The organism is Coleofasciculus sp. LEGE 07092 (assembly GCF_015207375.1).
Lineage (GTDB): Bacteria > Cyanobacteriota > Cyanobacteriia > Cyanobacteriales > Coleofasciculaceae > LEGE-07092.
The window spans coordinates 1-42,854 of the sequence record NZ_JADEWY010000048.1; the positions used below are offsets into that span (position 1 = coordinate 1).

The following is a 42,854-nucleotide window of genomic DNA, read 5'->3' on the forward strand; positions in this document are numbered from 1 at the left end:
TCCCCTATGCTCATTGTCACTTCTGGTGTTTCCATATCGCTTACTGATACAGTCTTCATCCTATTATCTACTCAATCAGGAAGAAATGACAAGAGGTGATTAGGAAATTAGTTAGAGTTACTAACCCTCGTTTTTCCAAATCGAGGAGTTCTCAGTGTCGCTATTGTTAGTGTGGGACTAGCCGCAGGCTCTGCCGAATCAATCCCAAATATTTCGCCACCAACGATTAGACTGACTCTCAGTAAAATCTATTTTCTGGCGAATATCCCCAATCTTCCACCCCGTCAGTTTAGCTAAAGTCTGCGCCTCCTGTTCAAATCGTTCATTCAACGAACGTTTATAGCCTTGAGCTGCTTTACAATTCATCTCCCCCGTAAACGGATGCTGCAAAACATACCGCCCCTGAAACTGCTGGCGGTTTGATGTCTCTTGGAACATCAAATCTTCTGGAAACTTATCGCGAGTATAGCGAACGTGTAACCGAGTGATAAATACGTTATTAGGAGCGTTAGAATTCAGCCAAAACACTCCAGCTTGCTTAAGCTCTTCTGGGGTTAAGGGATTAGCCGCACAAGGGTCGCACCATCCCATGTCCCAAGCATATTCTACAAACGCAACCTTTTTATTTTCTCGTTCGTAAGCCGTTTGGAACATCGCCTTGTAGAACTTATCAAACTCATTTTTTACAAAAACTGGAATTTGAGCATCAGATGGAACATTCACAGTCCGATAATTTGTTACCTCTACCTGACCTTTGGGAGATAAGATATAAACAATTAAATCCTGCTCAGATGTACTATTAATCATCCCCAAACGAATCGGTAGCATGAATCGAGGAGACTCGTAAGCCATTTGAAGAGGTCGCAAAAATTGATAGCCAGCTTCTTCAAATTCTTCGATATTGACCTTGGCAACAAAGAACTTCATATCCTGCCGAATATAGGGTCGCAACAACTGACTAGAACCCCGTGGAATTCGGTAGCCATTTCGTCTCAGCCAGGTTTCTAAACCATCCGATTCTCTAGCGCTGAGAATAACAATGTCATATTCCCCCACTGAAAAGCTGGCTTCTACGGTGACACCGAAAACATTATCCTCTGCTTCACTTAACGGTGCCGCTTGAGGGACTCCTCTCATTATTCCACCAACAGGAATAGGAGGCGCACAGGGATCTGAATCAAAATATTCCACCAGTCGCGGCGCACTAAAGGCATCGAGTCGTTCCACAATCTTAGAGTCACCAACCCGAACCTGTTCTTGCTCAAGCACCACAGGAACTGGGACAACCAAGGCAAAGTCTTTGACATCCCCTTGATAATCATTTGCCATCGTTAGAATCGTGCGATCGCTATCCCGTGCGATAATCACTTGAGATGCTTGATTGTAAAGCTTCGTATCGGCTTTAGCCACATAAAACCCGCAGAACGCCCAGGCTTTTTGAGCAAAGCTTATTACAGCTACAAATGTCAGCAGTAACGTTATCAAAATCCGCACTAACTTCATTGCTATCTCCTCAATATCAGTAAAATTCCGGCTCTAAACAATGGCTTCCTTCTCTCTAGTCAATTCCTTTTCACCAGAGTCGCTAGAGATGTTAGCCGAGGATTCATTCCAAGAAAATCTTGGCGATGACCAGATAAAATCTAAAAGTACCGTTAAGGGGGCTAGGGCAAACAACGCCCAGAAAACGGCGGTAGTAATAAAAAATTGATTCCGTAAAATAAAGGTAAAGATGGCGATGCATCCCGCCCAGAGTAATCGACTGCTCCGGGCATTGGGAATCGAGCGAGGATCTGTGAGCATAAACAGAGCGAATAGCAACAACGAGCCGCTCATCAACCGATGGGAAAACACATCCCATGTCCAGCCAAGCCAAAGATTCCGCACGGCTTCTAGTAAAGCATAAACCCCCAAAAAAGCTGCCGTTGTGTCCCAGCGACCGACCCGCTTTAATATCATGCCACCCATACCGGCAAATAACAGCGCATACCAGCCATCATCCCCCCATTGTCCAGGCGAAACCCAAGCATCATTTGTCAGAATTAAAACTGAAATTATGCCAAAATTAGCCGGATTAAAAAAATGTTTACCTTGAACTTGAAAAATAAATTTACTCAAAATTGCCAGAATACCTGCCAGAATCATGGTGGTATAGCGATCGCTCCGCAGTAGCAGACTCAAGCCCAAAGCCGTGATAGCCGCGCTTTTGAGTGAAGGCAGTTGCAGCAGACTCTTCCAACCCCAATTAAGCCGCCCTTGGAAATTTTCTCGGTTGGTAAACAGAGCCAGAAATCTACCTTGACTTTTTGGACAGACAGATGCGGCTACCCACTGAGTCAGTAAGCAAGTTACTGTCACAACCACAATCAAATCAGGTCGTATTGTCCAATCTCTTGTTCCAATACCCAAAATGAGGAAGAGTAAGAGAAACAAAATCTGATAGTCTCTGGGATCTTGTCGTAGCATTTAAAGAAATGGCAAATAGGAAATAGGGGATGGGTTAACAAGTCAGCCAATTTCTGCCTATCCCTGTTGTCGTCGTGTTCGGCTTTCACGGTTAAGGTACTACATAGACTCGTTTTATTCTCCCCTAAAAAAGGGGGCTTATGAGAATCTATATGTAGCGCAGCAACCGTAAGTAGGTATCAGTCCTGTTGCCAGTATGCCTGTCGTTAAACCTAAGGACTTAGGTGTTACATTTTTTGTAACAATACATCAACTCTGATGTTCGGACAGAATCTTGCGGATTTGCATCCCAACGGCATCGGGTTGCTCTACCATAGCCAAATGTCCGCACTTAGGAATTTCAATCACGTTGGCAGCACAGCCTTGAAATAGCTTGTGAAAACTAGCGAGATGGCGCACGTACTTCGGTTCCATTACTTTATCATCGGCACCAGCAATGAAATAAAGCGGCTGTTCGAGCTGTGAAACCACCAGGGGCAAACGGTGAACCTCAGCTTCTGTCGTAGAATCCAGTAACGTCCTCAGTGCCGCTTCTGGATGAGCAACCACAAAATCAATAACTCGTTGCCGTCCCCACCGACGGGCAATGGGACGCGCCACTTGCGCCCGCGTAAACAGCACGTCAATCCAAGGAAGATAGCATAGCCATTGGGGACGACGTTTCACTAACTGCTGACCGGCAGCCCGAAATCGCTCAAACTCTTCTTTGAGATAAATTCCGCCACCCGCGTTGATGCAGATAACCCCCTTGACTTGCTCTGAGGCAACAGATGCCCCCCACAGAGCAATACTGCCGCCTAGGGAATGACCGATGAGCCACGCTCTCTCAATATCTAATTTTTGCAGTAGAATGCTCAAATCCCTAGCATAGGCAGTTAGGGAATAGTTGCTTGTCGTAGATACACAGTCAGGATTGACTTCTAGCAGTTCCGAATCAGTTTTTTCCTTTAAAGATCGGGAATCACCGAATCCCCGCAAGTCATAAACCAAGCACTGATAGTCATCGACTAGCCTATCAATCAGCGGTTGCCAATAGCTTCGACTTAAAAGCCAGCCGTGGATGAAGACCAGAGCTGGAGAGGAGGATGCCCTAGGAGGCGTTAATTCGTAGGCGTGGGTAGATCCTAGAATATCGATTGTTGCCATATCTCCATCCTATCCGAGAACGGGGACTGGTAAAAAGCGGGAGAGTTGGGGAAGTTTGTGCTATGTGCGATCGCTCTTTCAAACCCCTTCAGCATCAGAAAGTCCCCCTTGACGCAACCTTTCTCGCAAGGAAGCCACCTCCTGTTCCGCCGCTTCCGCCCGTTGACGTTCCTGTTCTATTTTTTCCCGCTCTTGAGCCAACTGCTCCGAACCCCACAATAACAGGCTCCCCTCTTGATCCCACCAGCGTAACCAATGATTAGTCCTTTCTAACCGCTTGCCATACCAAACTCCCAAGGATAAAGCCATTGCAGCAATAAGATAACGCCCCTGGGCGTCAGGTTGTTGGATTTCGTAACGTCCAGAAATTAATTGGCGTACTTCCAACATTCCGGAATCCGTATCAAAAATGACGTAGGTAGGGATTTGTAAAATACGCTCATAAAACCACATTTTCCCATAAGGATAAGTCGGTCTAACCGAATATTCTCCAGCATCCGTCTCTGACAAAAACTCCATTACTACTGCTGGCACATCTCCTTCGGTGTGGGGAGTATAACTGCGACGAATGACTCCTGCTGCTACAGGAAAGACACAGGGAACATAAAGCCAGTCGGGGGCTTTGACGACGGTTTTACCATTAACTTTGGCACACAGACCAAAGTTAGAAGCAATTAACAGCGAGTCAGTAATAAATCCATAATTATCTAGCGCTTCTGTCAAAGCAGCAGCCAGAAATGGTTGATTAATATTTTCCACGGGGTCATCGGGTAAAACAAAATCTGGGGGTAATTTTTCCCAAATAACATTATATTCCTGTGGTGGAGTACTTATCTGAGTCATGATTTCTAAAGCTGCCTTACAATCTCTTTTTATTGGTTAGATCTTATCCTAAGTTACTTTCAATTAGCTCAGGCATTTTTACAACATCAGAAACGACTGTCAAGTAGGTGGCAGAAGCATTAGGCTTGGAAGTAGAGGCAGTCCGACAGATAGAGGCATCCAACCCTCAGAGTGATGAACCCACTCAGCAAGATTAAGGTTGGAACTCTTGCCACGCAACCCCTACCTAAAAGCGGCTTGTTGAGATTGGTACAAGATGTGAGCTCGCCAACACTCAGCCTTGGGGATGACAAATCGAGCCAAGTGTCTTTATTTTTAAAAAAGCATACTGCACGGGTGCCTACCGCTCAACCACCCTATTTATCTCATCCCTAAAATGGCTAGTGTTGTTTTTGAATACGTCACCAAGAAATTTGATACTTTTGTCGCAGTCAATGACCTAAACCTGAACGTCGAAGATGGTGAATTCTTAGTCTTTGTCGGACCCTCTGGCTGCGGGAAAACCACCTCCCTGCGGATGCTTGCAGGTCTTGAGAACGTGACTGAGGGCAATATATACATTGGCGATAAGCGAGTTAATGATATGCCGCCCAAAGACCGGGATATTGCCATGGTTTTCCAGTCCTACGCTTTATACCCCCACATGTCTGTGTATGAAAACATGGCATTTAGCCTGGAGTTGCAAGGCAAGCGTCGGAGTGAAATTAAAACCCGCGTAGAAGCTGCTGCCAAACAACTGGGAATTGATCCTTTATTGCACCGCAAACCCAAGGAACTATCCGGGGGACAACGGCAACGGGTAGCAGTAGGTCGCGCCATTGTTCGCAATCCGGCAGTATTTTTGATGGATGAACCCCTATCGAATTTGGATGCTAAGTTGCGGGTGCAGGCACGTGCGGAAATTAGCAAACTACACAAGGAATTGGGAACCACATTTATTTACGTCACCCATGACCAAGTAGAAGCCATGACCATGGGAACTCATATCGCCGTCATGAATGGTGGGGTATTGCAGCAAATGGATACGCCTCAAAACCTGTACAACTATCCTAAAAACGTTTTTGTTGCAGGCTTTATCGGTTCTCCAGCAATGAATTTTTTTGAGGCTAAGTTAACCAGTCGGGATAGTGACTTGTACATTACAACCGACTCCTTTGAGTTTCAAATTCCGGCGGAGTGGGTAAAATGCTATCAACCCTATCAGAGTCAAGAGGTTATCTTCGGCATTCGTCCTGAAAATATCCACGATCCAGACTACGTTCCTCCTGGCATTGAACCGACTTTGGTGAGGGCAACGGTATCGGTGACGGAAATGATGGGCAATGAAGTGATTGTCTATCTCAATACTGCCACAGGTCAGGAATTTGTGGCACGGGTCGATCCGCGATCGCATATGGCTGTAGGTCAATCCGTTAGTATTGTCTTCGATCGCTCATACTTCCATCTGTTTGACAAGCCTAGCCAACAAGCGATCACCTAATCTAACAAAGGAGTAGTACGGGCATCTTGCCTGTACTGCCTGACTGGGGGAAGTTTCTACGTCCGTAATTGGTATGAGGACTTGGCAGGGGGTGTTGAAGCGTGAGGTGGCGAAAAATACCCTTATAGCGATATTGTAGGAGTTTCTAGGGAACTTTAGGTAGAATTTACCGATCTTAATTTTGATAGGAAGAGAATAGTCTACCAATCCCGCTGTCAATCGGAATCATCCTTTTATCAATTGCACTACCATGGTACTTCATTCCCTTTCGGCAACTGGCAATCCTGAAAAACCTTTGAAACTGACCATCTGGGAACCTGCTAAAGTAAACGGCGATCGCATCAGACCTTTTTACTTTAAAGCAAATTACATCTGTGAAACGCTGCCAGAAGCCAAGCAGATTCTCTCTGACTTCAAGCACAACAGCCGCGATTTGCAGACTGCTTGAAGTTAGAAACGGCTTTGGTAGCCACAAACACAGTTGCCCCCAATCAAACCAATTTATCTCTTGAGATAGAGGCGCTTCTGATTCCCCAGAAAGACGCGATCGCACGTCTGTCTTATTTAAAATAAAGCTGGGCGACGGGTACAATCCACCAGCAGTTTCAGAAGGTTTTTCTATGTTTAATCATAACTCTGTTGTTAATCGCGATCGCATCAGCCGCAGCCCCTTTAGTTTCCGGTGGGGAATTGCGTTAGGAGTTCTCACCCTACTTCTCCCAGCTTGCGCTGTTAACTCAAGACAAGCAACGGCTCCGCCGGATAGGGCAACCCTAGGGAGTGGCTCAACCTTGGGGGATGTTGCAGATGATACGGATGAACTGATAGGTCAGATGGTAACGGTTGATGGCAAAGTAGGAGAAGTTGTCGATCGAGATACATTCAATCTGCAACAAGACCAATTTTTGGGCGGTGATGAAGTGTTGATTGTCAATGCCAATCCTAACGTTCCTATCGTTGCCGGGAACTGGGTGAGGGTGACGGGCAAAGTCCGCCAATTCGTGAGGTCAGAATTTGAGACAGATTATGATTTAGATTGGAATTTAGACCTTGACAAGAAATTGGAAGCCCAATATGAAAAACAACCAGCTATTATAGCTGAATCCGTCGAATTGTTAGCGGTGGATTGAGTGGGAATTTGCCCAAATTGCTGCTTGAGTGCGATCGCGTAAATTCAACCGACTTAAAATACTGGTAACGTGGTTTTTCACCGTCTTCTCAGAAATATACAGTGATAGAGCAATCTCCCGATTACTGGCACCGGTAGCAATTAACTGCAAAATTTCTTGTTCTCTCGGCGTTAATTCATCCCAAATAGCTGATGGGTTGGGTGGTTGTGCAGGAATTTGAGCCGCAATTTTTTTACCAATTCCCGGTCCTAGTTGAGTATAACCCTTATGCACGGCGCGAATCGCTTGAGCTAATTCTTCGGGTGGTGTATCCTTGAGCAAATATCCGGCTGCACCGTACTGTAGCGCTTGCGTAACGTACTCATCATCATCAAACGTCGTCAATACTAATACTTTTATGGGCGGGAACTGCTGACAGATTTGCCGAGTCGCAGCAACGCCATCCATAATCGGCATTCGCACATCCATCAGCACCACATCCGGCTGCAACACCTCCACTTGATGAATGGCGTTTTCCCCATTATCCGCTTCACCAACTACCTCCAAACCCTCCTCAAATTTCAATAAAGCTTTTAATCCACGCCGAACTAAACTTTGATCGTCAACGAGTAATAAGCGAATCATCATTGGGATTATTCCGTATCGTAGTACAGGCGTCTGCCGGTAGATATAATTTAAGCTACACCCTAAGCAAGGGAAAATTAGCAATAATTTGGCAACCCTCTCCGGGTGCAGTCACAATTTTAAAACTGCCTCCCAATACCAGAGCGCGTTCGCGCATTCCTTGCAAACCAAAACCTGTAGTGGTTTGCTCGAGATGAAATCCCCTACCATTATCTCGAATGCTTAAGTATAAATCTGCGTCTGCCCAAACCTGAATGCTAACCTCGGTTGCCCTGGCATATTTGCAAATATTGGTTAGTGATTCTTGGATAATGCGGTAAACGGCAGTTTTGATTTCAGTGCTGACTGGATGATAGAGTTCAATGTGACAGGTTGGGGAAATACCTGTAGATTTATGGAAATCGTCGATTAAAGAAGCGATCGCATTTTCTAATGACTGACTTTGCAAAGGGTTGGAACGTAAGGTAGAAACAGACTGACGTACCTCTTTTAAGGCTGTTGCTCCCACTTGTTTTGCTTCTAACAGAAAGTCTTTGGCTTCAGCAGGTTCAGAATCCAAAAGTCTCAACGCCGCTTCTAAGTGCAGGTTAAAGACAGTTAGAGAATGCCCTAAGGAGTCGTGAATTTCACGGGCAATCCGGTTGCGTTCTTGCAGGGTAGCAACATCTTCGATACGCAAAGCATAACGGTAGAGTTGGGCATTCGCTTTCGCTAGTTCTTCTCGACTGCGCCGTTCTGCTAACACGGCATCCACTAATAGCTGTAAAAATACTAACACTAATCCAAAGACAAAAATAGAACTTAATAAAATAAATATCCATCGCTCAGGCACTACCAACGGAGGGGGTTTTAGAGGAGGGCGAGGTCTAAAATTGCGATACTGAAATCGATCAATTTCTCGCAGCAGAAATAAAACAAAAGCGAAGCCCGTAATAATTAAACGCCTTTGTCGTTCAAAAATAAAGCAGTTTCGGATCACCAAGATAATTAACATCAATGGTAACATTCGCAGTTTGCCCACGAGGGATGCCACTAGAATTAACCCGATTTCTATTCCGGTATAAATGACTTTATTAAGTTTATTCTCTGAGGGTAATCTTAACCCCATTACCCCAAATAATGCCAGACACAGTAAATTGAGGAGTGGAAACCGAGTGAATGGAGGAAAAGGAAACCTCAGAAATTCAATGACAGCGATAATTCCCAGTAGAATCCACTCCAAATAGAGTAAAAAATGAATCGGATGTTTAGAAGTTTGAAGGGGAGAGCGCATCAGTATTTTTTCCTAAAATCTTAACCAAACGGCTGAAGGAAAGACAACAACATTCAAGGGGTGTAGGGTTTCGGGGAAGAGACAAGGGGGCACTGTAGGACTTTAGTCCTAGATCAATTCGGGACTTTTTCCTCAGGTTGTCTGACTCTTACTGTCTTTAAGATTAAGACATCGAACATCAATCCGTTCGAGTCAACAACATCAAAGAGTCAATACCATGAAAATCAAAGTCCTTCCGTTACTGGCTAGTATTGCAGCAATTGCCTTGACTACGGCTCCGATGGCAGTTCGCGCTCAACCACCCTTCATGGAGGAACTCAACCTTACCGCCGAACAAAAAGCCCAGTTGGAACAAATTCGGGAAAGTACTGACTCTCAAATTGAGCAGATCCTTTCTCCTGAACAACAGCAGCAATTCCAAACTATCAGAACAGAACGTCAGCGTGTACGGGGAGCAAGGGAAGCTCTTAACCTTTCGGATGAACAGCGAGATCAGATGCGAGAGATCCATCAGTCAGCCCGAGAGCAGATGCAGAATGTCCTCACTGAAGAACAACGTCAGCAAATGCGTGAAGCAATGCAATCCCGTCGGGGTGAAGGTAGATTCAGAGGGAGAAATCAACCTCGTTAATACCAACTAATTGTACTCAGTGGGGAGTAGAGTATCTATACTATTCCCCATTCCCCATTCCCTCAACTGTCACCTTTATTTGTGTCGAGGTACTTACTACTGAGGGGGAGTGGGGTTAACCGCTTGTAAGGCTGCTTCTGTATCAATGGCAGTCTTTTCCCAAATTGCCTGCAATACTGCGTCTTCATCCAAGCCCGCGCTCATAAAAGATAAATTTTCTCCTTCAATCGCTGCCTTAGCTTGCTCGCTAATATCCGGGTATTTCGTGAAAACCTGTTTCAGGACTTGATCTCGGCATTGGAATAGCTCATCATATCCGTGAATGCGATCGCACTGCCAGAACTGTACAGCTAATTGATGCCCTTCAACTGCTGATTTGACAATGGCTAAGACGTTGGCATCACCGTAGGCATTTTCCACAATCGGCACTAAATCCGTAATATCTTCGCCATACTCTTTGGGATTAATGCCGCTTTCGAGTTTAATTTTTATGACTCGCAGCTCTTCAATTGCAGTTTTCATGCGAGGTGATACGACAGGGGACGGATTGCTAGCGATTGTATTTCCCGAATGAACAAGTGAGGATTGTTGGACAGTGCAGCTAACCAGGAGGGTAGCTGTAGAAAGGATACGTGCTAATTTATAAAATGGCATCTGACAATCATGCAGTCAAAGGTTTTTGCAGGGGTTCTAGTCCAGTATGCCCAACTTATCAACTGCAAAACACATTTTTAAACTTATTTTGATGAAGATTTGATGAATAAATAAGGCAGGTATTTAATTTTTGAAAAAGTAATACGATCGTTATGAAAGCGATGCAAACATGGTGCTTTTGCTAGTATACACCTACAGCTAGTATTCATTAAGAGTACAGACTGTGTTTTTTACAGCGGGAGAGATTTTCAACTAAGTGAATCTACGGCTAACGATATATTTAACGATTGGTTAGTTCTGCTCGGATAATTATTGCCACCCAGTTTGCTAGAAAGGGAAATTAACGGCAGCGCAAAAAGAAAAAAACAAGGAGTTTTCGTCGAGGCGAATACAGTTAGGGGTTGCCAGAATTGACAAACAATGACAGTACAATGCAACCAGGCTTGAAATAGCGATAAATCTTTATTCTGACTAATCTCCCCATAAGAGTAGCAACGGCTGCTCTCATTGCTCAAATCTATCGTAAGCGTTGGACTCTCGAAACCTTGTTTCAAGTACTCACTGTGATTTTTAATTGTCAAATCAAGACTCTTGCTTATCCCAAGGCAGCTCTTTTTGCTTTCTGTGTTGCTCTAGTTTCCTACAATATTCTTGCTGTAGTCCTAGCTGCCTTGAGAAGCGTTTATGGCAGCGAGAAAGTTGAACAAGAAGTTTCCTGTTATTATCTGGCTGACGAAATTCGAGGCACTTATCGCGGCATGATGATTGCGATTCCTCCTTGTGAATGGAAGGTTTTTGAGCAGATGAGTTTGATGGAGTTGACCCAGGTGCTTCTGGATTTGGCGGGTCGGGTTAATTTGAGAGCCTTTCTACGTCACCCACGCGCCGAAAAGAAGACAAACTTCCGACTCAAACGCCAGCGTCCTGCCCAGCGCCCTCATGTTTCTACTGCTAAGATTCTAGCCCAAACTAAAGCCAAAAAGCTGACACCTTGAAAGGGCTGGGTGAGTCTTGCCGATCCTGATGCTGTCGATCCAAAGTCAGCATTGAGCGTGTTTAAATCCGCTTTGAAAAACATTGAGGCAGCCATTGCTGTCGTCGGACATAGAGTTGCCACGGCGATCGCGGCTGTTCCTATAAGGGTTTTGGAAAAATTCATAAAGTCGCTCTCGATATTGAAACAGAGGGATTCCGAAGGGAAGTCCCTTAGTGAATACGAACAGCGATGGTTTTTGGATTACTTAGCGGATGTTCCCAAACCACGTAATTGCGGATAATCTGGATAAATTCACAGAAACTTCATCAAAGCTTTATCGCAACTTCACAATAGCGCACCCTAGTGCATCTCAGCAGATACTCCTATCTCCTATCTCCATTTTTGTTCTCATGTCCATCACTTCCCTGCAACGACTGCTAACGACTCCTACGGATAAGCTACCCCGCTCCCAGGTAATCTTCTGGTTGAGTCTCAGCCTGACATTCTCAGCAATTTACAGCCTCTTAGCACTCCAAATAGCATTTAGCAGTGACTATTTAGTAGATAGCGATGCGCGTCAGCACGTCTTCTGGATGCAGCGGTTTTTAGATCCAACTCTATTTCCCAATGATTTAATTACGGATTACCATCAGTCTATTGCTCCGGCTGGGTATACAGCCCTCTACCGGATTATGGCGGCTTTGGGTATTAATCCGTGGGTATTTAACAAAGTGGTGCCTACAATTTTGGGATTAATTACCACAGGGTACTGCTTCGGGACTTGTTTGCAACTGTTACCAATACCCGTGGCAGGATTTACAGCATCTCTGTTGCTCAATCAAACGCTTTGGACAACCTATACTCTCGTTTCTGGTACGCCGAGAGCATTTGTTTATCCGATAGTTTTAGCATTTTTATACTATTTGCTGCAGCGTTCGTTGCTTCCTTGTCTGGGTGCGATCGCTCTTTTGGGATTGTTCTATCCTCAGTATGTGTTTATCTGTGCGGGAGTCTTGATTTTACAGATATGGCGCTGGCAGGGGTGGCAACCGCGTCTTTCTGGGAATCGTCGGGATTATTGGTTTTGTATCGCTGGGTTGGGAGTTGCTTTTGTGGTGCTGTTGCCCTACGCTTTACAATCCAATGAATTTGCTCCAGTGATTACAGGTGCAGAGGCGAGAACGTTACCGGAATTTCTGCCGGATGGGAGAACTCCTTTTTTTGATGAAAATCCGTGGGAGTTTTGGCTATTTGGCAAACGCAGCAGTCTTCTGGGGGGGATATCGCTGCTACCGTTGCTGTGGTTGGGTTTGCTGTTACCGTTTCTGTTGCGTTACCCGTCCCGTTTTCCGTTAGCAAGGCAAGTAAGGGGACAGGTTGCAATTTTACCTCAGGTTGCCTTAGCTGCGGGTGTGATGTTTTTTGTTGCTCATGCTGTCTTGTTCAAGCTGCATCTGCCGGTTCGCTATACCACTCATAGTTTAAGAATCGTTGTGGCGTTAGCGAGTGCGATCGCTTTAATTGTAATGGTAGATGGGCTATTTCATTGGGCAAACGCCAACTCTAACCCATCTAGAAAACGCTGGGCGCTAGGAGTAAGCGCACTACTAGGAATGATACTTTTGCTCTATCCCTGCTTTGTCCCGTTTCCAATTACCCGATACAAAGAGGGTGGGGTTCCCGAATTGTACGAATTTTTGGCACAACAACCGCAGGATAGTATTATTGCATCTTTAGATGAAGAGGCGAATAATCTGCCAACCTTTGCTCAACGGTCTGTTTTAGTGAGTGAGATGTATGCGATTCCCTATCATGTCGGTTATTATCGTAAAATTCGTGAGCGGACAGTTGATTTAATTCGCGCTCAGTACAGTGGGGACTTGACAGAAGTACAAAGGTTCATACAAACCTATGGCGTGGATTTTTGGCTTCTGAATCGAGCAGCTTTTACGCCTGACTATATTTCTGGAAGTAACTGGTTAATGCAGTTTTCCGAAGCAGCGGAAAGTATTAAAGAACTGGAGGAGGGAACAACTCCAGCTTTGTCTACTCTAGTAGAGCGCTGTTCGGTTTTTGAGACAGATACTTTAGTCGTATTGGCAGCAAAATGTTTGGGTACATCCCAGGGTTCTTTAATTGAAAATGCTCCGGGGAGGGAGTGAAAACTATTAACAACTCGATAGCATAATTCATAATTTCTTCGGTCAATTATCATCGTCGGACAATCGACAACGCTGGAGTGTCTGGCACTCGATCCGCTTAGTGCGATCGCTCATAATAGTGGGTAAGTCGGGTCGTCCCGTGAGAGCAAGTCGCCAGTCTGCCCAGATTTCGTACAGGGTATCCACAATCCAACCAATCACAGGTAGCTTGGTGGCGGCATAAATCCACCCCATTCCTAGGATTTCGTAGACTCGACGAAAGACCTCGACATTTTTGATGACAGTGCCGTCGGGGAGTACCGCATGGATTCGCCCCATTGCTGTCTCAAAGTCTACGCCGCCATGCAAAGAGGGAGTATAGTCATCGTCGGCAATGTCCACAAACGCTACTTTTCCTCGACCAGCATCCCGTTTTCTCAAGAAGTTGACTTCTCGCATACACAAGGGACATTCACCGTCGTACAGCAACTTGATTTGCCAGGATGGGGAAGCAGATACAGTAGCGACTGCAAGGGATTCGTGGGGTTGGGTGTTTGATGAGGGCATAGGGGGTTGGAGAATCAATTAGCGTTGGAACCTGGTTAAAAATCTCTCGGACAAGGAGATGGAGATTTTGCTGGCTTGTTTATTGCTAATTGTAACGATATTTGTTGCTAAATGTAACGATTTGAGGATGCTATTCAGAATATAAGCTGTTGAGCGTGCGATCGCCTCTTCTTTCTCTTACTCCCCCCTTACCAAGGGGGGTTGGGGGGGTTAACCTGGGGAAACATTTATCAGGACTAACCTTCTATAAAACCAGGATGCACCAATGACCAAACTTTACAACAGAACCTTAGAGAAAGCGAAACGTCAGCAGCTTCGGCGGAACATGACAAAAGCTGAATTTAGGCTCTGGCAAAAGCTCAAGGGTAAGCAGCTTGAAGGAGTTAAGTTTCGTAGTCAATATGGTGTTGGTCGGTTCGTTGTCGATTTTTATTGTACTGAACTTAAATTAGCGATAGAAATTGATGGGGAGAGTCATTTTCAAGACGGCGCACGAGAATATGACCAAGAAAGGCAGGCTTTTATTGAGTCGGTGGGAATTCGGTTTTTAAGGTTTACTAATGAAGATGTGTCTGGGGCATCGAAGTTGTTATCCACAGCTTCATAAGCTTTGCCAGTGAGAGTACATCGCAGATCATTTCCTAAATCTTCGTACTGAAGCAAGCCCTCAGCCTGAAGTGCCTGTATAGCTGTCTTTTTCATCTCGGGCAGCGGTTCTTCTCCACTGTAACCAGAAATGGACGAACCATGTAAAAGCCTAGAGATTATAAATTCTTCAGATAGGTTTCCTTGATTGACCTGCTGGACGAACCATCGTAGAAGAACTTTTTGGCTATGCGTCAAGTTATACATTGTATTTGGCTTTCACTACCTATAGTACCTTCTTACTCATTTTGACTATCTGGAAAGCCAAATTGATCTGGCAACTCATCAGACGTAATCTTCAAAACCTCCAGTAGAGTCTTGTATTGAACATTGATGCGATCGCGCCCTATTCTTCCTCGTCGCCAACCTCATCTTCCTCGTCAAGGTCTTCGCCAGTCTTTGCCCTTAACTCTTCAAACAGTACTTCAAGCTGGCGCTGCCTTCTTTCCAGCCTTTCTACCATAAAATACGAATGGCTGATTTTCACATATGTCAGTCAAACAAGTTCCTTGCAGGCGATCGCTAAAAAGAGCGCAGCGATCGCCCTTTCTGAAGACATTACCCAGATAAGGAGGACAATTTATCAGCTACCGTCAGATGGAACAATGGAAAAATGCCATTGCCTGTCAACTGCAAAAATGCTCCACTCAGCAACAACTACAACACTTGTGGAACGCAATTGAACGCGACCAGACAAAACATAACTCTCAATACGCCGATGCCGTTGTGTCCTTCCTGAAAAACATCTGGGTAAAATGCCTCCCCACAGCCGCTTAACTGCCTCAAAACTACCATCACGACAACTCAGCCTGTACAAAAGCGATCGCGAAGATGAGATGTGTTATGTACTAGTCAAATACCACAAAACAAAATCCAATGGTGAGTGCCTCTATGAATCCCTACACGATTATTCATCAAACTCAACGGCAGCGAGTCAGCGATGGTATGACACGGGCGCTTCTAGAAAACTGCGAGAGTGCCCCACGCACCCTCGTACTCGTCTGGTCTCAACTGGGTGACTTTGATAGTCTAGAATACGCTTGGTGGTTACAGCGAGAAGCCGAACCGTTGCAAGCTAAAGGACTAGCTATTCGCGCTGTGGGTATTGGCAACCTCGATTCGGGAAAACAGTTCTGTAACTATACAGGATTTCCTGCCGAGTGGTTGTTTGTTGATCCAGATGCTCAATTGCATCGCCAGCTTCATCTCTATCCTGGGCTTTGTCTAAAACTCCCTGGACTCTCCACCAATCAAACAGCTTGGTTTAACCTACTATTAATGTGTGCAGGGATTGGCAGCCGGGGTACACTCGCTGAAGTTTTTCGGGGTTATCGGGGCGATCGCCAAGCGCCTCAGCTTATTGATGATAATGAAGTGGTACAAGCAGCACCGCTACCCCCACTAAAAGGGGAATTTTTTAAATTCGCTGGGGGTAGGGGGTATCAGCGCCCGTTTGAATTAGCCACCTTACGACTGCGAAATATGGTGGAAGTTCTGGGCAATTGGAAAACTTACGTCCCCAATTCTGCCTATCTGACACAGCGAGGTGGAACCTTCCTCTTTGATACAGAGGGTAAGCTACTCTACGAGCATCGTGATAAGGGAATTCTCGACTTTGCTGCTAACAAGAGCCGCCCATTATCGTTTTTATCAGAGGTTTGAGGGAGTTGTCATCAAACTATTCAGCTTAACATTTATTTAAAACTCAGATGAAATCTCATTCATATTTAAAGAGTTTACGTTATTCTATCATCATTCTCTTAATCTTAGGAGTTTTTTTTCGATTTGTTAATCTAGACCGTAAAACCTATTGGCATGATGAAATTTTCACCTCATTTTGGCTGGCTGGTTACACGGTAGAAGATGTAGAAAATGAAGTGGCGAAGGGGCAAGTGATTAGCGTCGAAGAGTTACTCAATTATCAGCGCCTGCATGGGGATAAAGGCTTAGTGGATACTGTTCAAGCCATTAAAGACGAAGATCCCCAGCATCCTCCCCTCTATTATGCGATCGCACGGTTTTGGGTAGGGCTACAAGGTCTTAACCCTGTACAAACTCGCATGGTATCTGTGCTGATTAGTTTTCTGGTTTTCCCTTGCCTCTATTGGTTATGTTTAGAATTATTTGATTCATCGTTAGTGGGCTGGATAGCAATGGCGCTGTTAGCGATATCGCCCTTTCATGTTTTGTATGCCCAAGAAGCACGGCAATATAGTTTGTGGGCGGTGACGATTCTACTCTCTAGTGCGTCACTTTTACGAGCAATGAGGCAGTCAACCTTGTCTAATTGGGTTATTTATGCAGTAGGAGTGTCCCTGGTTCTTTATTCCCATTTACTGTCATTTTTACTACTCATTGGTCATAGTTTTTATATTGCTGCCATGAGTGGTTGGCGATTTAGCAAAGAATTAAGATGTTATCTTTTGGCATTGACGGCAGGACTTATTACCTTTATCCCTTGGCTAATTGTTATTGACGAGATTGGAGCCTCAGGGTGGACGGGTAATGATCTTTCATTATTGACTCTCGGACAGCGGTGGTTACTGAACGTGACGGCGGTATTTTTCGATCCGCAAGTACTGTATAAGGAACAGCTTTTTGAGGTAAGGACTAGGGTTGATCCTGTGCCACTTGTGAGTATCAATCACCCCTTGAGTTTTTTAGTGATACCCATTTTAATTTTAGTAGGTTATGCTATTTATTTTCTGATCCGCAATACTCCTAAACGGACTTGGTTATTGATTATCGTTTTAATCGGATCTACTGGCTTACTTCTCGGATTACCCGATTTAATTGTTGGCGGACAGCGCTCTAGTATTGCTCGATACCAGATTCCTTGTTTATTAGGAATTCAGGTAGCGGTTGCTTACTTGCTCACGACTAAAATTACCACGCTCTCGGTTAAAGTCGGGCAACAAAAATTGTGGCAAATTGTGACGGTTGTTCTGATTTCATTGGGGGTTGTGTCTTGTGCCATGAGTGCGCAGGCGCAAACGTGGTGGACTAAGTACAGCAGCTATTATGACCCTGAAGTTGCTCAGAAGATTAACGCAAGTTCGTCTCCCCTAGTTATTAGTAATAGTATAGTACGAACCACAGGTCTTAGTTATCTCCTCGACTCCCAAGTTTCGTTACTGTTGTTGGGAGGAGAAGAACCACCATTGCCTAATTTTTCTACTAATTTTAGCGATGTGTTTTTGTATCAATCTTCTAGTGAATTTCGCGATCAATTTGAGCAACAGCCGAACTATAAGGTTGAACCTATTCATCTGCTGGGTCAGCTTTGGCGTGTTAGTTTAAAATAGGAGATAGGGGGAGTGGGGAGTGGGGAAAAGATTTAATGTACCTCACGACTTTAGGAAAAGCTATATAGGTTTTTTATATTTCCTATAAAAGGGGAATCGTCAAGGATAAGGTGTGCCAAAAGTGACTGCTCAGACATCCTCTCCGTCTAAACTTCAGAGAATCTTTTGGTTAGCCCTGAGTTTAATGTTTGCCGTCATTTACAGTAGTCTGGCGCTACAACAAGCGTTTAGTGCTGATTATGTGGTACAGGATGATGCAAGGCAGCACGTCTTTTGGATGCAGCGATTTTTAGACTCTCAGTTGTTTCCCAACGATCGCATCGCGGATTATTTCCAATCGGTTGTTCCGGTTGGGTATCGTACTTTATACCAGTTAATGGCAGCAGTAGGAATCGAACCTCTGGTTTTGAGTAAAGTTCTGCCATTCGTGCTGAGTTTAATTACTACAGGTTATTGCTTTGGTGTCACGTTACAGATATTACCTGTACCCGTGGCGGGATTTATCAGTTCGCTGTTGCTGAATCAAACCCTCTGGATGCGGGATGATTTAGTATCGGCGACGCCGAGAGCGTTTGTTTATCCGTTGCTTTTGGTGTTCTGGTACTATTTGTTACGGCGATCGCTTTTACCTAGTTTGGGTGCGATCGCTCTGCAAGGATTGTTTTATCCTCAAAGTGTCTTTATCTCCAGTGGGTTGCTGATTATACAGTTGGGGAAGTGGGAACGGGGGTGGTTCCGGTTTTCTAAGGAAAGGAGAGAGTATTACTTCAGTGCGGCGGGTTTGGCAGTGGCGCTGTTGGTAATGCTGCCTTATGCTTTAACTACCTCGGAATTTGAGCCAATTGTTACCGCAACTCAGGCAAGAGGGATGCGGGAATTTTGGGCGGGGGGACGTGCTAGCTTTTTTAATGATAATTTCTGGGAGTTCTGGTTGAATGGCGATCGCAGTGGCATTTTACCCCGGCGGCAGTCTCTGCCGATACTATTATATGGGGCATTTTTATTACCTTTACTGCTGCAATTTTCGATTCGATTTCCCCTGAGTCGGCAGGTGAAGGGTGGGGTGATGCTCTTACCGCAAATTATTTTAGTATCCCTGAGCCTCTTTTTTGCCGCTAACGCCCTGCTATTTAAACTTCATTTACCGAGTCGCTATACAGAACATACCTTACGACTCGTCTTACCCCTAGCCACGGGAATGGCGTTGACTATTCTATTGGATGGAATTTTTCATTGGGGGGAACACGCTAAACGTATTCCCAAGCTATCATCCAATTTCAATAGGGATGTACAGCCCTTTCCGAGTCGGTATGATACATTTCCCCCCTTGATAAGGGGGGTTAGGGGGGTCAAAATGTACTTCATTGAGTTGCAAACCCCTGTACTACCAGTCGGGTTGGCAGCACTAGTGGGAATTATCCTGATTTTTTATCCCAGTTTTGTGAAAGAGTTTCCCAAAACCGCCTATGAAGTGGGACAAGTGCCCGAATTGTACGAGTTTTTTGCCAGTCAGCCGAAAGATAGCCTCATCGCCTCCCTATCGAGAGAAGCGGATAACTTACCCACCTTTTCTCACCGTTCGATTTTGGTGAGTTGGGAATATGCCATTCCTTACCACTTGGGTTACTATAAGCCCTTTCGCCAACGTGCGATCGCTTTAATTCGTGCTCAGTACAGTCCAGAGTTAGGGGAGATAAGAGCGTTTATTGAAAACTATGGTATAGATTTTTGGCTGCTGGAACGAAGTGCCTTTACATCGGAGTACGTGGCTAATAGTAAATGGATACAACAGTTTCAACCGATAGCAACAGAGGCGGAAGTTCGGTTGAACCAAGGCACGACGTTAGCGTTGCCAGGTTTGATGGAGGAGTGCTCGGTTTTTGAAGCGAAGGGGTTGGTGGTGCTGGAGGCAAAATGTATTGTGGCAGGGGAGTTGGGAGTTGGGAGTAAGATTTCCGGAGTTCATTACAAATCCCGATGGGTAAAAGACTTAGCATCCTTCCCCGCATAAGTTGCAACAATATGCCCTTGACCCACCATCTGATACTTATACGTCACCAACCCTTCCAACCCTACCGGTCCGCGAGGCGGTAACTGGTGGGTACTAATTCCCACCTCTGCACCAAACCCATAACGGAAACCATCAGCAAAGCGGGTAGAACAGTTGTGGAAAACATTCGCTGCATCCACTTGATTGAGGAACGTCTCGGCAATTTCCTCATCTTCGGTAACAATGGCATCCGTATGCCCAGAACCGTAGGTATTAATATGATGAATCGCCTCCTCTAAGGAGTCCACCACTTTAATCGACAGAATCAAATCGTTGTATTCTGTAGACCAATCCTCCTCAGTCGCTGCTGAAATATCCACAATCTTACAAGTGGCATCATCCCCCCGTAATTCCACACTCCGTTCCTTCAAAGCAGTTACTGCTAACGGCAGGAAACTCGGTGCGATCGCAGAATGAACTAGCAATGTTTCAATGGCATTACAAACCGCCGGATATTGGGTTTTAGCATCAACTGTAATATTAACTGCCTTATCCAGTTCAGCCGCCCGATCAATATAAAGATGACAAATCCCATCAGCATGACCAAGTACCGGGATGCGAGTATTGTCCTGTACAAACCGGACAAAGGAATTTGACCCTCTGGGAATAATTAAATCAACATACTCGTCAAGCTGCAACAGCGCCATGGTTTCCTGGCGGGTGGTTAATAGCTGAACCCCTGCCGGATCGACTGCACTTGTCGATAATCCTTTATGAATAGCATTAACAATCGCTTCGCAAGAACGAGTCGCTTCCTTCCCACCTTTGAGAATCACCCCATTCCCCGACTTCACCGCTAAAGAGGTAATTTGCATCACGGCATCGGGACGCGCTTCAAAGATAACCCCCAATACTCCCAACGGACAACTTACCCGCTTCAGGACTAATCCCTGATCCAATTCGCGGTGAATTTGCATCGCACCTACAGGATCGCTGAGTTTCCCCACATCCCGCACCCCTTCTATCGCCGCCTTCAGCTTCGTCTCGTCCAACTTCAGGCGATTGTAAAGGGGTTTGGCAATGCCGTCTGCCTCAGCCCCTTGGCAATCCGCTACGTTTGCTGCCAAAATGTCTGCTGTGGCAGCTTCTAACCCTTGAGCGATCGCTTCGATTGCCTGATTTTTTGCTTCCGTAGAGAGAACCGCTAACTGCCGTGCTGCCTGACGGGTGGCTTGAGCAATTGTGCGTAGGGGTAGGGAAGCCGCTTGAGTCGTTGTCATGATTGGGAGTCGATACCGACAAGTCATCCGCAGTTTAACAAAATTCTGCCTAGAAATCGTGACCCGATACCCCTATGCTAACCCCCAAGGCTACCTGGGGAAATAGGACAAGCTGATGATAGGGCAAATCGTATCCGTATTTCTATGGAAATTGCCTAGAAGTGGGGATGGAAAATTCCTAGATTTTACGGATTCTAACTGCCCTTGAGAGCGAATATCCTCAGCAATATAAGGACAAGGAAACAAACTCTCAGTTGTAGATGCATAACCTGGCAGGAGTCTCCATCTGCCAGGCTTTTTCTTTTGAATGATCTCTAGGACATCGCTGAGGCGAATTTAGATTTGGGGATGTCATAGGGACGATAGTACAACTCAACAATTTGAGCCAAGTCAGCCAACGTGTAATCGGTTTCAAACAAGGACAAGTGTAGGGAATGGAAAAAGGCAATATCCATTGTTAAGCCAATTTGATGGCAAAACATATCCGGTTTAGTGTTCAAACCATTTTTTTCTTGCCGAATTCTTCTGGCTACAAAGAGTTGTTTCAAAACCACAAATTTTTGCAATAAAACCTCCACTACAGTTACTGGTAAGCTCAAACCCGTCATTTCTTGAGTCGGAAATGGGGCATTTTGCTCGAATTTAAAGTGAGCATCTTTGAGTTTAAATAAAACACAAAATTGCTGCACCAGTTGAACTTGAAAAAGATGCTCGAGTTGTTCGGCTCGTAAGACTCCCTGCTTTCGTAAGTACAACCCCAAGGGTTGATCGGCAGGTCGCAACTGAGCTAATTTAGTAACGACGCGATCGCTAACCCACTGATACTGCTGGATCAATGACAGCAAGCCATTCTCGTTTAACTCGCTCGCCGCCGCTACAATACTACCATTCTCTACCCAGATATAATGATGGGATGCTGGTGAAGATTCAGGCAAAACCCGAAGTGTTAGCATCCCAGTTTTACTACCGCTATCGATAAACCGGAAAATTTCCGGTAGGGAAAAATCAGACAGAAAACCTATAATGGACATCGCTGTTGAGTTGAATTGAAAGCCTAGGACTATTCTCTCGTTAACGGTTGAGCCTGACAGCCCTTACCTCGAAAACCGGGGCAAGGGTCGTTTTATAATGAAGGGATGTCGTTGTATTTTCAGTAGCTGTGACCACAACCCCTCTTCCACCGAATTCCCAATCCCCTGCCAGTACTGCTGCCCAGCAACCAGATGCCTTGGGGCGCTTTGGGAAATTTGGGGGTAAGTACGTGCCAGAAACCTTGATGCCTGCTCTGTTTGAACTAGAGCAGTCCTTTGCACAATACCGCAACGATCCAAATTTCCAACAGGAGCTACAACAGTTACTCAAAGATTATGTGGGACGTCCTAGTCCTCTCTATTTTGCCGAACGCCTTACTGCCCATTATGCTAAACCCAATGGCAGTAGCCCAGAAATTTATCTAAAACGAGAAGACTTAAACCATACCGGTGCCCACAAAATCAACAACGCTCTCGCTCAGGTACTGCTAGCCAAGCGGATGGGTAAACAGCGAATCATTGCTGAGACGGGTGCCGGTCAGCACGGTGTAGCAACGGCAACCGTATGCGCTCGCTTCGGTCTAGAATGCATCATCTATATGGGCGTTCACGATATGGAGCGGCAGGCATTGAACGTGTTTCGGATGCGGCTGATGGGAGCTAAAGTACAGCCCGTAGCTGCTGGTACGGGGACTCTCAAAGATGCTACCTCTGAAGCCATTCGCGACTGGGTTACAAATGTAGAAACCACTCACTATATCTTAGGTTCAGTCGCAGGTCCCCATCCCTACCCGATGATGGTGCGCGACTTTCAGGCAATCATCGGTCAAGAAACCCGCACTCAATGCCAGGAGAAGTGGGGCGGTTTACCCGATATTCTGCTTGCCTGTGTAGGCGGTGGTTCAAATGCAATGGGACTATTTCACGAATTTGTTCAAGAACCCAGCGTGCGACTTATTGGCATTGAAGCCGCAGGGGAAGGTGTAGATTCCCAGAAGCACGCCGCCACTCTGACACAGGGGCGTCCGGGTGTGTTGCACGGTGCCATGAGCTACTTGCTCCAAGATACAGAGGGTCAGGTAGTCGAAGCGCATTCGATCAGTGCTGGACTCGACTATCCCGGTGTCGGTCCTGAACACAGCTATTTAAAAGATAGCGCCAGAGCTGAGTATTATAGTGTGACTGACCAAGACGCGATCGCTGCCTTTCGACGCCTATCGGAACTGGAAGGAATTATCCCGGCTTTGGAAACAGCTCATGCGATCGCCTATCTAGAAACCCTTTGCCCTCAACTCAACGGCAGTCCCCGTATCGTCATTAACTGTTCCGGTCGGGGCGATAAGGATGTTCAGACGATTGGCAAGTTCATCCATCTAGGCACTGAGGATTAGGCAGCAACACAACTACCGGGTCAAATGACAACCTTCACCAGTTAACTTTAGTTGTGCCAACCTACTTAGTCGTCAGTTTGCTAGTCCTGGTCGGTGGATTGAGCAGTTGCAGTTCTGCTGTTAGTATCAATCCATCCCTACCCAGTGATAGCGCCTCAACCTCAGACGTATCTCAAGAGTCAAGTTCCGGTGAATTTACGAATTTGGAAGACGCAGTTTACCAGCAAATCAACCAATATCGTCTCTCCCGCAATTTGCCTCCCCTAACGCTCAACGATCGCATCAGCAAACAGGCAAGACTGCATAGTTCGGCGATGGCAACGGGTCAGGTGCCCTTTAGTCATCAAGGATTTGATCAACGCATCCGAGCCATTGCTGCATCTATACCTTATAGCAGTGCAGCGGAAAATGTTGCCTATAACCAAGGTCATCGTGATCCAGCACAGCAGGCTGTTCAGGGTTGGCTGAAAAGCCCCGGTCATCGCCAAAATATTGAAGGTGAGTTTGACCTCACTGGTATTGGCATTAGCAAAAATGCTCAGGGCGAGTATTACTTCACGCAAATTTTTATCAAACGTCGGTAACTCGCTACCATCAACCGTTTTCTCCTCCACTTTACCGCGAACCCATGACCAACCCATCCGTCGAGAAAAAATTGGCAGATTTTCAAGTATGCGATCGCGACCTGACTGAGGCTCTGTGTCAAGACTATCTAACCGCCGATGCCATCGCAGTAGATACGGAAACTATGGGACTCATCTACCAACGCGATCGCCTATGCCTCGTTCAGCTCTGTGACTCAAAGGGTCGAGTCACGGTAATTCGCATTGCTAAAGGACAGACTGAAGCGCCCAACCTCAAAAAACTACTAGAAGCCACGAACATTCTGAAAGTCTTCCACTTTGCTCGTTTCGATCTGGGTATGCTGCGGCAAAATCTCGGCATCCAAGTCCAGCCCATATTTTGCACGAAAATTGCCAGCAAGCTAGCTCGTACCTACACAAATCGCCATGGGCTTAAGGAGTTGGTTCTCGAACTCGAACAGGTTGAACTGGATAAAGGTGCCCAAAGTTCTGACTGGGGCAATCCGGAAAACCTTTCCGATGGACAATTGCAGTATGCTGCTAATGATGTCCGTTATCTGGTAAGTCTACAGCAGAAACTAGTTACCATGCTGAAACGAGAAGACCGTTGGAAAGTGGCTCAACAGTGCTTTGAGCTTCTACCGATTATGGTAACGTTGGATTTATTGCAATACAGAGATATCTTTGAACACTAGATCAAGGCGGCAAAACGAATGCGACCCTTCATGCATCACTCAGATCTTGTGGATTCTGTTCAAGGGTGGCATTCAAGGGAAGGGCTTCTACAGGATAGCCAACGGCTTTCCACGCTGCTAGACCTCCTCTAAGTTCCGAAACGTTTTTATACCCTGCCTCGCGCAGTTGTGTAGCGATGGCAGCGGTTTCTTCGTCGGTTTCACCGTAAATGTAAATATCGCGATCAAGTTCTAGCCTGCTCAAGACTCGGTGAGTTGGTTCGTTCATGGGCAGAGGAACTGCTCCCCGAATGTGGCTGAGGTTGAACTCCCGGCGATCGCGCACGTCTAGAATTGTCAAAGCTGGTTCGCCCCAATCCAGGCGTGCCTTCAGGTCATAAACGCGGGACTGGGCTGGCAGGGTTCGAGGGTTGGGGAATATATCAAACAACCGATTCATTTAGCTATACCATGTTTTGGAGCCTTCTTTGCAATGTAACAGGAATCTTTAAGATTTTCAAACTTTTGTGTAACAAAACTTGACTGATTTGCCACAATAGTAATAGAAGGACTTAACCCTATCGAGACGAATCCCTAATCCTTACGGTTCAAGTCGTTAGAACTGTTAGGATGAAAAAAATGAAATTGTTGATAATTTAGCCGTAGTCACGCATCCTCCATCTCATGAGTGCTCAAGTTATAGTCGAAAAGAAAAAACTAGAAAAACCCCCTCTAGAGATTCATTATTTAGGCGATCGCGTCTTACGTCAGCCTGCCAAGCGCGTTGCCAAAGTAGATCAAAGCATTCGGCAGTTGGCGTACCAAATGCTGCAAACCATGTATAGTTCGGATGGTATCGGTTTGGCAGCACCCCAAGTTGGGGTTAACAAACAAATCATCGTCATCGATTGCGAACCCGATAATCCAGAAAATCCACCCCTGGTATTAATCAATCCCACGATTAAGCGGTTCGGTCGTACTTTGTGCGATGCTCAAGAAGGTTGTCTGAGTGTTCCTGGCGTCTACCTGGATGTCAAACGTCCAGAGGACGTGGAAGTGAGTTATAAAGACGAAAACGGACGCCCAAAAACCTTAAAGGCTACTGGGTTATTATCTCGCGCCATTCAGCATGAAATGGATCACCTAAATGGGGTAATGTTTGTTGATCGCGTGGAGAATGGATTGACTATGGCAGAGGAATTGCAAAAGCATGGCTTTTCAACCCAAGCCGTTAAACCACTTGAACACTCTCCCTAAGAATTCAAACGGTTCAGCCTCCTGTCTCAAGCTCATGGATTTTTCCATGGGCAAATTTTTCTATTCTGATTTCCTATTCCCTAGTCTTTTTCCAATCAACCTGAAATCCTCAATCGAATGACTCCAAAAAGCGGTCTATTTTTGATGACATCCTGTATTGCGGCGATTGCCGCTGTTGGTTCAGTTTTTGAACTGTCTTCGGGACACCCTCAGTTAGGTACGACGGTAACAGCGATTATCTTGGCGGCGAGTATTCCTTTAGGTGGCTTCTTGTTCTATGCAGCCGTGCGCGATGCTAGAGCCAATCAGTAGCGTTTACTGGAATTGTTGGGATATGAATGGGAAACTTTTGCACTCGCTGCACTAGTCAAACGACCGCTAAGTTCTACTAGAATGACTGGTCAACATTACCGTGGATTTCTGCGACCGCTTCCTTCTGATGGTACAACTAGGCAATTGTCTTCCTATGTCCTATCTGACTATCAGGAAGTGGTGATTGGGCGCGATCCGAGCTGCCAAATTGCCTTAGATCCAAATCGGTACTTAATTGTATCGCGGCGTCATGCGGCAATTCGCCCTATTTTAGGAAAGGGCAAGGGTTTAGTGGGCTGGGAGATTTGCGACCTCAATAGCATCAATGGCACCTATGTTAATGGGCGATGTGTACGAGGTTACTATCAATTGCAGGCTGGCGATCGCATCAAACTCGGTCAAGATGGTCCCCAGTTCATCTTTGAGTATTATGTCTCAACACCCCAAAGCTCACCAGCACCCGCCAAATTCACGGCGATAACAGGCGTTCCGCTGAAGCCTATTCAGGCATTAGGACGCCCGAAATCTAATTCGGTTGTTACATTTACTCAACTGTTTCCCCTCGCTTCTACGGGACGGGACTTATCGCAAAAAGCGTTCTTTGTTCCGGCAGTCTTCACCGTGATTTTTGTCGTCATGATGTTTGCTGCCGTTGGCGAACCGATCGTCTTCAACCTGCTACTTGCTGCCTATTTGACAGGAGCGGCATCTTACTTTGTTTACCAACTTTGCGGCAAACCCAAACCTTGGTGGGTGTTACTCGGTTGTGCTCTGGCTACCAGCTCCCTATTAGTGAGTCCACTGCTACCGTTATTTATTATTATTTTTCGGGATATTTTGCCTGGAAGCTTGCCCGATGAAGGGGAAGTTGTCAGCTTTCTGTCTTTATCGATTCGGATGTTTTTTGGGGCGGGATTGATGGAAGAGTTGTTAAAAGCCCTTCCCGTGCTGGCAGCTTGTTTTTTAGGGCGACTCCTGCGTTCTCCTTGGCGAGAGCAAATAGGGGTTTGGGAACCCTTGGATGGTATTCTCTTAGGCACGGCATCAGCGATCGGCTTTACTCTTTTAGAAACCTTAGGTCAGTACGTCCCCGACATCATCGATAACGTGACGTTTCAAGCCGGTGATAGTTCGGGTGAACTATTAGGATTGCAGTTGCTGATTCCCCGCCTGCTGGGTTCAGTGGCGGGACACATGGCTTACAGTGGCTATTTTGGGTATTTTATTGGACTGAGTGTTCTCAAACCTAGTAAAGTTTGGCAGATTTTGATCATCGGCTATTTCTGTGCTTCGGCTCTCCACGCCCTTTGGAATGCCACGGGATTCGTCAGCGCTTTACTTTTGGCAGGGGTTGGAGTTTTATCTTACGCCTTTTTAGCCGCAGCAATTCTCAAGGCGAGAGCACTCTCACCAACGCGATCGCAAAACTTCGCCACCCGCTTTTTTGGAGATTAGAAATTCTTCACACATACCAATCATGGCATCCTAAAAAAGGGACTAGACTCACGAGGTAAAGGATGTCAGAAACATCAGCACAAAAACGGATAGTTGTCGTCGGTGCAGGATGGGCAGGATTGGGCGCAACCTACCACCTCGCGAAACAAGGGTACGATGTTACTCTCTTAGAAGCTGCTCCCTATCCCGGTGGCTTAGTTGCCGGATGGAAAACGGCTGGGGGACGTTCAGTAGAAGGTGGGATTCACGGATTCTGGTATCCCTACCAAAATATCTTTAGCCTAGTGCGGGAATTGGGACTCAAGCCCTTCACCCCCTTTACCCGTTCCTCTCAATATTCTCCGGCGGGATTAGAAGTTGAATCGCCGCTTTTTCAAGACGAATTCCGACTCCCCACCCCACTAGGAACTTTTCTCTATACCCATTTCAAACGCTTACCCTTAATTGACAGACTTTCTGCCCTCCCCCTCCTCTACGCTGTCGTTGATTTTGATAATTCTGATGAAGCGTGGTGGCGCTATGACAAAGTAACCGCCCGTGAACTGTTCAAACAGTTTGGCGTTTCTGCCCGACTCTATAAGGAGTCTTTTGAACCGATGCTGTTAGTCGGTTTATTTGCACCGGGAGAGCAATGTTCGGCGGCAGCAGCCTTGGGAATGCTCTATTACTTCATTTTGGCTCACCAACCCGACTTTGATGTGGTCTGGTGCCGGGGAACGGTGGGAGAGATGATCTTTAAACCTTGGGTGCAGCGTATTGAAAAAGCTGGGGGTAAGGTACTGACGAATAAACGAGTTGACGATCTTCTGATTGATAGTACTGGCAAAGCGAAAGGAGTTCTCTGCGGTGAGGAAGTCTTTGATGCTGATGCGGTTATTTTTGCGGTTAGCGTTAGTGGTATGAAAAAGATTGTCAGCAGTAGCACCACTCTGCAACATTATGCCCAATTCCGGAACTTGCGGAACTTAGGAGCAATCGATGTGTTGGCAACTCGGCTGTGGTTTGACCGCAAAATTATTATTCGCAATCCTTCCAATGCTTGTTTTGGCTTTGACTCGACTACGGGGTGGACATTTTTTAACCTTAATGCACTACAGGATGAATACGCCTACGAACCGGGAAGTGTTATTGAAGCCGACTTTTACCACGCGAATCAATTACTACCGATGAGTGATGAGCAAATCGTGGAGAAAGTCCACCGTGATTTAGCAACCTGTGTGCCTGAATTTCGAGAAGCAAAGGTAATCGACAGTAGTGTGATTCGAGTACCGCAGGGAGTCACTCATTTTGCCCCTGGTAGTTATCAGTATTTGTTACCCGCTTCAACGAGTATCGAAAATGTTTTCATGAGTGGAGATTGGGTGATTACCAATCACGGTTCTTGGTCGCAGGAGAAAGCGTATGTTACGGGTTTGGAGGCAGCAAACTTGGTAATTGACCGCTTCGGGTATGGGAATCAGGCGACTATTATGCCCGTAGAACCGGATGAACCCCATATTCAGTTGGCGCGGATGATTAATCAAAACATACGGGGTTTGGGTAAAGCGTTTTTACCGGAGTTTTGGTTGCCTTAAAATGCGATCGCTCCAAAGTTTTACCCTCTGGAGAACCCAAACTGACTGAAGATGTTTCCTATCTGATGGGGAAATGGGGAAATCCCACAAGCGATCGCAGATTGACATTATTGGATGAATAAAGGAGTAACAGATGACAGTCTACAAAGTCCGGTTAGTAAATCCAGCCCTCAACCTCGATCGCACGATTGCAGTCCCTGATGACCACTATATCCTTGATATCGCCGAAGAAGCAGGAATTCGCTTGCCTGCTGGATGTCGTGAAGGCACCTGTTCGTCCTGTATTGCCAAAATCGTCAGCGGTGAAATTGATCAAAGCGAACAAAAGTTTCTGCAACCTTCAGAAATAGAGATGGGATATACCGTCACCTGTGTTGCTTATCCCCTATCCGATTGCACCTTAGAAACTCACCAAGAACAAGTTCTGTATAAATCGTCTCTCTACTATAAGTCTAATCCCGATCATTCTGAGTCATCGGCTCAGTGATAAAATCCCTTTAGACATAAAATCAGCACTGGCATACGACGATGAATCGCTTACTCTACGAAAAATCCATTTCTGATAACGGTCATTTAATTATCCCATTTGTTTTTAGCACGGTTAACAGTCAAACTATCTACTCCTACAAGCTCCTATCGGCATTGGTGCATAAGGGAACTTTCCATAAAGCTGAAAATCCGGCTGGTTTCTACTCTAATAGTATTGAGGGCATCTTTGATGTTGCCCAGGAACATCTTAATGCTCACTCCGATGTTTTTAGTCCCGTTGATTATTTTAAATGCCGCTACACCTATCGTTATAACCTGATTATTGTCTACGAAGAATCAGGAAAATATTTCTATGATCACTATAAGTCCGACTCGTTAAATAACGTGGCTGCGCCAAAACTGTTCCAGTCAAAAGACGATTGCCTTCGTTGGATTAAAGCAGGACTCGATCGCTATCCCGCCAGTGAGGAAGCTGCCACGATCTGAGGACTGTTTGCGGATGCTTTAGTCAGGACTTTAGGGGGTGTCTTTTCTGATTTTTAGGGATGCAATCAAAAACAAGGCAGCTTTTTCAGGAGTTAGCTAGGCACAATCAGCCCCATTTAGATCCGGATTTAACCTTTTCTTAAGAGTAATAGAATAATTTAGGAGACGGACTTGGGAGTAGTGATCGGCTGCTAAATCCCAGTGAATCGGTATGGGGATCGCTGTAGAAGAGGTAGAACAGTCATCAGGAGTACTGGTGCATGAGTGAAACGATAGATAAATTAAATCAGTCCCAATAGAAATCCTAATCAGTAAAGGTAACCCCTAGTCCTAATCTGCTCTTAAACTATAAATACGAATATCCGTTCATCTCTCTTCGGGTGCATCTGTAAAGTTTTTTGAGAAAAAATATAAAACTCAATCTGTAAAGCTTAATTTGGTTTAATTGGTATAAAATGATAACTTTTTTACCCGAAGCCCCCAGCCCCAGGAGTCAGACCCCAGTATCAAAATCCGAGCCGTTCTTCACCCTCTCCTTAGATATGCTGTGTGTGATCGGGGAAAATGGCTACTTCAAGGAACTAAACCTAAGGTGGGAGGAAACCTTAGGTTTTTCTAACGCAGAACTTCTAGCACAACCTTGGCTAACTCTGATTCATCCGGAAGACCATCAGCGAACCCTGGTCAAACTCCAGAAGCTTTTTAGCGGAACGGCTCCGGTTTCCTTTAAAAATCGCTGTCTTTGTGCCAATGGCTCGTACAAGTGGCTGCTGTGGAGTGTATCGTTTTGCCCCGAGCAGCAATTGCTATATGCAGTGGTGCGTGACCAGACGGAATGCAAGCGCTCGAAGGAAGCCCTCCGGGATAGTGAAGAACACTTTCGCTGCTTAGTGGAAAATGTCAACGACTACGCCATTTATATGTTAGACCCGGACGGACGGGTGATTAGCTGGAATCAAGGAGCTGAACGCATCAATGGCTATCGAGAAAACGAGATTCTCACTCAACACGTTTCCCTTTTGTACCCGTCTGAAGCTATTGAGTCTGGCAAACCCGAACAAGAGTTAAAAATTGCGGCAGAAGTGGGTCGATTTGAAGATGAAAGTTATCGAGTGCGGCGGGATGGGTCACGCTTTTGGGTATATGCAACAATCGCGGCACTGCGAGATAAAAACGGACAGTTGCGTGGTTTTGCTAAGGTAGTTCGGGATATCACCGAACGTAAGCTAGCACAAGAAGCCTTGCAACAGGCAAATGATGACTTAGAACGACGGGTAGCAGAACGGACAGCCGAACTGGTTAAGGCAAACAAACGACTTCGGCGGGAGGTTCGGGAACGCAAGCAAGCCGAAAAACAATTGCGGCGCTCGGCAAAGCAACTCGAACAAACATTACAAAAGCTCACCCAAGCCCAAGCTAAATTGGTGCAATCGGAGAAAATGTCCAGTTTGGGGCAATTAGTTGCTGGGGTGGCTCACGAAATTAACAACCCGGTCAACTTTATCTACGGCAATCTTAATTACGCCGAGCAGTATTTTCAGGAACTGTTGCACCTGCTCGATCTTTACCAGCACTGCTGTCCTCAACCCTCTGCAGAAGTTATCGAGCAAATTCAGCTGATCGACCTCGACTTTATAGCCTCAGATCTTCCCAAGTTACTGAGTTCGATGCAAGTGGGTGCAGACCGCATCTATCAGATTGTGCGATCGCTTCGCAATTTTTCTCATTCTGATCGAGCTGGGAAGAAAGCTGTCAACCTTCACGAAGGGATTGATAATACACTCTTGATTCTGCAAAGTCGCCTAAAAGCCAAAGGAGAGCATCCGGCAATTGAAATCGTCAAGGAGTACGGTGAGCTGCCGCCGATAGACTGCTACGGCGGAGAATTGAACCAGGTATTCATGAATATCCTTTGTAATGCCATTGATGCGATAGAAGATTCCTTAGTCCCTAGTCATTTGTCACTCGCCTGTGCCTCGGAAGGGGTAAAACAACGGACAAAGGACAACGGACAAATTTGCATTCGCACTGAACTCATCAAGGACAATTGGGTCGTTATTCGCATTGCCGATAACGGTGGGGGCATTCCAGAAACAGTTCAGCAGCGGCTGTTCGACCCCTTCTTTACAACCAAACCTGTCGGTAAAGGTACAGGTTTAGGATTGTCGATTAGCTATCAGATTGTGGTAGAAAAGCATGGCGGACATCTGAAGTGTGTTTCTTCACCGGGCAAAGGAACAGAATTTGTGATTGAAATTCCGATAGGAGAGACTTCTCAGCAATACTGCTGTCAAAACTCCTATCAAAATCAGGTTGATGCCAAATTGCGATCGCCCCAATCTTCAATGCCCACACCCTTAAATCAACTCAAATTCATTGAGTGCCGGTAGAAAGTTTTTATTTTCATGACTGGGACGGCTAAGTTTAATCAAGGCAAACCGCTGCGCGGGTGTCAGCGCTGCCCATTGTTGAACCGTTAGGGATACGCCAACTTCTCCTGCTTTCTCCTGAACACTGGCAGGAATTTGGGTGGAGTCTATCCAGGCGGGGTTAGGTTCAATAGGCAGTTCTGAGGCGGGTTGACCGGTATGATTGACAACGAGTTCTTGCAAGTACTGCCGATAGGCGTCGCTTTCGGCGGGTGTAGTTCCCGGCATTTCGACTAGTGCCTGTCGTTCTTGCTGCGTAAACTGATGCCAGTGGGTGAGTTTTAGTTTGACGCCGCAGGTATCGAGTTTCATTCGCACTTGCATGGGAATGCAGCGTAGGGAATCGACAAAATCAGATTCAAATTGGAAGAAAGAAGTCATAGGATTTTAGATTTTACTCAAAGCTAGAACCAGCCCTTTCAAGGTGTCAGCTTTTTGGCTTTAGTTTGGGCTAGAATCTTAGCAGTAGAAACATGAGGGCGCTGGGCAGGACGCTGGCGTTTGAGTCGGAAGTTTGTCTTCTTTTCGGCGCGTGGGTGACGTAGAAAGGCTCTCAAATTAACCCGACCCGCCAAATCCAGAAGCACCTGGGTCAACTCCATCAAACTCATCTGCTCAAAAACCTTCCATTCACAAGGAGGAATCGCAATCATCATGCCGCGATAAGTGCCTCGAATTTCGTCAGCCAGATAATAACAGGAAACTTCTTGTTCAACTTTCTCGCTGCCATAAACGCTTCTCAAGGCAGCTAGGACTACAGCAAGAATATTGTAGGAAACTAGAGCAACACAGAAAGCAAAAAGAGCTGCCTTGGGATAAGCAAGAGTCTTGATTTGACAATTAAAAATCACAGTGAGTACTTGAAACAAGGTTTCGAGAGTCCAACGCTTACGATAGATTTGAGCAATGAGAGCAGCCGTTGCTACTCTTATGGGGAGATTAGTCAGAATAAAGATTTCTTGCTCGCCATCACGAGTAGCTTGCTCCAGAACTACTTTCACACGCCGAATATTCGATAAAAATCCATCATCATCACTGATAATGATGGTTTGTTCAAAAACCTTTCCCCCTTCTCCCGAACCGACGTAGCGAAACTCATTTGCCTGATGCCAGGGAAGACATTGATGTTCTCGTATGATGAAATATCCTTTTTGAGCGACAATCCCACTCAAGAAGTTCATTGTGCAAAAATTCCGGTCAGCTATCCAGACATCACCTTCTTCGACTGTGGCTAAGACATTAGGTAGTAAGGAACGCTCTTGGGCATGACCATCCTCGCAAGGAAAAACATCAACGGCTAACATTAAGGCTGGGTCAAGCACTACCAAAGATTGCCCAGGTAGGGGGGCGCTGTTACATGAACGTAGCGGCTTCAGGCGATGTTCGCTAGCGGCCAAGGCATTTCCATCTAAAATTTTGACCCGATAACCGGGCAACCAATCTGGTAAAGTTCCTTTTAGATGTCGAATGATTGCTTCCATTTCAGAGGCTGTTTCTTTGACAAGTTCAGCACTGACATTGGGTTCCATTGCATTGAGTTTGTTATAGACAGAAGTGACGGAAACTTTGATGTCTCTTGCTATAGCTTGATAAGCTGCATGTATTGACGGTCTAGACGACCTACTTCTGTCGCTAGTTCAGAATTATAAGCGAGTAAACGCTCAAATTCCGCCGCTTCCTCTACATCAAGGTCACCCAGTACATAACCAGCCATCAGTTCTTCGTGGCGTTCAGGAAGTGAGGGGTTTGTCATTATCCGGCTCCCGTTCTAATCCATCAAAGTTCTGTAGCACCTGTCGCAGCTTTAACAGTCCTCGGCGAGAGCGGCTTTTAACGGTTCCCAAGGGAATATTAAGTTGCTCAGCAATTTCTGATTGACTTAAACCACTATAGTAAGCAAGCTCTAGCACCTGACGCTCCTCCTCGCTCAGTTGTGCCATCGCTGCTTGGATCTTCTGAGATTGTTCAAGTACAGAAGCTTTATCCATCGGGGTGATGCTGCTTGCTTCCGTTGAACGGAATCGTCTCCAGCGCTGCAAAAATCTAAACCGAATTGTACGAGTACGGAGTCGATCGATGGCACGCGATCGCGTCAACGTCATCAGAAAGCTATGGAAGGAACCCCTAGCCGGGTCATAGTTTGCCTGATACCACAGGTAGAGAAACACATCTTGGGTCAGATCGGCAGCTTCCTCCGGGTTAACCAAAATCTTCAAGGCTAGACCATACACTAGACCCGCATAGCGGTCATACAGCACTCCTAGCGCCGTAGCCTGTCCCGCTTTGAGAGTTAAAAATAGCTCCGTATCCGACTGAGGCGGAACTATCGCTCCAGAGTCACAAAGATCAGGGGACATTGCTTTTATCAAGTTCCATCATTGCAGCTTCTTAGATTTGGTGGGTAATTCCACTGGAATTGTATTTGAATGAAACACGAACAAACATTCTGCTTGTAGCACCACCAAACCCTTGGTTTCAAACACAGCACATTTCTCCATACCTTCCACCAGCACCGGAACTCTTCCCCGTTCCAAACTTAATCGAGCGTCTGTAGCGGCTGACTCATACTCCCTAATCCAACGGTTATTATTAACATACTCCGGCGTAAACGCCCCCTGTTCCAACAGCCATAAGTCCACCCCATACCGTTGAATAAAATTTTGCACCGTTGCCCAATCTGGACTGTACTGAGCTTCAATCAAGTCAACCGTCCGCTGGTAAATCTGGTTATAGTACCCTAAATGGTAAGGTAAAGCATACCCTTCTCCCCCCACCAAAAGCGATCGCTGGGCAAACGTCGGCAGACTATTGGCTTCCTCCACTAACGAGGCAATCAGTGTATCTTTCGGTTGCTTTTGCAGAAACTCGTAGAGTTCTGGCACTGTCCCCACCGTATACTGAGTAGTTGGGAAGGGGTAATCATTAGCCTGCAAAACACTAGGATACAAAATCAGAACTGCCCCCAAAACCCCAGTAAACCCTATCGCCAACAGAGGTTTACCTTTATTTTGAGCAACCTGTAAAAGGGCATCCAATAGAATAGTCAGCGCTACACCCGCCGCCAACGCTACTAAAATTCGCAAGCTGTGTTCCGTATAGCGGTTGGGAAGATGAAGCTTAAACAGCAATAAATGGGCAGCAAAAAACATCCCACCGGATACGAACAGCATCTGAGGCAACAGAAAAACACTCCCAGTCACCTGCTTGACTAAAGGAAACCGAGACGTGTTTCTCAACAGAAACGGCAGTGAAAAACTAACCCAAACTTGTGGCGGCAATAAGAGAATGGAATATTTCGCCATCAACCGACACCATTCTGTCGGCAGCATACCACTGCGTTTGCCACAAACCCAGTAATTCCAAGGGTCATCATTAAAAAAGTTTGACCATCCTTCTGAGGAAAAAGCTGGTAACGCCCTCGCTTGAGCCACCGTAATAACAGAACCGAATTCCGAAGGTTCTAAAGCATAGGGCAAGAGAACCAATAGCACCATCCCCAGTCCCAACCCACAGAACCAATAATCCCTCTGCACCGACGAAAACTGGAACCTCCCCTGTTCCCACCGCCCCAGTTGTAGAATCAACAGTCCAGCCGCGATAAAGACACACTGGGGATAGAATAATCCTAAAAGAGCGATCGCTACTAGACAAGGCAGTAACGATCGTCGCAATAAGTAATACAGAAACCCCAGAAACAGAGGATAGACAAAAGCCGCAGGCGTTGCCGAAACCAAATCATCTCTCATCCAGAGATTTTGATTCAACAGCAACGACGCCATAAACCCAGCAACCGGTACTGGCAAAATCTCTAGACAGATGCCAAAACAGTAGCAGGTAGCAAACAGTCCCAACACTAAGGGTAAAACCTTACTCAAACCCATCGGATCGATACCCGCTATGGCAAAGAGTCGGTAAAAAGTAGCATATCCCCAAGGCGCAACCGATTGGAAATAATCAGCAATCAAATCGCCAGGAAACAACTGGGAGTCTAAAAACCGACGCATCCAAAAGACGTGCTGCCGCGCATCATCCTGCACGACATACTCGCTACCCAAAGCCCCTTGTAGAGCAGCCAATGCATAAATTACAGAAAAAGTCAAGCTTAAACTCAGCCAAAACACCTTCTGAGATTTAGATGCTTTGGCAGTGGGCGTCGTTAAAAATCGATGCAAGCGTGCGATCGGCATACTAGCCAGAATAAGGTGTAGGGAAGGTAGGGAAAATTTTAACTAATCATCTTCCCCATCTCCCCCAACGTTCGACTGAACTTTTAAGCTGAGCGAAGCCGAAGCTTCGACAGGCTCAGTTACCGCGCTCACGCCGAAGTCTTCCCCTAGCCCCTTTCAGCTTGATGAGTTGGCATAAAGAATATAGCGCGAGTTGCGGTAAGCGATCGGCAAATCTAGTGGATGATCCAACTGAGTTACCAAATAGTCCGCACGATACTTAGCCAGTATTTCCCTTACTTGAGCAGTTGTTAAGCTGTTGTAGCCAGTTTCAAGGACTCGCCTGATCTTGCTGTAGGTAACTCTTTCACGCTTTACCAGTGAAACAAGATCAAGTTCACCACTCAAGTCGCTGAGACGCTCATACCACTCTAGAATCCCCACTTTACCTTGAGGTAACAGTTTAAAATTGACAATTGTTGGGCGTTCTGAGAGCCAGGTAAAGTAGGGAAAATCAGCAGGTGGAGAGACGACAACGCTATCTTTGGGAGTATTGCTGCGAATCCAGGTACATAGATCGAGCCATTCCGGGTCTATATGCTGCTGTTGAGCGGGAAACTGAGATAGAGTGCTTACCTGCTGCTGAAAAGTAACTGCCTTAGTCGTGCAGACCCAACTCAGCAGCACCATACAGACGAATAATAACAATCGTCTAGCTCTCTTTGTAAAAATTTCTTGTAAAACGCAAGCAACGAGCAGACAGGTAGTGAGTGGTAACAGAATGTCACCTAAGCGAAAGGGATAATACTGTAACAGCCGACCCTGAGAGTCAAAAGGAGCGATCGCTAATCCTATTACAAATGGCACTAGCGCCAGCAAAGTATACTCAACCAGACTCATGCGAGCAATATGTTGTTCAGAGAACGTCTGAGTTCGCTGCTTGAACCATAGTGCCCCAGTACAAAGGGCTAAAACTAGCAAATAGATCAGAGGTTTGATCCACCAGTCCGACGACCAATACAAAGGGTATAAGTGATGAGGCAAGCGCAAAAAAACGTACAGGAAGGACGCTTGAGTGACGCTAGGGGTAATAGGAGCAAACAAATGTTCCCAGATGGCTCTAAATGCCAACCCGCTCGCTGCTAAGTAAAGGAGAAGAATCGAACCCAAGTAGCGAATATTTTTTAATGCCGTTGTCCGCCTAAGGAGTAGCCACCCCAGTCCTGCTAGAAACGCCCAACCACCTACTAAAACATGAAAGGACGTTGCTAAACCTAGCAGAAATGCCATCAAGCGATCGCGTTTTGTCAACATTGACCCAATCCCTAACAGCACCAAACCGTAGGCAATTGATTTAGGTTCAAATCCTCCAACCAACCATTCACGAGCAACCACACCCTGATGATCATCTACATATAGAAACAAGCCAACCGCCAATAATAGCAATAGGAAATTTAGACCCAGTTTGCGACTAATAGCAACTAGTCCTGAAGCAATCAATGCGTAGCATAGCAGCCGTCCGAGTATAGAAGTGATTAAAAACCCCCACTTTACTACCAGTCCACCAAACAACAGGAAAAAAAGCCATCGGTAGCTGGGTAGCTGGTTTAGATACCAATCTCCTGGCATCCAACTTGGATCGGCATACTGTTTGCTCAACGGCAACACATCAATTTCATTGCCACCCATATTGCCATCCAGCAGAAACCCTAAGCTGAGGAAAGCTGTTACTCCTAGAATTTGGAACCCTATTGCCTTCGAGTTTTTCAGCTCTTTAGCCACCTGCTTTGTTTGGGGGGAATGGCTTAATACCGTATCGTTGGTCACTTGAGTTATACTCTCAACAGTTTAAACGTAAGGTTGGACAATTAAAAAAAGGCTGCATCGTAAGCCTGGTAAGACTTTAATTAACTTTTAGTGGCTTAGTCTTTATCCCTTGCTGAGTATAGTATTGTCAGCTTACTGCTAACAGCCATCGCAGATTTTTCTACAGGAAGCAACTGCGATCTGCTTTTAGCGGCAGCGCTAAGGCGATCGCAAGTGGATTAATGAGTTAACATCACAGTCTATAGCAGCGTTTAAGTCAAACCAATATCGAAGTTTACTAGAGGAATTAAGGTGTGGTCAAAGTTTTAGTAACGGGTGCGGCAGGCTTTATTGGGTATCACCTTAGCCAGCGCCTACTTGCCCAAGGTGATACAGTTATTGGTCTAGATAATCTCAATGCTTACTACGAAGTCTCCCTCAAGCAAGACCGACTTGCACAAATCGAGAACGAACCTGGCTTTAGTTTTTATAAGCTTGATCTAGCTGATAGGGACGGCATGGCTCAGTTATTCGCCGAAGAGTCCTTCGAGATAGTCGTCCATCTAGCAGCCCAAGCTGGGGTTCGCTACTCTCTCAAAAATCCCCATGCCTATGTGGATAGCAACCTAGTTGGTTTCATGAATATCCTCGAAGGGTGCCGTCATTCTGATATTAAACATCTAGTTTTTGCCTCTTCGAGTTCAGTCTATGGAGCCAATACCAAAGTTCCCTTTTCCGTGGAGGATAACGTAGATCGTCCAGTTAGCTTATATGCTGCCACCAAGAAAGCTAACGAACTGATGGGTCATGCCTACAGCCACCTGTATAACATCCCCATGACGGGCTTGCGCTTTTTCACCGTTTACGGTCCCTGGTATCGTCCCGATATGGCATTATTTTTATTTACCCAAGCTATCCTCGCAGGACAACCCATCAACGTATTCAATTACGGTCGTATGCAGCGGGATTTCACCTACGTTGACGATGTGGTTGAGGGGGTTATGCGGGTAATGGAGAAAATCCCTCAACCCGGAGAATCAGAAAATCTTTCACCTGGGCAAAAAAAGTCTGCTCCCTACAAACTTTATAATATCGGCAACAATCAGCCGGTAGAACTGCTGCGACTGATTGAAGTCTTAGAAAATTGCTTGGGCAAGACTGCTGTTAAAAATATGCTGCCCATGCAACCAGGAGACGTGCCGACTACCTATGCAGATGTGAACGATCTCATGCGAGATGTAGGGTTCCGACCAAACACACCCATTGAAGTTGGCGTTGAACGGTTTGTGAACTGGTATCGGTCTTACTACAGCCTTTAATGCATATTTGGCATCCTCAAGTGATGAACTACGGATTCTAGGGAATGGGGAGTTGGCTTCGCCGTGAGCGTCAGCCGAACGGGAGTTGGGGGAAGAATTTTTACAGGTTTTCATTCACCATTTATAATTCATCTTTTCCATTGCCATTGCCATTGCCATTGCCATTGCCATTGCCATTGCCATTGTCATTGCCATTGTCATTGCCATTGCCATTACTCTGCCCCATTTTTTTGAGTAAAATGTTTTTCGCCTTGAGAATTTCTGACTCTGCTCCGTAGTAATGGTGATAGTAAGAGTAGGAGCTGGTGATATGACCTTTAACGCCGTTAGCAACAACTCCTAGAATTGTAGCTTTGGAAATGCGCAGGTTATCGAAGGCTTGCATCAAGGCTGAACGATCAGTTTTGCCCAGTCCAACGACCATAACGACACCATTGGTATGAGATGCTAGAAGGCGACCATCAGCAAGTCCCAACACTGGTGGTGTATCGTAAATGACCAGATCGAAAACGGCGTGAAACTGCTCCATTAAATGGTGCATCTTCTTGGAGGATAGGAGCCGAGTCGGGTCAGGCGGTTCTGAGCCAGCAGTTAAGACGTAAAGCCGATCCCACATGGGCAACTTTTGGATCGCTTGTTTAGCAGTAATGCCAGTGGCAATAACATTACTCAGCCCTATCTGATTGTCTAAACCCAAGGTATTATGCACTTGAGGACGTCGCAGGTCAGCATCAACCAGAAGTACCCGTTGACCCATGGCAGCAGCAGCTTGAGCTAGGTGAACTGAAAGGGTAGATTTCCCATCTCCTGGAGTTGCGGAGCTAATGACAATGGATTGGATCGGGGTGTCGCTGGCGAGAAAGCGGATATTAGTGTGTAGAGAGCGGAAGGATTCTAAGAAGGGAGAGGCATTATACCATCGGGGCGGTTTGCGATGTGTTTTGTCAGTTGGAGGCTGGGAAGGCGACGCCATTTCTGTTAGGTTGGCGACGGGTGTCATTTGCTTGAGTTGTTTCTGGTAGGGAACAATGCCAAGTAAGGGGAGTTTGGTCTGGTCTTTTAGCTCATCGGGAGAGTGGAATACATTGTCCAGGCGCTCAATGAGCAAGGCGACTGCCATACCCAACAACAACCCAGCGATCGCACCTAAGGTCAAGTTCCGTCGGGTATTAGGCGAAACCGGGATTTCCGGTTTTTCGGGTTTCAGAATAATCTGCCAAGGTAATGCCTTCTGAGCGGCTTCAATTTCTAGGCTTTCCCGCACGCCCAGAAAGCGGTTCAAACTTTCTGTAGCAACGTTGAGTTCTCGCTGCAAATCGGTGTACTGACGGGCAATGATCGGCATCTGCTTCACTTGCAGATTGAGGAGTTGGGAAGCTTGAGCGATCGCATTTTGCCGCACTTGCAACACCTGCATCTGGTTCGTCACATCTACCAGTTGCTGAGTCAGGTTTGTGCGAATTGAATTGGGTGACGCACTAGAAACCCCTGCCTCTGTCAACGTTGCTCCGAGTACTTTTTGAGCTTCCGAACGTAATAGGGGGATGAGATTGTCCCGTTTCTCTTGCAGTGTTTTAATGGTGGGACTTTCTTGAGTAAAACGTGCTGACTCGACGGCTATTTCGGCTTCGATTTGAGAAAGTTGGTCGAGTAACTGTTGGTAGCGGGGCGCTTCGCTGAGGGTTACTGTAGAGACTGCCTGTTGCGGTGACAGCCCTAACTGCTGCAATATGGTGGTATAAAGGGAGCGAGTTTCTTGGAGCTGGACTTGAGTGTCCATTTTCTGTTGGTCGATCGCATTGGTACGTTCGGACAACTCTTGTGCCTGAAGTTGAGGATCAAGGAGGTTGTGGCGCTGACGAAAGGCTTGCAGTTGGGCTTGGAGTTTATTCACCCGCTCACGCAGTTGCGGCAACTGACCTTCTACAAACTGAATTCCCTGTTTCAGGTTAACTTGTCGTTCCTGTAGGGAGTAGCGCAGATAACCCCGAGCGACTTCGTGCAAAACCCGCCGCACTTTTTCGGGTTCAGTATCTCGGTAACGACCTTCTAGAATCTTAGTTTCTCCCAGTCGGTTAACAGATAGCTGATTGCTACCGATCAAAGAACCGTAGTTAACTTCAGAATAATGCTTGTTAATTTCCTCAATAATGGGTTCCATCAGATTGGGACTCAGCAACACCTGAATTTGCGTTTCGTAATCCAGAGTGGAACGGGGAATATCCTTAACACCAGGGACTTGAGTCAGTTGGTCTAAATCCCCTTCCTCAGTGACGGGTTCCACCAGTAGCCGAAACTTGCTTTCATATTTTGGTGTCTGCTGGAATGTCCAAAAACCCATAGCCGAAGTCACAGCGATCGCTACACCCGCAATAACTAATGCACGACGCCGGATGACTGTCAATAGCTGCCGCAAATTTAGCTCATCCGAGCCGTGTTCCAGAGGTTGAGTCGGATAGATAGGCGGCGGTGACTCCGAACGCTTGCCCTTGCCATTCAGCGATAACGGCTCTTGTTTGTTAACGATCTCCATCATCCCCCCAGTCTCCTTAAATGAATTGAGAGCTGTCACTAAAACATCGTCTTACCTGTTTAATTTTGTATCAGGTCAGCTCAATATGGTACAAGAAACCCTAAAAATTCAAATTCGTTTGTAGGTTTTATGTCAAAAAGGTTGAAGGAAAGTACCTCACAACAAATAAGGATTACTCATGAGGGGAGGGTGTGGGG

42 protein-coding genes are annotated in these 42,854 nt (G+C 46.0%); 24 read left to right on the forward strand and 18 right to left on the reverse strand.

What is annotated here, in order from left to right:
* Positions 1-198 precede the first annotated feature (198 nt).
* The 4 genes from IQ257_RS13615 to IQ257_RS13630 form a co-directional block, all read right to left on the reverse strand.
* Entirely contained in the window at positions 199-1,503 is a 1,305-nt protein-coding gene (locus IQ257_RS13615) for a DUF2330 domain-containing protein (RefSeq protein WP_193879476.1), read from the reverse strand.
* 33 nt (positions 1,504-1,536) lie between these two features.
* A complete protein-coding gene (locus IQ257_RS13620; RefSeq protein ID WP_193879479.1) occupies positions 1,537-2,466 on the reverse strand; it encodes an RnfABCDGE type electron transport complex subunit D in 930 nt (309 codons plus the stop codon).
* 249 nt (positions 2,467-2,715) lie between these two features.
* On the reverse strand, positions 2,716-3,612 hold the full coding sequence (locus IQ257_RS13625; protein WP_193879482.1) for an alpha/beta fold hydrolase: 897 nt from the start codon (positions 3,610-3,612) through the stop codon (positions 2,716-2,718).
* 78 nt (positions 3,613-3,690) lie between these two features.
* Entirely contained in the window at positions 3,691-4,455 is a 765-nt protein-coding gene (locus IQ257_RS13630; protein WP_193879485.1) for a Uma2 family endonuclease, read from the reverse strand.
* Positions 4,456-4,831: 376 nt separating this feature from the next.
* Here IQ257_RS13630 and IQ257_RS13635 point away from each other — a divergent pair, with 376 nt between their 5' ends.
* The 3 genes from IQ257_RS13635 (at position 4,832) to IQ257_RS13645 (ending at position 7,065) form a co-directional block, all read left to right on the forward strand.
* A complete protein-coding gene (locus tag IQ257_RS13635; protein ID WP_193879518.1) occupies positions 4,832-5,935 on the forward strand; it encodes an ABC transporter ATP-binding protein in 1,104 nt (367 codons plus the stop codon).
* A 250-nt stretch (positions 5,936-6,185) separates the two neighbouring features.
* Positions 6,186-6,383: a hypothetical protein gene (locus IQ257_RS13640; RefSeq protein WP_193879520.1), complete on the forward strand. Its 198-nt coding sequence runs from the start codon at positions 6,186-6,188 to the stop codon at positions 6,381-6,383.
* Positions 6,384-6,555: 172 nt separating this feature from the next.
* On the forward strand, positions 6,556-7,065 hold the full coding sequence (locus IQ257_RS13645) for a hypothetical protein (protein ID WP_193879522.1): 510 nt from the start codon (positions 6,556-6,558) through the stop codon (positions 7,063-7,065).
* On the opposite strand, the gene IQ257_RS13650 is transcribed toward IQ257_RS13645, so the two are convergent.
* Both IQ257_RS13650 and IQ257_RS13655 read right to left on the reverse strand, forming a co-directional pair.
* Complete coding sequence (locus IQ257_RS13650; RefSeq protein WP_193879545.1) at positions 7,051-7,689, reverse strand: response regulator; 639 nt, start codon at positions 7,687-7,689, stop codon at positions 7,051-7,053. The two genes, IQ257_RS13645 and IQ257_RS13650, sit on opposite strands and share 15 nt — an antisense overlap.
* A 55-nt stretch (positions 7,690-7,744) precedes the next feature.
* Positions 7,745-8,962: a sensor histidine kinase gene (locus IQ257_RS13655; protein WP_193879525.1), complete on the reverse strand. Its 1,218-nt coding sequence runs from the start codon at positions 8,960-8,962 to the stop codon at positions 7,745-7,747.
* A gap of 217 nt (positions 8,963-9,179) precedes the next feature.
* On the opposite strand from IQ257_RS13655, the gene IQ257_RS13660 reads away from it, so the two are divergent.
* Entirely contained in the window at positions 9,180-9,593 is a 414-nt protein-coding gene (locus tag IQ257_RS13660) for a Spy/CpxP family protein refolding chaperone (protein ID WP_193879527.1), read from the forward strand.
* Positions 9,594-9,689: 96 nt separating this feature from the next.
* Here the strand turns inward: IQ257_RS13660 and IQ257_RS13665 are convergent, their stop codons facing one another.
* Entirely contained in the window at positions 9,690-10,247 is a 558-nt protein-coding gene (locus IQ257_RS13665) for a hypothetical protein (RefSeq protein WP_193879530.1), read from the reverse strand.
* A gap of 563 nt (positions 10,248-10,810) precedes the next feature.
* On the opposite strand from IQ257_RS13665, the gene IQ257_RS13670 reads away from it, so the two are divergent.
* The 3 genes from IQ257_RS13670 (at position 10,811) to IQ257_RS13680 (ending at position 13,385) form a co-directional block, all read left to right on the forward strand.
* Positions 10,811-11,242, forward strand: a complete 432-nt coding sequence (locus IQ257_RS13670; protein WP_193933062.1) for a hypothetical protein — start codon at positions 10,811-10,813, stop codon at positions 11,240-11,242.
* Positions 11,243-11,251: 9 nt separating this feature from the next.
* Complete coding sequence (locus IQ257_RS13675) at positions 11,252-11,524, forward strand: hypothetical protein (RefSeq protein WP_193879536.1); 273 nt, start codon at positions 11,252-11,254, stop codon at positions 11,522-11,524.
* 109 nt (positions 11,525-11,633) lie between these two features.
* Positions 11,634-13,385: a hypothetical protein gene (locus IQ257_RS13680; protein WP_193879539.1), complete on the forward strand. Its 1,752-nt coding sequence runs from the start codon at positions 11,634-11,636 to the stop codon at positions 13,383-13,385.
* Between the two features lie 42 nt (positions 13,386-13,427).
* Here IQ257_RS13680 and IQ257_RS13685 read toward each other — a convergent pair whose 3' ends face one another.
* A complete protein-coding gene (locus IQ257_RS13685) occupies positions 13,428-13,931 on the reverse strand; it encodes a thiol-disulfide oxidoreductase DCC family protein (RefSeq protein WP_193879542.1) in 504 nt (167 codons plus the stop codon).
* A 265-nt stretch (positions 13,932-14,196) separates the two neighbouring features.
* Here IQ257_RS13685 and IQ257_RS13690 point away from each other — a divergent pair, with 265 nt between their 5' ends.
* The 5 genes from IQ257_RS13690 to IQ257_RS13710 all read left to right on the forward strand — a co-directional run bounded on the left by IQ257_RS13690 (position 14,197) and on the right by IQ257_RS13710 (position 19,892).
* Positions 14,197-14,538, forward strand: coding sequence for an endonuclease domain-containing protein (locus IQ257_RS13690; protein ID WP_193877893.1), 342 nt, complete (start codon positions 14,197-14,199; stop codon positions 14,536-14,538).
* Between the two features lie 635 nt (positions 14,539-15,173).
* Positions 15,174-15,353, forward strand: a complete 180-nt coding sequence (locus IQ257_RS13695; protein ID WP_193877891.1) for a hypothetical protein — start codon at positions 15,174-15,176, stop codon at positions 15,351-15,353.
* Positions 15,354-15,467: 114 nt separating this feature from the next.
* Positions 15,468-16,238 carry a peroxiredoxin-like family protein gene (locus IQ257_RS13700; protein WP_193877897.1) on the forward strand — a complete coding sequence of 257 codons (771 nt, stop codon included), beginning with the start codon at positions 15,468-15,470 and terminating at the stop codon, positions 16,236-16,238.
* A gap of 47 nt (positions 16,239-16,285) precedes the next feature.
* A complete protein-coding gene (locus IQ257_RS13705) occupies positions 16,286-17,881 on the forward strand; it encodes a glycosyltransferase family 39 protein (RefSeq protein WP_193877888.1) in 1,596 nt (531 codons plus the stop codon).
* A gap of 112 nt (positions 17,882-17,993) precedes the next feature.
* The gene (locus IQ257_RS13710) at positions 17,994-19,892 is read left to right on the forward strand and encodes a hypothetical protein (RefSeq protein ID WP_193933064.1); all 1,899 of its coding nucleotides are present in this window, start codon (positions 17,994-17,996) and stop codon (positions 19,890-19,892) included.
* Here IQ257_RS13710 and IQ257_RS13715 read toward each other — a convergent pair.
* Both IQ257_RS13715 and IQ257_RS13720 read right to left on the reverse strand, forming a co-directional pair.
* Positions 19,847-21,151: a glutamate-5-semialdehyde dehydrogenase gene (locus IQ257_RS13715; RefSeq protein ID WP_193877884.1), complete on the reverse strand. Its 1,305-nt coding sequence runs from the start codon at positions 21,149-21,151 to the stop codon at positions 19,847-19,849. The two genes, IQ257_RS13710 and IQ257_RS13715, sit on opposite strands and share 46 nt — an antisense overlap.
* 314 nt (positions 21,152-21,465) lie before the next feature.
* Positions 21,466-22,182, reverse strand: a complete 717-nt coding sequence (locus IQ257_RS13720) for a DUF4388 domain-containing protein (RefSeq protein WP_193877882.1) — start codon at positions 22,180-22,182, stop codon at positions 21,466-21,468.
* A gap of 128 nt (positions 22,183-22,310) precedes the next feature.
* On the opposite strand from IQ257_RS13720, the gene trpB reads away from it, so the two are divergent.
* From trpB to IQ257_RS13735, 3 genes are read left to right on the forward strand one after another with little or no spacing between them, the layout of a single operon-like run.
* A complete protein-coding gene (gene trpB, locus IQ257_RS13725) occupies positions 22,311-23,573 on the forward strand; it encodes a tryptophan synthase subunit beta (protein ID WP_193877880.1) in 1,263 nt (420 codons plus the stop codon).
* Positions 23,574-23,626: 53 nt separating this feature from the next.
* Complete coding sequence (locus tag IQ257_RS13730; protein WP_322744323.1) at positions 23,627-24,157, forward strand: CAP domain-containing protein; 531 nt, start codon at positions 23,627-23,629, stop codon at positions 24,155-24,157.
* Positions 24,158-24,201: 44 nt separating this feature from the next.
* Positions 24,202-24,852, forward strand: coding sequence for a ribonuclease D (locus IQ257_RS13735; protein WP_193877878.1), 651 nt, complete (start codon positions 24,202-24,204; stop codon positions 24,850-24,852).
* A 28-nt stretch (positions 24,853-24,880) separates the two neighbouring features.
* On the opposite strand, the gene IQ257_RS13740 is transcribed toward IQ257_RS13735, so the two are convergent.
* Positions 24,881-25,291, reverse strand: coding sequence for a rhodanese-like domain-containing protein (locus IQ257_RS13740; protein ID WP_193877876.1), 411 nt, complete (start codon positions 25,289-25,291; stop codon positions 24,881-24,883).
* A gap of 224 nt (positions 25,292-25,515) precedes the next feature.
* Between IQ257_RS13740 and def the strand changes: the two genes are divergently transcribed.
* The 8 genes from def (at position 25,516) to IQ257_RS13775 (ending at position 32,794) form a co-directional block, all read left to right on the forward strand.
* A complete protein-coding gene (def, locus tag IQ257_RS13745; RefSeq protein ID WP_193877875.1) occupies positions 25,516-26,088 on the forward strand; it encodes a peptide deformylase in 573 nt (190 codons plus the stop codon).
* Between the two features lie 117 nt (positions 26,089-26,205).
* Positions 26,206-26,400 carry a hypothetical protein gene (locus tag IQ257_RS13750; RefSeq protein WP_193877873.1) on the forward strand — a complete coding sequence of 65 codons (195 nt, stop codon included), beginning with the start codon at positions 26,206-26,208 and terminating at the stop codon, positions 26,398-26,400.
* 81 nt (positions 26,401-26,481) lie between these two features.
* Positions 26,482-27,855 carry a PrsW family glutamic-type intramembrane protease gene (locus tag IQ257_RS13755; protein ID WP_193877871.1) on the forward strand — a complete coding sequence of 458 codons (1,374 nt, stop codon included), beginning with the start codon at positions 26,482-26,484 and terminating at the stop codon, positions 27,853-27,855.
* A 62-nt stretch (positions 27,856-27,917) separates the two neighbouring features.
* Positions 27,918-29,429 carry a hydroxysqualene dehydroxylase gene (locus tag IQ257_RS13760; protein ID WP_193877869.1) on the forward strand — a complete coding sequence of 504 codons (1,512 nt, stop codon included), beginning with the start codon at positions 27,918-27,920 and terminating at the stop codon, positions 29,427-29,429.
* Complete coding sequence (locus tag IQ257_RS30760; protein WP_265584537.1) at positions 29,417-29,551, forward strand: hypothetical protein; 135 nt, start codon at positions 29,417-29,419, stop codon at positions 29,549-29,551. Before IQ257_RS13760 ends, IQ257_RS30760 begins: the two co-directional genes overlap by 13 nt.
* An 11-nt stretch (positions 29,552-29,562) precedes the next feature.
* On the forward strand, positions 29,563-29,916 hold the full coding sequence (locus IQ257_RS13765; protein WP_193877867.1) for a 2Fe-2S iron-sulfur cluster-binding protein: 354 nt from the start codon (positions 29,563-29,565) through the stop codon (positions 29,914-29,916).
* Positions 29,917-29,957: 41 nt separating this feature from the next.
* Positions 29,958-30,404 carry a hypothetical protein gene (locus IQ257_RS13770; RefSeq protein ID WP_193877865.1) on the forward strand — a complete coding sequence of 149 codons (447 nt, stop codon included), beginning with the start codon at positions 29,958-29,960 and terminating at the stop codon, positions 30,402-30,404.
* 455 nt (positions 30,405-30,859) lie between these two features.
* Complete coding sequence (locus tag IQ257_RS13775) at positions 30,860-32,794, forward strand: PAS domain-containing sensor histidine kinase (protein ID WP_193877863.1); 1,935 nt, start codon at positions 30,860-30,862, stop codon at positions 32,792-32,794.
* On the opposite strand, the gene IQ257_RS13780 is transcribed toward IQ257_RS13775, so the two are convergent.
* The 6 genes from IQ257_RS13780 to IQ257_RS13805 form a co-directional block, all read right to left on the reverse strand.
* A complete protein-coding gene (locus tag IQ257_RS13780) occupies positions 32,762-33,214 on the reverse strand; it encodes a nitrate reductase associated protein (protein ID WP_193877861.1) in 453 nt (150 codons plus the stop codon). The two genes, IQ257_RS13775 and IQ257_RS13780, sit on opposite strands and share 33 nt — an antisense overlap.
* A 38-nt stretch (positions 33,215-33,252) precedes the next feature.
* Positions 33,253-34,362, reverse strand: a complete 1,110-nt coding sequence (locus IQ257_RS13785) for a transposase (RefSeq protein WP_228060692.1) — start codon at positions 34,360-34,362, stop codon at positions 33,253-33,255.
* 50 nt (positions 34,363-34,412) lie between these two features.
* Positions 34,413-34,586: a hypothetical protein gene (locus tag IQ257_RS13790; protein WP_193881268.1), complete on the reverse strand. Its 174-nt coding sequence runs from the start codon at positions 34,584-34,586 to the stop codon at positions 34,413-34,415.
* Positions 34,564-35,190 carry a sigma-70 family RNA polymerase sigma factor gene (locus tag IQ257_RS13795; RefSeq protein ID WP_193881271.1) on the reverse strand — a complete coding sequence of 209 codons (627 nt, stop codon included), beginning with the start codon at positions 35,188-35,190 and terminating at the stop codon, positions 34,564-34,566. The genes IQ257_RS13790 and IQ257_RS13795 overlap by 23 nt, the downstream gene beginning before the upstream one ends.
* 18 nt (positions 35,191-35,208) lie before the next feature.
* Positions 35,209-37,020: a hypothetical protein gene (locus IQ257_RS13800; protein ID WP_193881274.1), complete on the reverse strand. Its 1,812-nt coding sequence runs from the start codon at positions 37,018-37,020 to the stop codon at positions 35,209-35,211.
* Positions 37,021-37,176: 156 nt separating this feature from the next.
* Positions 37,177-38,826, reverse strand: a complete 1,650-nt coding sequence (locus IQ257_RS13805; protein WP_193881277.1) for a DUF6798 domain-containing protein — start codon at positions 38,824-38,826, stop codon at positions 37,177-37,179.
* 293 nt (positions 38,827-39,119) lie between these two features.
* Between IQ257_RS13805 and IQ257_RS13810 the strand changes: the two genes are divergently transcribed.
* Positions 39,120-40,124, forward strand: a complete 1,005-nt coding sequence (locus IQ257_RS13810) for an NAD-dependent epimerase (RefSeq protein ID WP_193881280.1) — start codon at positions 39,120-39,122, stop codon at positions 40,122-40,124.
* A 121-nt stretch (positions 40,125-40,245) separates the two neighbouring features.
* On the opposite strand, the gene IQ257_RS13815 is transcribed toward IQ257_RS13810, so the two are convergent.
* Positions 40,246-42,660: a GumC family protein gene (locus tag IQ257_RS13815; protein ID WP_228060693.1), complete on the reverse strand. Its 2,415-nt coding sequence runs from the start codon at positions 42,658-42,660 to the stop codon at positions 40,246-40,248.
* Between the last annotated feature and the right edge of the window lie 194 nt (positions 42,661-42,854).

Bases quoted from the DNA above. Each gene is read 5' to 3' on its own strand.
- IQ257_RS13615 (WP_193879476.1), bottom strand. From the start codon at position 1,503: ATGAAGTTAGTGCGGATTTTGATAACGTTACTGCTGACATTTGTAGCT.
- IQ257_RS13620 (WP_193879479.1), bottom strand. From the start codon at position 2,466: ATGCTACGACAAGATCCCAGAGACTATCAGATTTTGTTTCTCTTACTC.
- IQ257_RS13625 (WP_193879482.1), bottom strand. From the start codon at position 3,612: ATGGCAACAATCGATATTCTAGGATCTACCCACGCCTACGAATTAACG.
- IQ257_RS13630 (WP_193879485.1), bottom strand. From the start codon at position 4,455: ATGACTCAGATAAGTACTCCACCACAGGAATATAATGTTATTTGGGAA.
- IQ257_RS13635 (WP_193879518.1), top strand. From the start codon at position 4,832: ATGGCTAGTGTTGTTTTTGAATACGTCACCAAGAAATTTGATACTTTT.
- IQ257_RS13640 (WP_193879520.1), top strand. From the start codon at position 6,186: ATGGTACTTCATTCCCTTTCGGCAACTGGCAATCCTGAAAAACCTTTG.
- IQ257_RS13645 (WP_193879522.1), top strand. From the start codon at position 6,556: ATGTTTAATCATAACTCTGTTGTTAATCGCGATCGCATCAGCCGCAGC.
- IQ257_RS13650 (WP_193879545.1), bottom strand. From the start codon at position 7,689: ATGATTCGCTTATTACTCGTTGACGATCAAAGTTTAGTTCGGCGTGGA.
- IQ257_RS13655 (WP_193879525.1), bottom strand. From the start codon at position 8,962: ATGCGCTCTCCCCTTCAAACTTCTAAACATCCGATTCATTTTTTACTC.
- IQ257_RS13660 (WP_193879527.1), top strand. From the start codon at position 9,180: ATGAAAATCAAAGTCCTTCCGTTACTGGCTAGTATTGCAGCAATTGCC.
- IQ257_RS13665 (WP_193879530.1), bottom strand. From the start codon at position 10,247: ATGCCATTTTATAAATTAGCACGTATCCTTTCTACAGCTACCCTCCTG.
- IQ257_RS13680 (WP_193879539.1), top strand. From the start codon at position 11,634: ATGTCCATCACTTCCCTGCAACGACTGCTAACGACTCCTACGGATAAG.
- IQ257_RS13685 (WP_193879542.1), bottom strand. From the start codon at position 13,931: ATGCCCTCATCAAACACCCAACCCCACGAATCCCTTGCAGTCGCTACT.
- IQ257_RS13690 (WP_193877893.1), top strand. From the start codon at position 14,197: ATGACCAAACTTTACAACAGAACCTTAGAGAAAGCGAAACGTCAGCAG.
- IQ257_RS13695 (WP_193877891.1), top strand. From the start codon at position 15,174: ATGGAACAATGGAAAAATGCCATTGCCTGTCAACTGCAAAAATGCTCC.
- IQ257_RS13700 (WP_193877897.1), top strand. From the start codon at position 15,468: ATGAATCCCTACACGATTATTCATCAAACTCAACGGCAGCGAGTCAGC.
- IQ257_RS13705 (WP_193877888.1), top strand. From the start codon at position 16,286: ATGAAATCTCATTCATATTTAAAGAGTTTACGTTATTCTATCATCATT.
- IQ257_RS13715 (WP_193877884.1), bottom strand. From the start codon at position 21,151: ATGACAACGACTCAAGCGGCTTCCCTACCCCTACGCACAATTGCTCAA.
- IQ257_RS13720 (WP_193877882.1), bottom strand. From the start codon at position 22,182: ATGTCCATTATAGGTTTTCTGTCTGATTTTTCCCTACCGGAAATTTTC.
- IQ257_RS13735 (WP_193877878.1), top strand. From the start codon at position 24,202: ATGACCAACCCATCCGTCGAGAAAAAATTGGCAGATTTTCAAGTATGC.
- IQ257_RS13740 (WP_193877876.1), bottom strand. From the start codon at position 25,291: ATGAATCGGTTGTTTGATATATTCCCCAACCCTCGAACCCTGCCAGCC.
- def (WP_193877875.1), top strand. From the start codon at position 25,516: ATGAGTGCTCAAGTTATAGTCGAAAAGAAAAAACTAGAAAAACCCCCT.
- IQ257_RS13750 (WP_193877873.1), top strand. From the start codon at position 26,206: ATGACTCCAAAAAGCGGTCTATTTTTGATGACATCCTGTATTGCGGCG.
- IQ257_RS13755 (WP_193877871.1), top strand. From the start codon at position 26,482: ATGACTGGTCAACATTACCGTGGATTTCTGCGACCGCTTCCTTCTGAT.
- IQ257_RS13760 (WP_193877869.1), top strand. From the start codon at position 27,918: ATGTCAGAAACATCAGCACAAAAACGGATAGTTGTCGTCGGTGCAGGA.
- IQ257_RS13765 (WP_193877867.1), top strand. From the start codon at position 29,563: ATGACAGTCTACAAAGTCCGGTTAGTAAATCCAGCCCTCAACCTCGAT.
- IQ257_RS13770 (WP_193877865.1), top strand. From the start codon at position 29,958: ATGAATCGCTTACTCTACGAAAAATCCATTTCTGATAACGGTCATTTA.
- IQ257_RS13775 (WP_193877863.1), top strand. From the start codon at position 30,860: ATGATAACTTTTTTACCCGAAGCCCCCAGCCCCAGGAGTCAGACCCCA.
- IQ257_RS13780 (WP_193877861.1), bottom strand. From the start codon at position 33,214: ATGACTTCTTTCTTCCAATTTGAATCTGATTTTGTCGATTCCCTACGC.
- IQ257_RS13785 (WP_228060692.1), bottom strand. From the start codon at position 34,362: ATGGAACCCAATGTCAGTGCTGAACTTGTCAAAGAAACAGCCTCTGAA.
- IQ257_RS13790 (WP_193881268.1), bottom strand. From the start codon at position 34,586: ATGACAAACCCCTCACTTCCTGAACGCCACGAAGAACTGATGGCTGGT.
- IQ257_RS13795 (WP_193881271.1), bottom strand. From the start codon at position 35,190: ATGTCCCCTGATCTTTGTGACTCTGGAGCGATAGTTCCGCCTCAGTCG.
- IQ257_RS13800 (WP_193881274.1), bottom strand. From the start codon at position 37,020: ATGCCGATCGCACGCTTGCATCGATTTTTAACGACGCCCACTGCCAAA.
- IQ257_RS13815 (WP_228060693.1), bottom strand. From the start codon at position 42,660: ATGATGGAGATCGTTAACAAACAAGAGCCGTTATCGCTGAATGGCAAG.